This is a genomic window from Vibrio sp. MarTm2, assembly GCF_027587055.1.
Taxonomy (GTDB): Bacteria; Pseudomonadota; Gammaproteobacteria; order Enterobacterales; family Vibrionaceae; genus Vibrio; species Vibrio sinaloensis_D.
The window spans coordinates 115,343-171,277 of sequence record NZ_JAPPTK010000003.1 but is presented as its reverse complement, the minus strand read 5'-3'; the positions used below and the strand labels follow the sequence as shown (position 1 = coordinate 171,277).

The window sequence follows — 55,935 nt, the reverse complement described above, 5'->3', positions numbered from 1 at the left end:
TTAGTGATGACAACGCCCTTTATCACTGTCAGTGGTCACCCTTTGCTGGTCATCAGTTTCACGCTGCCATTAAGCAAACATGGGTCAATGGGCACTTAATGTTTGTGGATGGAAACATCAACCAAGCGCCGGGTGCTGCAATGCGACTGAGTTTTAACCGATAGAGCGCGCCATCAATTAAATAGCCCGAGTCGTTGCTCGGGCTGTCTACACATAGGCACTATTTGACGACGATGGTTTTTTTCTCTGCTAATGCCATCGCAACATGAGATGAAGCGTAAGCACTTTCATTGATGAAGTGAGGGTAGATATCATGGTCTTTTTCCCAACAGATGTCATAACCAGAGAGTGTCGTCAGTAGTGGTTCGCCCGGTTTGACAACGTTGAAGTCTCTGCCACAAATGGTTGGGTGGACCAGAGCACTTCTCAGCCCGTCTTGCCCAAGTGGTATTGTCACCTCTTCAGTATAGAAATAGGCGTCGTAATTGCTGAGGCTATCTAGCTGCCCTAGATTGTATTTTTCTAGGTAATCCAATACAAAACTCAGCATCTTTTTCATGTTTTCCAGTACATCAGATTTTAAAGCGCCATGAGCCTGGGCTCCTACCTCGATCATGATCCCATACTTACCTGCCGTGCAAAGGTAGGGTTGATCCTGCCAGGTTTTCCTATCCTCAAACAGTATGTTTGCCTCCGGCATTCGCTGCTTAATGTAAGCCCCCATGTGTGTGTAAAATGGGTCTTGTGAGAGCAAAATGAGCGTTGCTCCCATATTGCTGGTGGTATTGTGAAGATCAATGACCAGTTGGTTGGCGTTTGTATCTAGGTTTGCTATCCATTGCTGAGCGACACCGTGTTCGTGTAAATCAAGTGGCATGCTCTGAGCGCGATCGGAAAAGCATCGATTGAGGTCGGTATCGACATAGCGAACATTCCGTTTTACCGCTTCAGGGTTAGCGATGATGCTTGATGACGAAAAGGTGGTTCGATTTGCATCGAACAAACGTTCATTGATGAGCTTCTGTAGATATATCCCTGAGAGTTCGTTGCCGTGTGTTCCGGCTACGAGTAAAACTTGATTCAATTGTGCCATGCCTTGCTGTTCCTTTGGATTTGTTCACTTACCTAACGCGTAAGCTGATCTACTTCTAAAGTTATGTTATAACATAACAAATGTTACATGCTTGGCCACCAGAAATGAAACACTTTAAAATTCTCGCCTCTGCTGTCGCGATTGCTGCGCTCTCCGTTGCGTTTTTAATTCCTACAGACGACCCCGAGCCTCTATCGTCACCGACAGAAATACAAATAACGCAAGCCCCAGCAACGGTGCCCACAGCCAATAGTGGAGAAGTTCGTGCGCACTATTTTGTTAAAGTCGGAGATACGCTCAGTGATATTTTTTCTGCTTGGGATATTCCCTACACCACGTTGCTAGAAGTGCTATCAGCCGATTCCGCCCATTTGCAACTCGATACCATTCAACCGGGAGATCACTTGGAATTCGTGTTTAAGGGAGAGCAGCGACAGCTAGACTCTTTGACTTATCATGTGAGTATGGTTGAGCATGCTACTTACTCTAGGGATAAAGCGAACCCAGAAACGTTTCAATATAAACTAGACGAGGAACCTAGCGAGTGGCGTGAGGTGCTTTATAGTGGAACCATTGATGGCAGTTTCTCTTTATCGGCGCATAGGATGGGGTTATCGGCCAGTCAAATCGCCAACATCACACGCGTGTTACGAGATAAGGTAAATTTTGCTCGATCGTTGAGAGCTGGTGATCGCTTCGATGTGCTTGTGAATCGTCAATATCTTGGTGATCACCCAACAGGAAATAGTGAAATTCAAGCGATTTCGTTTAACCTGTCGGGCAAAGAGGTCTCTGCATTTCTTGCTAAAGATGGACGCTTTTACGATCGAGATGGAAACAGCTTGGAACGAGCGTTTAATCGCTTTCCGGTTGATTCGCAATATCGTCGAATTACTTCGCCATTTAACCCGAAACGAAAGCACCCGGTGACAGGTCGAGTGACGCCACATAACGGAACGGACTTCGCCACGCCAGTTGGTGCCCCTATCTACTCTACCGGTGACGGCAAGGTTGTCGGAGTGCGAAATCACCCTTACGCGGGGAAGTATTTAGTCATTAAGCACAACAGCGTGTACACCACGCGTTACCTACATTTAAGCAAGTTCTTGGTTAAGAAAGGTCAAAGGGTAAAGCGCGGGCAAAAAATCGCCTTGTCTGGCGCGACGGGGCGACTAACTGGGCCACACTTGCACTTCGAGGTATTGGTGCGAAACCGAGCCGTGGATCCGATGAAAGCGGATTTACCTTTGGCGACATCCATATCACCGAACGATAAACCCGAATTTATCGCCCGTATTCACTTTTTTGATCAAAAAGTAGGGAATCAACATTCTGAAGTTAGCCAGCCATTACAAGGGGGATGATCTGCTGGTTTTATCGCTCAATTTCGCCCTGAAGTTGAGCGAGAAATCCTTTCATATAATCAGTACGTTTTTTCGCCTCTTGTTTTGCTGCCGGTGTGTTCATCATGGCTTCAAGTTTAAACAGCTTGTTATAGAAGTGGTCCACCGTGTAGCGTTTGTCATCCAACTCGCGCTGGTGACAAAATGGATCATCAACGTGATAAAGGCTAGAGCCAAAGCTAGCACTCACTTGCAAACATCGGGCAATTCCGACTGCGCCCAACGCATCCAATCGGTCTGCATCTTGAACGATCTGGGCTTCTAGCGTGGTTGGCGCAATATTAGCGCTATAACTGTGGGCGCAAATGGCGTGGTGAATCTCCGCTAGACATTGTTCCGGATAGCCAATGCTGTTCAAAAATTCCGTTGCTTTGTCGGCTGCCATAAGAGAGCTTTTAGCGCGATCAGGGTGATTCTTAGGGAAGGTAAAACAGTCATGCAAATAGGCGGCAGGAAGGACAATGTCAATTTTTGCGCCTTCCTGCTCACACAGTGCGCGTGCGGTTTTGACGACTCTAGCGACATGGCTAAGGTCATGTGCAGGGTCTTGGACCATCTCTTGGCTAATAAATGTCAAAAGCTGAGGTTCGAAGTGTTCGATTGTCGCCATCTTATTGTTCCATAAACGATTATGCAGAGATGGTATCACGACAACTTGTGGCAAGCTGTGTACAAGGTCCTAAAGTGGTGGCGAAGAGGATGGGCAAGTGGTCAGTAATCGAAGTTCGCCTCTTTAGCTCACCAAGGCTTTACTCTATAATTGCCGCGCTTTTATTTGGGTTACCCCTATTACCTTGGACAAATTATGATTTCAAAAAACCAACTTAAATTACTTCGAGCTCTTGGCCAAAAGAAACAGCGCAAAGCGCATGGTCTGTTTTTGGTGCAAGGTGAAAAGAACGTACTTGAGTTGGCTAATAGCTCGCTAACCGTTAAGCAGATTTTTGCTACGCAAGAGTTTCTCGCACAGAACCACAGCGAACTGAGCGGCTTTGAGTGCATCGAAGCGTCGCTTGATGATTTAACTAAAGCGAGCACACTGGTTAGCAACAATGCCGCGATTGCGGTGGTTGAAATTCCAAGTGTCGAAACACCAAAAGCACAGGGCTTAATGATTGCCTTAGATGGCGTGTCTGATCCAGGTAATCTAGGTACCATCATTCGAGTTGCTGATTGGTATGGCATTAAACACATTGTAGCGAGCACCGATTGTGCTGACCCATACAGCCCAAAAACCATCAGTGCGACAATGGGCAGCTTTGGCCGTGTGACAGTAAGCCAGCTTGACTTGCCAAGTTACCTAGAGCAATCCAACCTCCCTGTTTACGGCGCATTCTTAGAAGGCGAAAGCGTTCACAAAACCGCATTTGCTGCCGAGGGGATCTTGCTAATGGGCAGCGAATCGCACGGTATTCGCGAGCAAGCGGCTAAGTTTGTGACCGATAAGATCACGATTCCAGCCTTCGGCGGTGCAGAGTCACTAAATGTCGCGATGGCTACAGGCATTATTTTGGATAACTTGCGTCGCCAGCACAGTTAAGCCAAATCAAGATGTTAAAAAAGCGCAGTGATGACCAGTCACTGCGCTTTTTTTGTGCCTGCGGAAGTTCAATACGTCTTAGCTTGCCTTAATAACGATTTCTTGCCGTGTGAGAACCTTATACAGAATGCCACTCAAGCTACTTTTTAGATGTGGAAATTCTTACACAAATTGTTGCATGGCACTGTGGTGCACCGCGCTCTAGTCAGAAAAGATTAGATCGGTTTAGTGAATCTGATGATAGTTACGCGGCCTACTCAAAAATACACTTCTACTGTTTATTTATACAGCTATCATGTGTATGCTTCGAATGCAATAAAGGGAGATGTACATAATGGCAATAAAATACGAAGAGAAAGTTCCTAGCCCATCAGAGTTCTGCGAAATGCGAGTGAAGGCAGGTCTGTCTCCAAAATCGTTAAAGGCTGCCACTATTGCTTTGCCAAATAGCTTGTACGCTATCTCGGTTCGAGATGGTGACACGCTAGTTGCGATGGGGCGAGTAGTTGGAGACGGTGGATGTAACTTTGAAGTTGTGGATGTTGCAGTCGCTCCGGAGTATCAAGGCCAAGGGTCAGGTCGGAATGTTATGGAGCATATAGATAACTATTTATCGTCGGCAGCGCTTGAAGGCTCTTATGTTTCAATGATCGCAGATGAGCCAGTGTTTTACGAAAAACTAGGGTACAAGCTTGTTTCTCCATCCAGCCAAGGAATGACGAAGAAGTTTAAGCCACACGCATAACACACTGTTTAAGAATGATTCGCAACGCGTGGCTCTTTCAGTCTATCGTTGGGTTTCATGTTTATAAGGCAAGCGATAGCTTTGCTCACACCTTAATGCTGCGTTACATGTTTTCATCAATTCAGGAGTAATTTTATGTCTTACGCTCAGACTAGCTGTCTATGTGGTTCTGTAAAAATCACAGCAGAAAACATCAACCCTAACTTTACAGTTTGTCATTGTCAGTCATGTCGGACTTGGGGTGGGGCTCCATTTTTCGCAGTTAAATGTGGGACACAAGTGAAAATAGAGGGCGAAAACAAAGTTAAAATGTACAAGTCATCCTCTTGGGCTTCTCGTGGTTTCTGTGCAGAGTGCGGTACTCATTTGTTTTACAAGTTCAAAGAAACTGGTGAATACAATATGCCTGTAGGCTTATTTCCAAACTTGGAAGGTTTGAAAATGGACATGCAGTACTTTAGCGACATGCGTCCAAGTTACTACTGCTTTTCCAACGAAACTAAGGAAATGACGACAGCAGAAATCATGGCTTACTTTGCGGACAAGGTTTAACCAAACATATAACAAAGCGTTGCGTATAAGGAGAAGTTAAGTGGTAGAAAGGATGACTTACGAGGGGTTACCTCAAATCGCAGGGCCGTATGTTCATGCAGCAAAGCACAACAAAACACTTTATGTATCTGGGCTCACAGCTTATGGAACAGGTGCTCAAGCGTCTGGTTTGATAGAGCAGACGGAAGAGATTCTCGGACAACTCTCTGAAATCCTTAAGGTAGAAAAACGCTCAAAAAGTGACTTAGTCAAACTCACCATTTTCGTTCGCGACATGTCGATGCTAGGCAGTATTCGAGAGCTTCTATTTGATTTCTATGACGGTCACTTGCCCGCATGTTCTCTGGTAGAAGTGTCCAAACTGATTCATTCTGATTTGCAGATAGAAATCGAGGCCACCGTCGGCCTTTGAGTGCGTATACGATGAAGCGTTCAAGGGGGACGTTGAACGCTTGGTGTTGTTAGTTCAAATCTTGGCTGCTGTGTTTGTTTCGGCACAGCCAGAATTGGTGTTGTTGCGTTAATGCCCCCAAATCCCGCTTTAGGTTTTAGAGGAACGCATCTCTTGAATTTGCTTGAAGATATCTTCGGCTTCTGCGGTTAACTGAGAATACGTTCGTATGTCACCTCGCCTTTGAGCATGCATGGCTTGTTCAAGAAGCATGGAGTGGCGTTTTTTGAGTTTTTTGGCTGGGTTACTTTTAAAAAAAGAAAACATAACGGGCTCCGCTAATGATCGACGCTTTTGTTACGTAGAGCGAGTTATAAAGTTCATTCGAAGGCCACTTTCTAAACTCAACGACCAATATAAGTTGACTTGCAACGCTCGGTAAATGTGTTTTCACTCTGGTACAGTATTTGTAGTGGTTTGCTAAAATATGATGGTTACGTTGCAAGTCACTCTATCGGGTGTCTACACGCAATGGGAAAAGATGAAAAGGAGTTCGATAAATGGTGACTTGTTACCTCAGATATATCATTGATCCGTTGAAGGTTAATGAGTTTGAAGAGTACGCAAAAATGTGGATCCCACTCGTAGGGAAATTCGGTGGGCAACATCATGGTTACTTCTTACCTTCGGAAGGTGCGAATAATGTAGCCTTAGCTTTGTTTTCGTTTCCAAGCCTCGCAGCTTATGAGTCATATCGTAACGATTCATTTAAAGATAAAGAGTGTATTGCGGCTTTTCAATTTGCCGAAGACACGAATTGTATCCTTAGTTACGAACGTAGTTTTTTCAGACCAGTTCTCGACTAACTAAGCACACAACAAACAATTCAATCCGATTCATGACGCTTGGTATTCTCAGTGCGAATCGGCCGTGGTGTTTACGAAAAATGCCAGCAACCTTTTGGAGCGGTCGCTTAAACTGTCATTTCACTTAGCTTTTTTTCAATGGAGTGAATGGCTAATTGCACAGACTTTGGCATTGGGCCAGTGTAAGGGTGAACCGCATAAACGCTATTTTTCGCTAGATCATAATCTGGTTGATAGCGTTCAATGTTGGGATTCTTCAGCGCAATAAACTCTGGGATCAACCCTATCCCCAAGCCTTGTTCCACCATTAAAGCCACTTGATTAATGCTGTTCGCTTGATGGTGGGAAGAAAACTCCCAAGTGAGTAGCTCTTGAGTGACACAATGAGTGACATTGTGTTTGATGATACTCCCTTGCCACTGATTGGCTATATAGCGGCTCTCGATAGGTGTTGTTTGATTTGAATTCGCTTGGCACAGCCAGTCTTTGAACTCGCCAATTTTTTTCTGTTTGTAGTTACTGTCTGGTGAGCTACCGACTCGAATTGCCAAATCAATATCATTTTTCATCAGCGAGAGTTTATGGTCATCGGCGATGAGTTTGAGTGATACTTTTGGGAACGGCTTAAAGGCTTCAGATAGGGCAGGGATGAGCAAATGTTCCATCAAAGCATTGGGTGCGGTGATGGTGAGAGTGCCAGATGGCTCAGACGAAAAACGTCGGACGTCGTCCCATGCTAGAGACACAATATCGTTCATAGATACGCAGTGCGCATAGAACTTTTCCCCCGCAGGAGTGAGCGATTGTTGCCGCGTGGTTCGTTTGAGCAATACAAGCTCTAGACTGCTTTCCAGTTGCTTTAGATGAGTGCTTAAAACCGACTTAGACAATTCCAGTTTTTCTGCGGCCTTGGTGATAGAGCCTGCCTCTACGATCGTTTTAAAGATCAGCATCTGTTTATGTTTGTTCATATTGTTCGTTTTTCTTGAACTATGTTTTCTAATTATATTGTTTTTCAGGTTAATTAATACGCCTATATTGAGTTCATTCGAAAGATGACCCGATGGTTTCCAACTTATGACATACAAGTGAAGCGGTGAATTGGGTTTGACCAAACAGCAGAGAAGGTAAGGAAAATGAACGATTCAGTATTAGAAGCATGCCAAGCGGGTATTGAAGCTTGGAAAGTCGCCTTTAACAGCCAAAGTGCAAAAGGTTGTGCCGAGCAATACGCCGAAGGCACAACGATGGTGGCAAAACCATTTGGTATGTTTGAAGGCCGCGAACAAATTCAAGCATTTTGGCAAAACATTATCGATCAGGGCTTTTCAGAGGTTTCTTACCAAGAAACCACTTGGGAGAAAGTCGACGAGAAAAGCTACATTTTGGCTTCGAAATGGACGATGAATAAAGCGTTCGGTGTTGTCCATAAAGAAGTTTGGACGATGCAAGACGATGGCAAAGCACGCCTAACTTACGATGAATTCGAAGTACTGGGTGAAAGGTAGTCGCTAAACAGTGCAAGAACGAAAAGAGGGCTGACAATCACTGTCAGCCCTCTTTGTGTTTCTCGTTGTGTGCAGAATGGTGCTCGTTACTTCTCAAGCATGCCTAACTTATCAGGCACGCCATTCCATTTTTCTGCTTCATCCATCGCTGGTTTGACTTCGGTTTGGACAGGCCAAAGCTCTGCTAACTCTGCATTGAGTTCTACGTAGATTTTTTGGTCATCTGGCACTTCATCTTCTTGGAAGATCGCGTGGGCGTCACACTCATCAACACAAAGACCGCAATCAATACACTCGATTGGATTAATGACCATAAAGTTTGGCCCTTCATGGAATGCATCTGCCGGACATACAGCGACACAGTCAGTGTATTTACATTGGATACAGTTATCGGTTACGACAAACGCCATGATGGGTCTCTTATCTTTAGTCAAAATTAAGGAATGGGATAATACTCATCCCCTGCCAAAATTCAATATGTTTGATTTAGTATGACAGACAAATCAATTTCTCGTAAAATGCGCGCCATTGTGAGCTGACCGCCTCTCAAGCGGTTTTGGCTAAGACACCTATCTATACGAGACATCTACATGATACGTTTAAACGAAATCAAACTTCCTCTTGATCATGAGGAAGAGGCGCTGACTGCTGCCATCACCAAGAAACTTGGTATCTCTGAAGACCAAGTCATCTCTTACAATGTTTTTCGTCGTGGTTACGATGCTCGTAAGAAAGCCAATATTCTCCTTATCTACACGCTAGACGTGATCGTTGAAAACGAAGCTGCATTGTTAGAGCAGTTCGTGAGCGACCCGCACGTGAAAGAAACGCCAGACATGGAGTACAAGTTCGTCGCGAAAGCGCCTGAAAATCTGACAGAGCGTCCAGTGGTTATTGGCTTTGGTCCATGTGGTTTGTTTGCTGCGCTGATTCTTGCCCAAGCTGGCTTTAAACCTATCGTGGTTGAGCGTGGTAAAGAGGTGCGCGAGCGTACGAAAGATACCTTCGGCTTCTGGCGTAAGCGCACACTGAACACGGAATCAAACGTTCAGTTTGGTGAAGGTGGTGCAGGTACGTTCTCTGACGGTAAACTTTACAGCCAAGTCAAAGATCCAAACTTCTACGGTCGCAAAGTGATCACTGAGTTTGTTGAAGCAGGCGCACCAGAAGAAATTCTCTACGTAAGTAAGCCGCACATCGGTACGTTCAAACTGGTCACGATGATCGAGAAAATGCGCGCGAAAATCATCGAACTGGGTGGTGAAATCCGCTTTAGCACTCGCGTCGATGATATCCATATGGATGGCGATCAAATCACAGGTCTAACGCTGTCTAACGGCGAAGAGATCAAATCTCGTTACGTGGTACTTGCAGTTGGCCACAGTGCGCGTGATACGTTTAAAATGCTCCACGATCGCGGCGTGTACATGGAAGCAAAACCTTTCTCTGTTGGCTTCCGTATTGAACACAAACAAGCGATGATCGACGAAGCGCGTTTCGGACCAAATGCGGGTAACCCAATCTTGGGCGCGGCAGACTACAAATTGGTTCACCACTGTAAGAACGGTCGCACGGTATACAGCTTCTGTATGTGCCCAGGTGGTACGGTAGTGGCGGCAACGTCTGAAGAAAACCGTGTGGTAACAAACGGCATGAGCCAATACTCTCGCTCAGAGCGTAACGCCAACGCGGCTATCGTGGTTGGCATCGACCCAGAGCGTGACTACCCAGAGCATCCACTCGCAGGTATCGAGTTGCAGCGTAAACTTGAGTCAGGTGCCTACGTACTGGGCGGCGAAACGTACGATGCGCCAGCGCAGAAAGTGGGTGACTTCCTGAAAGGTCGCGATCCAAGTGAGTTAGGTGATGTGCAACCGTCTTTCACGCCGGGTATCCACCTAACGGACATCTCGAAAGCGCTACCGGATTTCGCAATCGAAGCGATTCGTGAAGCGATTCCTGCGTTCGATAAAAAGATCAAAGGCTTCGCCAGCGCCGATGCTCTGTTAACCGGTGTTGAAACTCGTACGTCTTCTCCTGTGTGCATAAAGCGTGGCAAAGACTACCAGAGTGTTAACCTGAAAGGTTTCTACCCTGCAGGTGAAGGTGCAGGTTACGCTGGTGGTATTTTGTCTGCGGGTATCGATGGCATTAAGGTGGCGGAAGCGCTATCTAAAGCTATGGTCGAAGACGCGGCGAACGCATAATCGTATTGAGACTATTAAAAAGGCCCACTAGCGAAAGCTGGTGGGCCTTTTTTTATGCATACTGAGTTTTATACCTTCAACATGAAGTGTTCGCTACCTCTGATAGTGGTATCACTATTAATTACTCGGTGATTCATACTTAGTGTTGTAAGTAGGCGTTAAGCATCCACATCAGTTTTTCTTGCTCACGGATGTAGTCACCCATCAATGCAGCGGTACCTTCATCCTCAGCATCCCCCGCGTTTTGCAGGATCTCACGCTGTTTTAGAAGTAAAACGCGAAAGCCTTGCACCAGACCTTGTACGCACTCCTCACCAGACGTCGCGTTTTGATGCTCTTTAATTTCACTGACTTCCAAGTAACTGCTAAAGGCATGTGCAGGAGTGTGTCCTAACGTCAGAATACGCTCTGCAAGTTCATCAATTTTTGTTTGTAGATCCGTGTAGATCTCTTCAAATTTCACATGGAGTTCGAAGAATTGTTGACCTTTAATGTTCCAGTGGTAGCCACGTGAATTCATGTACAACACTTGGTAATGCGCGAGTAGCTGATTGAGCTGCTGAGCTAGCTGTGCGGATTGTTCATGATCTAGACCAATTAAGCTTACCTGTTTGTTCATCATTTTGCTCCTCGGAGATGGTATCAATCTGCAGTAACGAGCCAATAGTTCAAGGTGATTGATACAAAGTTTAAAAAGTGTTTTGCAGTATTTGCTGCTGATGGAGACATACTACGATTCATCTTTGGAGAAGAAAATTTGGTTTTATCTATGACTTAAATAGTTAAATCCAATGAGAGAACGGGCAAGTGTCGCATTATTATCAAACAAAAAGCTTCATCGCAGTACTTTCTATTCAAAGCTCCAAGAGAATCCAACCCCGTAGCTTCCATAAGCATCACTATGATAGTAAGTCTTCATATTGCTATCGCCCAAATCATACTCCGTCACGTAACAATCTGTGCTGCCATGGCCTGCTGACATGTCACTGCCACTGAATGGCCGGCTGGTGGAACCGTAGCAGTCGTGTCCAGCAAACCCTTGTTGACCGGGTAGGCTAGATGGACTGTCGAGCTTACTCATCGAGTCGATCAGGTAATTATTGGCCTCGATGCTTTTTAACAACGCATCATCTGCCATTGCAGAGCAAGAGAACAAAATCATTAAGGTGCTCAAGGCGGAGTGTTTTAGTGACATAGGGACCTCAAATAATCAATGGTTGAGCTAAATTTGATTTATAAGGTAAATGTTGGTGCCGATTAAATCAATAAAAAATTATCGTAAAACGATAAGTTTTTATTGTTTATTTATGGTTTGGCCACTAATATACAGGTGAATTATTTGTTATGAGGCTGACTATGTCGCACCAATCCATTAGTACTTTTAGCCGTAAGTTGCTTATTTTGTTTTGGTTTTCTTTCTTTTTCGTCGCTGCACTGGATACCACTTTATGGTTTAGCGCCACCATGTTTAACGCGCAATGGTTCACCGCAGGCTTCCCTGTCGAGGTGGAGTTACCCTTGTCGGTCACTCGCTCATTGGTCGGGTATATCCCGAGTATGTTCTCTGCATTTTTGACAATGGCGATGCTGTGGCAGTTGATTGTGTTGTTCAGACTCTACGAGCAAGGCCAGATTTTTGAGCAGAAAAATGCGTGCTGTTACAAGAAACTGAGTTACTTATTGATCGCAACTCCTTTTATTGGTGCGTTGAGTGACCTACTGCTTAGCCTCGCTTTATCGTACAATGGCGAGTCTTGGTACTTTTCGGTACAAGTCGATGACGTGGACATCACAATGATGGTAATCGGTTTTATTGTCCGTGTTATCGCGGTGGTAATGGAAAGAGCAGCAGAACTTCAAGAAGAAAGTGAGCTGACGATTTAACGGAACAAATATGGCGATTGTAATCAATCTTGACGTAATGTTAGCCAAACGGAAAATGCGCTCAAATGAGTTAGCAAAACGGGTGGGCATTACCGAGCAAAACTTGTCGATACTGAAAAACGGGCGTGCGAAAGCGGTAAAGCTGGCGACGCTGGAAGCTATCTGCAAGCATCTCGATTGCCAACCCGGGGATATTTTGGAATATGTGCCAAACAGTGAAGAGATAGAATCTCTCTAATTGGTGATGATTCCATTGATAACACAAGGCCAGAGTCAGACTCTGGCCTTGTGTTTTTTGGGCTATACCATTTGGTGTTAAAGCTGCTCCATAATCTGCGAGATCTCGTGTTGCCACTGTTTCTGCATCGCTGGTTTTTGATGCTTGGGTTTTCGCCCTAGATCCGTTTCCAGCAAGGTTTCCAGCTCTAACAGCCTTTCCAGCATTTGCTCTTCGGATTGCTCATCAGACGCGGTGTTTGTTTCCATCGACATTAGTTCATTGTAATGATGCGATATGGCAGATTTGGGAGCAGCATCAGTCACGCGTTGATACACCTCTTCTGCGCTTAAATACTCCGTCAGTAAGCCATTTTCAATAAACCAGAATCGATTACAGCTTTGCTCTATTAGGCTTCGGTCGTGACTCACCAATAAGGCGGCACCTTCGAAGTTTTGCAGAGTTTCAATCAGCTCTTCTTTGCCTTCCATATCCAAATGGTTGGTCGGTTCATCTAAAAACAACATGTGATAGCGAGCGAGGGTTAAGCCCACAAACAGCAGCCTTGCTCGCTCTCCACCACTTAGACTGACAACTTTCTGTTCGTGTCTTGTGTACTCGAATCCTGCACCAATTAGCGAACGTTTTGCCTGTTCACTGCTGATGCTGGCAAACGACTGCAACGCATCCGTGATGGAGTGAGCATCGTCGAGTTGCCTTAGAGATTGATCGTAGTAACCCAAGCGACAACGATCGTGGAAAGTCACACTCTCATGTCGGTTGCCTAGGTCGGTTTGGATGGCTTCATACTGACGATAAAGCAGGTTTAATAAAGTCGATTTACCGCAACCATTACTGCCGAGAACGGCAATTCGGTCGCCACTTTTCACGCGCATTTCTGCCATATCAAACAAGTGATAATCACTGTTTGGTGGCGTAACCGAGAAAGGCAAAACCTCTAACAGTCGATTTGCTGGCATCGACTCACCTTGAAGTTGTAGCGCCCACGGTGTGCCTTCTGTCAGTTCGGTTTGTTCTTCCTCTAAACGTTCTTTGCGCGCAAACATGGTCTTGGCTTTTCGAGCAAGATCTTCGTTGTCGTAGACTTTGCCCCAAGTGGCTAAACGCTTGGCGCTTTTTTCGATTCGGTCGATCTCTTTCTGCTCGCTGGCATGGCGAAGTTGATCTGTTTCATCTTTCTCTTTCAATGCTTGTCTTGCTTGAGAACAAGGCAGAGATAAATGATGCAAAGAGCGATCTCGCATGACCCAAGTGGTGTTGGTGACGCGATCGAGTAAGGTTTGATCGTGAGATACCAATACGAATGAGCCTTTCCAGTTTGATAGGAATTGCTCTAACCAAAGGAGCGATGGCAAGTCCAAGTGGTTACTCGGTTCATCCAGAAGCAGTAAGTCAGGTTGATGGATAATCGCACGTGCAAGCAGCAGTCGCATTTGCTGACCTCCGCTACAATTCTCAACCGGCATGTGTCGTTCTTTGTTTGAAAATCCGAGTTCATCCAATAAGAGCTCGGCGCGCCAAACCTCATCATCGGATAAGGATTCCGCTAACGCGTCCAATACGGAATGTGTACTTAAAGACTTAGGTAAATGCTGCTCAACATAACGCATCAAACATGAACTGGCTTTGGCAACCGTGCCTTGGCTTGGTTCAAATTGACCGCTAAGCAGTTTGAGTAGGGAGCTTTTACCACAGCCGTTATGACCGATAAGACCAATTTTGTCGCCACGATGAATCGTAAACGTTAGATCTTTGAAGATTGGTGTTGCTGTGTGAGAAAGGGTTAATGATTGTGCAGTTAAAAAAGTACTCATAGTGTTCTCAAGAATTTTGGGCGTAAGACGCCGTTGTCATAGCTGACAATAATTCTTCGAGCTTGAGGGAAAGTACTCGGGTGACGTGTTTTCGTCGAAAGGTAATTATTCGCTCAAGTCGAGATTATCGCAGCGCGAAATCTGAAACTCTTGAGCGGTCCTTCATGCCATAAAAACGTGGGTTGATTGAACACCACAAAGACATAAATTCCTCCTTAATTTCGTTGTAAGCGTTGCCACTTTTGGTTGATAGATGCACTAGATTCTAACCCTAAAAGTGGCAATGTACAGATAGCTTGATGAAAAAATGATGAGAGGATCACCAAGGTATCACGTGCTTTTAGCGATATAAGCTGAACTTCTTGGTCAATTCTCGAAGAGTTTCAGTCTCGCCGAACAAACAAATGCCCAAATATTCTAGCTCTGCTTCTGATGTGTTTTTGGTGGTTTGCTGTTGTACTTCAGAGCCGCCTTCTACCATGGTGTGAGTAAAATCAGAGAATGGGATACTTTTGTCGAGTGCTTCTTGGCGAAGTTTTCTGATTTTGTTGGAGTTATCCGCTCTCAAGACGATAAATGGATAGTGAGAGATATTGGGATGAACATTGCCGTCGAGATCGTGATAATCGGTATAGACTGCGTCGCCATCAGAAAGTTGATCCGCAAGGCTTACGCTCAAGTGTCCTAATACGTTTACGGCGCGTCCCACTTCAACTTTTTTACTGATTACAGCAACAAATCGTTTTTGGTTTTCGTCGGGAAGTTGATTCATGGAGGACCTCGTTTTTCTATTGATCTGACGATTGTTTAACTGTCTCCATTGTATTTCCTCGCACGCGCAATTTTGTTTCTAACATTGCTGTCGAAAAGCCAAGTTTGCAATAAACGAATGATTTAATCGTTTTTCATGCAATAAGATTTCCCGAGTTTTCTAATAGACAAGGCACCAACGGACTGTCGGTGCCTTAGGTCGATGATGAACCAAGTTCTATTGTTTGTTTAGCTCAGCCGCTGTATCAACAAAGATGCCTTGGATGTCTTTCGCTTCACGCTCTGTTTGACCACCGTGTTTTAGGAACGCGTCGATGATCGCTGCGGTTTTTTGCTCTTTTGCGCGCTCTAAGAAGTAACGCAACTCTAGCTCTGCACCTGCGTCTTCATCTTTGATAGAGGTTGCGATGATCTCTTTGTACATTACGATGTCACGCACTTCTAGTTGGCTAATCACGCCCAATGTTGCCGCCAAGAATCCATCCAACTCTGCTTTAGGAACAAACTGAGTAATGATGTTTAACTGCTCTGCTTGTTGTGCCGTAAAGTCGTTACCAAGTAGCAGTGCTTGAAGTGCTTTGTTTTTGCCCATGCGACGAGCGAACTGCACCGCACCTTGACCACCCGTTGGGATGTTGACGTGAATCTCTGGCTGAGCAAATGCTGCGTTTTCAGTGCCGTAAGCCAAGTCACACGCCATCACAAACTCATTACCGCCGCCACGAGCTACACCATCAACCACAGCAACCGATACTTGTTTCATCGCTTTGATGTTGGCAATCATGTGGTTGAATTCAATTGATGCTGCCTGACCGCCTTGTGTGCCGTTGATAACGTTCAAATCTAAATGCGCCAAGAAGAAAGACTCATGAAGAGATTTGAATACCACTACTTTCGTATCGCGGTCATCTTTAAGTGATAGGACAAATTCGTTGATTTCATTAATCAAATCGATAGTCAGTACGTTCACTGGTGGGTTGTTGATTTCAACAGTAGCGATGCCATTTTGTTGTGTGATTGATAAAGTTTTCATAGCTGTTTCCTCAGCGTTAGTAAGATCAGCAGACCTCGGTCACGCGAATTTATTGGTTTGGTATTGAGGAGGTTTGTCTCTCTCCCGTTGTGTGCAGCTACTATAGATTTGTTATAAGATGAGAAAAATAAGCTAAATGGCATATAATTGGTGCCATAAAAGCAACAATGGTTTTTTTTAGGTAAGACGTTATGGATTTCTCTAGTCGTTTATTGCTGCTACTTGAAGTGGTCGAGCTTGGTTCGTTCACTAAGGTATCAGAACAGAAGAATGTGGATCGTTCGGTGATCTCAAAGCAGATCAGCCGTTTGGAAGAGGAGTTGGGCGTTCGATTACTCAACCGAACCACGCGCTCCTTATCATTGACGGCTGCTGGGAATGAAATGGTTAATCAAGCCAAATCCCTTCGGTCACTTCTCAGTGATACTCACCGTTTGGCGCAGAATTATCATGAAGAGCCTCGTGGTGTCTTGCGTATTACCAGCTCGACCATGTTCGGGCGTCAATATGTTCAAGATGCGATTTCGGTGTTCCAACAACAATACCCAGATGTGGAGTTTGAACTGCGCTTAGAAGATCGCATGGTGGATATGGTGCAAGAGGGCTTTGATATTGGCTTCCGCATCGGACGACCTAAAAACTCAAGCTTGATTACCCGTAAGATTGCGCGAAGTCGCCTGTTGATTGTTGCTGCCCCTGCGTTTTTAGAAAAGCATGGTGCGGTAGACAGTCTTGAGAAATTGGAATCTTTACCTGCGACCATCTACGCAGCCCCAGGTTTGTTATTCGATAAATTCGGCTATCAAGATGAGCAAGGTAAGCAACAGCATTTTCAGCTTAATGTCGCTTATAAAGTGAATGATGTGGAAATGTTGGCGAGAAGCGCAGCAGGAGGAAATACGCTTGCCGTGGTGACTGCACAAATGGTTCAAGACGAAATCAAACAAGGCAAGTTGGTGCCGATCATGACGCACTTGAATATTGATGATTTCGGCACCTTCTATGCCGTGTATCCGCACCGAGATGCACCAATCAAAACCAAGTTATTTATCGACACACTCAAATCCATTGTGGGAGAAGAGACGCCCATTTGGGAAAAGAACATCCCAAACTTCGACAAGATGTACGGGCGAGGGAAGTAGAGAACACTAGTAGTACTTATTCTCGGTAAACTCAATCCACTCATCAAACACTTGTTCCAGCGGTTTATCGGTCACTTTAGAGATGTCACCATTGGTTTGAATAAGGGTGATTAACCCATCCGAACCATAACTTTGCTGGATAAACTCACCAATGCTATAACCGATACGGTACACGGCTCCTTGGCTATCCCAACCGTTACCTTCTTTAAGAATTTTTGCGTATTGCCTAAATTCCTCTTTTGTTGATGGTTTACGCCAGCCATATTCTTTTTCGGCTTCATAGCAAGCGATCGCTTCCCAGAGCCATCTTGGATTGTTGATAATATTAGGGTTTATTGCAGTCGTTACTAGATGCACATATTCATGGTATGCGGTGTCCATTGTACTTTGGGAACCTGTATCGCGGAGCAATATTTCATTCTCGCTTATATAGCCCGTAGACCAAGGGTAGCTCTGACCTAAAAGGTGTTTTTGATAGGCTAAATATTGGTTTCGGTCTTTCCAGATCCTTACCGTAATCACTGGCATTTCTTTTACTTTAAAATCAGTAATTAGCTGAGGAGTTTTACTCGTAAGTCGATGATTAATATGTTCGACAATGGAATCATCTACGCCAGAATAAAGCACATACTTAAACTGGCCTTTATCAATGAAAGACTCTTTTGTTGCAGCGTTAGAGAAAAATGAAAGCAGAGCCAAAAGAACGACAATACATCTCATAATCACCCTTCCTTAAGAATTTATAAAACCCTATTGGTAGATGACGTGAGGCACATTTACCAGCAAGAAATCTGAATATGCGACGCTCTTCTAGTTAACACACAAACAGTATGGCTTAGCATGCGGAATACTAGCCAAGTATCCGTTCGACCTGCTCAATAACATAAGCCTCTTCTAGCGCTTTACCCAACATCAACTGATGGTTCAGCAGCCCTAGTATTAGGGTATAAAGCGATTCTTTGTGTTGCGCTGAGACGTAGTTTTCTAGCATCGTTATGTACTTTTGATTCGCAAGTAACATGCATGGATCGGTAGCAATGTTTTCTTGCCCAATCACATCAATGTAATCAGAGACGAGCTTCATTTCTTGGAAGAAACGCGGAGCCATTTGCTGGAAGATCAATACGAAGTTTTCGATTTGTTGCCCTGTATTCGCTTCACTTGAGTTTGGCCTATCTGCTAGCACTTCTGCATCAAAGTTGACGATGGCCTCCGTTGCGGCTTTGAACAGCTCATCCTTACTTTTGTAATAGTGATAAACCGCACTTTTGCTCATGCCCAACTGTACGCAAAGTTGTCTCATACCAATATTTTTGTAACCGAACTCAAGGAACACTTCGGTTGCTTTTAAGGCAATTTCCCTACGTCTGCTTTCATGATCGACGATCTTCGGCATGGTTTTCTTCTCAGCTTTTGTTACCGCAATGCCTCGCAGTATAACACAAGATCCTTTATTTAGACCGAGTGGACAAAAAAGATCTTTACCTAGCTCTTAAACCGTACTAATTTAAAAAGACCAAATGGTCGAAATAAGGGTTGGCATGAAAACGCTTCCTAGGATTTTAATTGCAGGCTCTACTGGATATTTAGGTTCGCATATTGTTGAGCTATTGACGTCTGAGCAGGTCGAGTTTAAAGCGTTGGCGAGAAACAAAACCAAACTCCTTGCGATGGGCTTACAAGAGTCGCAGGTAGTAGAAGCTCAGGTGACTCACCCCGATGAGATAAAAGGGATTTGCGAGGGGGTGAAGGTTGTTATCTCTTGCTTGGGCATTACTCGCCAACAAGACGGATTAGGCTATTTGGATGTCGACTACCAAGCAAATTTGAACTTGCTTGAAGAAGCAGAGCGAGCAGGTGTCGGTAAATTCATCTACATCTCTGCGTTTAATGCTCAGAAATATCCTCAAGTTCGTTTGCTAGAGGCGAAAGAACGCTTTGCGAATCGGCTTTTACAGTCAACAAAATTAACCCCTTGTGTGATTCGCCCGAATGGCTTTTTCTCTGATATTACCGAGGTGTACAACATGGCGAAATCAGGTCGAGTATTTACTTTTGGCGATGGTGACAACTTGCTTAATCCCATTCACGGAAAAGACTTGGCGAGATTTTGTGTAGAAGCGATTGAACGAAATGACACAGAATTAGATGTCGGTGGCCCAGATATTTTGTCTGTTAATGATATTGCTCGTCTCGCGTTCAAATCTCAAAATAAAGCGGAGAAAAATACGCACCTACCGGACTTTCTGCGCAGAGTCGGGTTGTCGTTAGTGAGTCACTTGACGGAGAAATGGGGCGGTCCTGCCGAGTTTTTCTTGACGATGTTGGCGCGCGATAGCATCGCTCCAACCTATGGCGTTCACACGCTTGATGATTACTTCAATTCGCTTTCTAGCTGTAAGTAAGTTTGAGTGGGGAATCGTTAGGGTAAACTAAAAAGGCACTGCAGAAACGCAGTGCCTTTAGGCTCTCTAGCTAGTTAAATCGCTTTCACCCCCATATTAAACAGGGTAAAGCTGTACATATCGGCATAAAGGTCGATCACTTTGCTGGTCGGGGTGCCCGCACCATGGCCAGCGTCGGTTTCGATTCGAATCAACCTAGGTTGCTGACCAAACTGCTTGGATTGCAATTCTGCGGCAAACTTATAAGAGTGGGCTGGTACGACGCGGTCATCGTGATCACCGGTGGTAATCATTGTTGCAGGGTATTCAACCCCCGCTTTCACGTTGTGCACAGGCGAGTAGTTTTTCAAATACTCGAACATTTCTTTGTTTTGATCGGCGGTGCCGTAGTCATACGCCCAGCCAGCACCTGCGGTAAACGTATGGTAGCGAAGCATATCGAGTACCCCCACCGCTGGTAGAGCCACTTTGAACAGCTCTGGACGCTGCGTCATTGCGGCGCCAACGAGGAGTCCGCCATTGGAACCACCGTGAATGGCGAGTTTGTCTGACGAAGTGTATTTTTCATCAATCAGGTACTCTGCTGCGGCAATGAAATCATCAAATACGTTTTGCTTCTGTAGCTGTGTGCCCGCATTGTGCCACGCTTTACCATACTCGCCGCCACCGCGAAGGTTGGCTACCGCGTAGATACCGCCAAGCTCTAACCACGCTGCGCGGCTTGGGCTAAAGCCAGGGGTTAAGCTGACGTTAAAGCCGCCGTAGCCATACAGAATGGTTGGCGCTGTGCCATTGAGTTTGATGCCTTTCTTGTAGGTCAAAATCATCGGTACTTTGGTGCCATCTTTCGAGGTATAGAAGACTTGCTTAGACTCAAACAGATCGGAGTCGAATGGCGCCGCTGACTCATGATAAACGCTGCTATCGCCCGTTTTGATGTTCAGCTTGTAGGTTGTGCCCGGCATCTTGTAGTTGGTAAAGGTGTAGTAAAGCTCGCTTTCGTGCTCTTTAGCGCCAAAGCCATGAGCGCTACCGATGTCAGGTAGAGCAATATCGCGAATGAATTTGCCATCCATGTCGTATTGTTTGACTTGTGAAGTCGCATCTACCATGTATTGCGCAAACAAATTGCCGCCTGCGGTGGAGACGTTGAGCACGTGCTTGGTTTCTGCGATCACGTCTTGCCACTGCTCAGGTTGTGGATTGGCAAGGTTGAACTTCGCAACACGCATATTTGGTGCGGCGAGGTTGGTCTCGACGTATAGGGTGTCACCTTGCGAGTCGATGATCCAAGTGTCTGAATCGGTATGGTCCAACACGGTAACGAGCTTGCTGTTTGGCTTGGTTAAGTCTTTCACGTAGAGTTTGTTGCCCGACGTCGATTCCATCGCACCAATCACCAAGTAGCGACCATCTTCTGTGGTGTATCCTGCCACGTAGCGATGTTTCTCTTGCTCTGTACCACCGAATACAAGCGTATCTTCACTTTGCTTGGTGCCCAGTTTGTGGAAGTAGAGCTTGTGTTGATCGGTTTTTGCCGATAGCTCACTGCCTTCTGGTTTGTCGTAACTTGAGTAGTAAAAACCTTCGTTGTTGAGCCAGCTAATGCCGCTGAACTTGACATCAACCAAGGTCTCGCCAATCTGTTGTTTGGTTTCTGTGTCGAGCACAATCACTTTGCGCCAGTCACTGCCGCCCTCAGATATGCTGTACGCGAACAGAGAGCCGTCTTTAGAAAAACTTGTTCCACCCAGCGAGGTTGTGCCTTCTTCGCTAAACGTATTTGGGTCAAGGAAGACTTCAGGCTCGCCGTCGCCAAGCTGGCGATACAGAACATCTTGATTCTGAAGACCATCATTTTTGTAGAAGTAGGTGTATTTCCCTTCTTTGAAAGGGCTGCCCACTTTTTCGTAATCCATCAACTGGGTAAGGCGTTTCTCGATTTGGTCGCGAAACGGAATTTGGCCGAGATAGTCGTTGGTGACTTTGTTCTGAGCTTCAACCCAGCCCGCGGTCTCTGCGCTGCGGTCGTCTTCCAACCAACGGTAAGGATCTTTGACGGGAGTGCCAAAGTATTCGTCCACCACGTCCACTGTTTTGGTGTTCGGATATTGTATTGTCATCTGCTGTACCTGTTGTTGTTCGGTTTGATTGGCAAGTGCGGTTGGTATGCTTCCGCCGAGTAAGACGTAGGTCGCCAGAGCTAAGGCCTTTAAATGCATAGCCTTTCCTTTTGCTGATGGATTTTATAAATAGGAATGAGACTCTACTACATTTCACTGCTCAGAGGCGAATTGTATGGTGAAGTTCTCTGGACTCTGTGAAAAAAGCCGAAAAAACAACGAGAACATTGACCGATTAGGTATCTAAATGTATCGACCTCCTGTTTTACAAAGAATTGAGTAAGCAACGCAATGAGTAGGTGCTTACTCGCTTACATCATACGTCTTATTTGGCTTGCTGCATTTCCACCAAACCGCCCGCGTTGTGAAGGTTGGTAAAGCCTTGTGATTGAAGATAACGGAAGGCTTGACCAGAGCGATTACCACTGCGGCAATACAGTACAATCTGGGTATCTTTGTCGATGTTGGCAAAGTGTTTGTCCAGCTCTGACAGCGGGTAGTTCTTGGCGTTGTCTAAGTGACCAGCGGCAAATTCTTGAGGCGTGCGTACATCGACAACTACTGCGCCTTGTTCAATCCACTCCCAACCGATATCAGCCCGCTCTGATGCGAATACAGGCGAGGTGAGAAGTGCTGCCGAAATGAAGAATACGATTAGCCACTTTTTCATGATTCATTTCCTTGTTGATGCGCTGAATAAAGGATAACGATTTGGCGCGCCGTTGCTGGGATAAGATTCACATTGCTTTGTCGTAATGGAGATACTTGATGCATAAATCGTGAAAGGCTTGAGCTTGGGGCGATATAGTGCGGTCACTCAAAGTGAAAATACCAATCTGTCTTTCTAACGGTGGGTCGATCAAGGGTATCCAAACCAAGCGGGTTTCATTGGTTGGAAAGGCAAGTTTAGGCAAAGTGGTCACGCCAATCCCAAGCTCTAAGACCGAAAACAGTGAGGTAATGTTTTCGACTGAATATAGGGCTTGCTCACTGAGCGCTCTGGCAGGAGTAGGGTCTAGTAGCGTACAAGTGCCATTGCGAATAAATGGCTGCTCAAGCAATGTTTGCCATTCAACCCCCTCGGGCTGCTGGGCGATAGGATTATCTTTAAGGCAAACCACACCAATGGGATCTGAGAGAAGCGAGGTGAAGTTTATTCCACCTTCATCGAGGTGGGATGGATTACCAAGCGCCAAATCTACTTCACCGGAAAGCAGCCTTTCTTCAACTCCCGCGGCGTTATCATCAATAAGGCTCACTTCTACATTAGGGTATTGCTCACTGAATGCGCCCAGTACACTAGGGATAAGTTTGGCCGCCACCGAAGGCACGCTCGCAATTCTTACACGCCCTTGTTGCCCAGCGGCGGCAGCTCTTAGATCGTTGTCGAGTGCATTATAGATATTGAGAAACTGGATGATTTTCGGCAGGCATATTTCGCCAAATGGGGTCAGCTTTGCTTTGTTACCGGCTTCAAATAGTGGTTGCCCGAGGATCTTTTCCAGCTCTTTGATTGATGTTGATAAGGCTGCCTGAGAGCGATTCGCTCGGTGTGACGCGGCTCGAAAACCGCCTTCTTCTACCACCATCACAAAATGCATTAATTGTTGAAGCTTGATACTCATCTGACCACCGTTTCAATCCCTTTATTTCTCTGATGTCATTCAGAGTGATAAAAAAAACTTATCGAATGTAAAAAATTTACCGTTAGATTTATCAAGTGTCAATGTGCATGATTTAACCATCTTGAAACAAAGTTGTTACAAAGGTTGAAAGGCACGTGAATACTCCAACAAAAAAACACCCAGTGAAAACTGCTCTATTTGCCTCTAAAGCGCCGCTTGAATGGGCAGTTGTCAGTAATGGCACTTTGTACACGGCGCAAATCCCAATTGATGATACAGGCGCTGTTGTTGAAGGCGGAATTGAAGCGCAAACACGCCAAACCTTTAACAATCTAGTACACACCTTGGAGTGTGCGGGTGAGTCTCTGGACTCAGTGCTGCAAGTGCTGATTTATGTCACCGACCGCGAATATCTAAAAACGGTTAATGAAGTGTATGCCGAGTACTTTGAAGCGCCATACCCAAACCGCGCCGCTATGGTCGTCGCGGGTCTAGCGCGTGAGGAGATGTTGGTCGAGTTTGTAGTTTATGCCTCAGCAAGCCAGCCAGAGTAATAACAACTAACGATAAGAATCGAAGCTGATTGATGTTGTCAGTCAGAACAGAACAAGGAAAGAGCAATGACTTTTATAAATAACGTTCAAGCAGAAAAGGCCCTATACATTGGCGGTGAGTGGCAAGCGGGTGTCGATACCATCGCTAACATCAACCCATCGGATATCAGCGAAAATCTGGGCAATTTTGCTCAAGCAAGCCAATCTCAGGTAGAGCAAGCGATTCAAGCGGCTAAGCAAGCACAGCCAGAGTGGGAAAAGACCCCAATCGAGCGTAAGCAAGCGGTGCTGCAAGCGATTGGTGATGAGCTGATTGCCCGCTGTGATGAGCTTGGTACGCTACTATCGCGTGAAGAAGGTAAGCCTTTTGCTGAAGGTCGCGGTGAGATCTATCGCGCAGGTCAGTTCTTTCAATACTTTGCAGCAGAAGTGCTACGTCAAATTGGTGATAACGCAGCGTCTGTCCGTCCAGGAGTCTCCGTTGAAGTGACTCGCGAAGCTGTTGGCGTTATCGCCATTATCTCCCCTTGGAATTTCCCGACAGCCACCGCTGCTTGGAAGATTGCACCAGCGCTAGCGTTTGGTAACAGCGTCGTGTGGAAACCAGCCAACTTAACCCCAGCAAGTGCGGTTGCATTAACTGAAATCATTCACCGCCAAGGCCTGCCTGCAGGTACATTCAACCTTGTCCTGGGTAGCGGCTCTCAAGTGGGTAACACTCTAATCAATTCCAAGCAGGTTAATGGCGTGAGCTTTACGGGCTCTGTGGATACCGGTCGTAAAGTGGCGGCAGCAACAGCGCCAAACTTTGTTCGTTGCCAACTCGAAATGGGCAGTAAGAACGCGCTAGTGGTTGCCGATGATGCAGATATCCAAATTGCGGTTGAAGCGACCATTGCTGGTTCGTTTTCTGGTGCAGGTCAAAAATGTACTGCTTCTTCTCGTTTAGTGGTTATGGATGGCATTCACGATGCCTACGTTGAAGCACTGATCAAACGTATGAGCGAGCTAAAAGTGGGCCATGCCCTTGAAGAGGGTATCTTCATGGGGCCTGTGGTTGACGGTAATCAGCTAGATGCCAACTTTGCATGGATTGAGAAAGCTCGTCAAAGCGGCGCCGAACTGGCATTTGGTGGTGAGCGTTTGAACCTTGAACATGACGGTTACTACATGTCGCCAACCCTGTTCCTGAATACGCAAAATAGCTGGGAAGTGAACCAAGAAGAAGTGTTTGCGCCAATGGCGAGCGTGATTCGAGTCGCTGATCTCGATGAAGCGATTAGCGTGGTTAATGATACTCGCTTTGGCCTAACGGGCGGCATTATCACCCAAAGCCTACGCAACAGTGCCATCTTCAAACAGCAAGCTCAGACGGGCTGTGTGATGGTCAACCTACCAACCGCAGGGACGGATTACCACGTTCCATTTGGTGGACGTAAAGAATCTAGCTTTGGTCCACGTGAGCAAGGTCAGTACGCGAAAGAGTTCTATACCGTGGTGAAAACTGCTTACCAACGTCCTTACTAACAGGATGAGGGAGCAGAGCCGTTCTGCTCCCGACTCGATAAGAAGCGATGAAAAGGACAGGGAAAGATTAAGGAGTGGTTATGTATCAAGAACGGATTGTGATCGATGGACTGCAGTACTGCAATTGGGATCGTGAGTATTTTCAAACCTTGAAAGCGAGTGGGATCACTGCGGTTCACGCAACGATTGTCTATCACGAAAACGCGCGTGAAACACTGACTCGATTTGCGGAGTGGAACTTACGCTTTGAGCAAAACGCCGATCTAATCATGCCAATCTATTCGATGGCGGATGTCGAGACAGCCAAAGCGCAGGGCAAAGTGGGTGTCTTCTTTGGCGCGCAAAACTGCTCTCCGATTGATGATGAAATTGGCCTAATCGAAGTAATGCGCCGCCAAGGTTTACTGATCATGCAGCTGACTTACAACAACCAGAGCTTACTTGCGACGGGCTGTTACGAGCAAAACGACTCAGGTGTGACTCGGTTTGGTAAGCAAGCGATCGAAGAGATGAACCGTGTTGGCATGATCATCGATATGTCCCACAGCGCCGAGCGTTCAACACTTGAAGCGATTGATCTCTCTTCTCGCCCTATCTGTATCAGTCATGCCAACCCTACGTTTGCTCATGATGCGCTACGTAATAAATCCAATACGGTCATTCAGGCGCTTACCCAGCGCGGTGGTTTGATTGGCTTTAGCTTGTACCCATTCCATCTACCGAATGGTAGCCAGTGTAGCCTTGAGGATTTTTGCCAAATGGTGGCGAAAACCGCAGACCTATTTGGGGTTGAACATCTGGGTATTGGTAGTGACCTATGCCTTAACCAACCACAACAAGTGTTGGAATGGATGCGCAATGGCCGCTGGTCGAAAGCGATGGATTACGGTGAAGGTTCAGCAAGCAATTCTGGCTGGCCAGACGCTTTGCCATGGTTCAGTGGCAGCAAGGGGATGGAAAATATCTACAACGGATTAATTCGTCATGGGTTCAGTGAACCTGAGGCGGGACAAATACTGGGTGGAAATTGGTTTAACTTCCTACAAGAAGGTCTTGAGCCCATTTCATAACAGTGCATTAAGCCAAAACAATGCATTACGTAACGCCCTAAACATGGAAAAGCCTGCTTATAAAAAAACTACAAGGTAGGTGTTAATTCAATTTTGCTGCGAGTTGTCGGCTGCTGCAAAACAGTTCTGGAGTCAGAGTATGTCTGATCTAACCAATAGCATGAAAGAGACCACGATGAACGTGTCGTCGGGTCAATCGAAAGCAACACAACAATCATCCAACACTAGTGTTGAAAATTCACCGGATAAATTGGGGTTAAGTAATCCTGCACTTTGGTATAGCGGTGGCTTTATCGCGCTATTTGTTGCCTTAGCGCTCTACGATGGCGAGTTACTCTCTTCTGTCGTGAATGCCGGTTTTGGTTGGTCGGTGGAGGTCTTTGGGCCTTACTGGCAAATCCTACTTCTTCTCACTTTTCTTATTGGTCTGGGTTTAGCGGCAGGGCGAACAGGCAAAGTGATTTTAGGTGGCACAACTCAGCCTGAAATGGACAGCTTCCGTTGGATGGCAATTATCTTCTGTACGCTACTGGCCGGTGGCGGGGTGTTCTGGGCGGCGGCAGAGCCAATTGCTCACTACGTTAGCCCACCACCTCTGTATGGCGCGCAAGACAACCCGCAACAAGGGGCGGTCAACGCACTATCACAATCCTTTATGCACTGGGGCTTCCTTGCTTGGGCGATTGTCGGCAGCTTAACGTCGATTGTTGTGATGCATCTACATTATGACAAAGGCTTACCACTGAAACCGCGTATTCTGCTTTATCCAGTATTGGGTGAAAGAGCGCTCAAAGGCCATACCGGCGCACTGATTGATGCGTGTTGTATTATCGCGGTTGCGGCGGGCACCATTGGCCCAATTGGTTTCTTAGGCTTGCAGGTTAGCTACGCGTTAAACGTTTTGTTTGATATTCCTGATGGTTTTACCACTCAGCTGATCATCATTCTATTTGCGATTGCTCTTTACACTCTTTCTGCGCTGAGTGGCTTAAACCGTGGCATGCAGATGCTCAGTCGCTACAACGTGATCCTAGCGATTGCTCTGATGATTTATATCCTGCTATTTGGTCCAACTGACTTTATCTTCAATGGCTACATTCAAGGTGTCGGCAGCATGTTAGATAACTTCATCCCAATGGCGACTTACCGCGGTGATGAAGGTTGGTTGAGCTGGTGGACTGTATTTTTCTGGGGCTGGTTCTTAGGCTATGGACCAATGATGGCTATCTTTATTGCCCGTATCTCTCGTGGTCGCAGCATTCGCCAAATCATCTCTACCATTAGTATTGTTGCGCCGTTAACCACCTGTTTCTGGTTCACGATTGTTGGTGGCTCTGGTCTTGCGTTTGAAATTGCTGAACCGGGCAGTGTGAGTAAAGCCTTTGAAGGGTTTAATTTGCCAGGTGCATTACTGGCGGTTACTCAGCAGTTGCCTCTGCCGATGCTGGTTTCGATTTTATTCTTGATTCTCACCACGATTTTCATTGTGACCACAGGTGACTCGATGACCTACACCATCAGTGTGGTGGTCAGTGGTGAAACCGAGCCGAATGCAATTGTTCGTACCTTCTGGGGTGTGGCAATGGGTATTACAGCGTTAATCCTTATCTCTTTAGGTTCTGGTGGCATCTCAGCCCTGCAATCTTTCATTGTGATAACTGCCGTTCCGGTGTCGCTGATTTTGCTGCCGTCGCTTTGGAACGCTCCGCAAATCGCAATCAAGATGGCTAAAGAGCAAGGTTTATAAACAAATCCAATAACGATGAGCTTGTGTAGGACATTCCCCTATACCTGCACAAGCTCCAATTATTCTTACTATAAAAAATAGGTGGTGAGCAAAATGGATGCACATCGTTCTAATTACACTGAAACCCAGCTGCGCAATGCCGCTCTCGTCATGGCTCCTGACAGGCTAGGTGCAATGCACCAAAACCGAATCAGCTTTGTGCGCAGTTTGATTCGTAAAATGGCTCAGCAAGAGTGGCAAGTCACTAAGCATGACTGGCAACTGTGTCCACGCGGTTTTGGCCACGTGATCTACAAACTGGCGACACCAAATCACGTTTATCATTTAGTGGTATTTTGCGATGAGATCGCCGACGAAGAGCGCAATGATCGCGTTATTGCTGAAAAATGGGATGTGACGTTTGCCTTAGTTAAAGGTGATGTTGACGTTACGCTACTCGAACAGTTAAGAGCGAATGTGCCGCTACAAGAAGCCGGTCGTAACCCAAATAATGTGTTGGTTTTAGCTCGTGCCAATAAGAGTGTTCGCGTGTTTGAGCATATTGTCAGAGCGTTGGCGAAAGGTGAGCAACCTCAGCCTAAAGAGCTGGCTGAAGTGGGCTATATCCTGCGTACTACCGCGGTTTACGGAAACGGTAAATTTGGCATTGCTGATTTTAAGTTGCTAGAAGATAACCCGGACTTCAACCAGTCATTTAGTGCTCAAATGTGCGCAGTCTATATACTGCGTGAGTTCAGCCTAGACTGGGTGCATTACTTAGCTGAGCAGCAAGGTGGTGATAAAGCGATTGTGTTGCACAAAGGCTTGCAGCGTTACCTCGGTGTAGGCAATGCGACAGGTTTAGGTATGGCTCCTTATCTTATTAATCATCCATGCATTGTCGATCAGTGGATGACATCAAGAGAGCGCGCCGTGGCTGAAGTGCTAGCCATGCCTTGTGATATGCAGTTTGAGCAACCTCTGAGTGCGTTGTTGGTCAAAGCCATGCATCACTTAGAGCAGGTTACTACCATCAATGAACATCAAGATCATCTAAATCAACAAGCGCTTATCGATATTGAGCGTTTGATTGAGCGCTTGCCGCAAGTCATGACTTGTGAGCCAAACTGGAACGCATTTCTCAAGCAAGCAGATACCATGAGTTTGGAAGCCCAAGAAATCCTGACTTCATGCTTGCTTGAGCTTTATCCGACGCTGGTGGATAAGTATGAAAATCAAATGAACACCAGTGAAACGCTTGCGATCCCTAGTGGCAAGAAGGTTGAAGAGCTAGTTAGCTTGATGAAGCAAAAATATCAGTGGGCGATAGAGGCCGATTACTCGCTAAGTGAGAACAACTACTGGTTCTGGTATCGCTCACAAGATAAAGAAGAGCCAAGACTCGGTGTACGCGGTGAGGAAATCGGTGAAGAGCGAGAGCTACCATTAGATATTGGCCGACAAGCGAATCGTCTCTACTTGGCACTGACTCAATGCCCACAAGAGATGAGTGTGGCGGAGTTCTTACTCCAGCACCCTCAATATCGTGCGATTACGCGTCGTGTTTGGACGCTAGGTTGCAGAGAAATGGGTGACATCCAAATGAATGTGTTGCGCCAAGATGCGCTGCCTATGCATCTGCTTCGCTGTAAACTGGCGGTGTTTGGTGCAACCAAGTTTGATCCTAGATCTGACCGTTGGGTGCGAGTAACTTTCTTTCAAGGCGCGCCGTTACTCGAAGAGATTAACGACCCTAACTACTGCGATACGTGGATTTTCCCAATTATGCCTAGTGGACAAGAAGTGGCCCAAAGCGATAATCAGACAATCAATGGAGGGGTTGCATCATGATCGTGTCTCACAATGAACTGGTTGCAGCGGTCAACAAAGCCTTTTTGGGTATGCGTCGCCATTGTGGTGAAGCGGATGTGATAGCTAATATGGTTGCTGATCTCCAGATGGTTGGGCTCAATGGTGTTAGGCATTTTAACAATGCCAGCCAGTTTCTTAGCCTAGATTCAGACTGTGCGGTTTCGATTCAGAATCACAAGCCGGGTCGTTTTGAGGTCGACTTTCATGGCGGTAGTGTTGCTTGTCATCTTCCAGCTGTGTTGGATTTTGCCTTAGAGAATATGGTCGAATCCAAAGCGGTCACTATCACGCTTAAGCAGTGCCATAACCGCTGGTTAGCATACAGTGAGCTGGTGCGATTGGCGGCGAAAGGCATAGCTTGCCGGGCGCAGTGGGTGAATGGAACTAGTCCGAAGCGCGCCTTATACATACTTAACCGTGGCTGTGTGGCGCCAGAGGTTTTCTTCTCTGATCAATTAGCAAGCGATCACAGCGATTTCCATTCCATGACTATCGAGCTTGCGACACAAGATTTTGATGTTGCCGAGAGCTCGGAAGGCTATGCGATTCACATTGATAGTGCAGAGCTAAGCCGCGCACAACAGAGCTCTTGGCAAGAGGGGATTTTTGTTGAGGACAGTGAGTGGGAAATGCTTAAGCAAACAGCAACTGTGTTCCTAGTTGAAAACAGCGCTCGCTCAATCCAAGGAGCGGGTGAGCTGGTTTAGCTGCACTTAATGGTTTGAAGAGGCTGCCTTGTGCAGCCTCTTTTTTGTGGCTTGGAAACAAAAAGTGCATTCTAAAGCAATAACATACCAGCATTTGCAGACTATAGTCAGTAGAGAACTCTGACTATAGGTGGTGTTATGCAGCAACAGATAGCGATTCAAGATCAGATCCCTAATAACCATTGTTATGGCTGCGGAACTTTGAACGAGCAGGGCTTGCAAATCAAAAGTTATTGGCAATCTGACAGCGAAGCAAACTGCAGTTTTACTCCCTCTCATCATCATTGTGCTGGCCCCACCCACTTTCTAAACGGTGGGGTCATTTCCACCATTATTGACTGTCATTGTGTTTGTATGGCGATCGCGAAAGGTTACGAGTTCCAGGGGCAAAAGGTGGGCGTTGGTGACCCAGTTTGGTATGCGACAGGCAGCCTTGAGGTTTCTTTCTTAAAACCCGTTTCTATTCATCATCCCGTTCAACTTATGGCTCGAGTTTTAAAGGCCTCAGAGAAGAAGATCACTATAGAATGCGAACTCTACTCGCAATCGCAAGTCTGTTGCCGCGCTAATGTGGTGGCGGTAAGAGTTCCGAATTCGTGGTTTGAGTCTTCTTTATTTACTAAGTAATTAGATTTGAACCATTATTTGGTGCGGTTTGCCACACAATTTCATTCAACTCAAATGGATATAGCGACAATTTTGTTTTTAAGGTGACGCTCATTAGACCGTCAGTTATATTAGCTGTATCGAAAATGAGAGCGACGTGAACTGCAGTGCTTAACAACGGATTTGAAAAGTGGCTTGGGATAAGCCGCACGGATGAAAGCTACCGAGAGAGCTTATTTGTCTTCTCAGCTTTGACGGTATTGTCTGCCATATTGGGATTGCTTGCTCTATACAATATCTTCTATATCCCTAGCCTTCTGTTGGCGGCGATTGAGATAACGGGTTTGGGATTGTGCTTGATGGCTTATTTCTGGTTGTGGCGCAATCGAAGTGTCAAAATTGCCGCAACCATTATGGTCTCGGTCATGACATCGGTGAGTTTGTTATTTATTGTCAGCTCAGGGCACAACGAGTTTGCGCTGGCCTTTGCTTTTTTAACACCGGTTGTTGCCGTGTTTGTATTGGGTTACAAAATAGGGTCCGCATACAGCTTGGTCAACTTTGCGGTTGTCGCATACATTTGCTTAATTGATATGCATAACTGGCCACCAATTCCTTTTGACACGATCAGTTTTATTCATCTGAGCATCGTGTACTTGTTTCTATTCTCGATAGCCTATTTTTATGACTCTGGCCGACGAAAAACCATGGCTTTGCTTCGGGAATCGAATCGACAATTGCAAATTCTGTCGCACACCGACATGTTAACGCAGCTGTTTAATCGTCGCCATATGGAGGCTTTGCTCCTTGAGCCGAAAAAGGTGCGTTGGGTAGCCATCATCGACGTGGACGATTTTAAGCGCATCAATGATGATTATGGCCATGACGTTGGCGATCAAGTTTTAGTCCAAACTGCCCGTATTTTAGAGCAGCAGATCGACTCCGTAGGTCAAGTCGGTCGATGGGGTGGTGAAGAGTTTTTGATCGCATTTGAAGTGGAGGATTGCGCGCTGGTTGAGCGTTACGTGCGGGCAATTCATGCTGCGGTAGAGGGCAATGATTTTGGTTTAGGGCACCCAGTAACGATCAGTTGTGGATTAGCACTCCATCAGGATACGAGTCAAACAGCAACGTTTCGTCGTGCTGATGAAGCGCTCTATCAAGCCAAAACGTCAGGCAAAAACTGTTATCGTTTTGCGGAATAGGTTTACATTTCGCCGAACATATGGGGTGAAATCACAACACATGACTGACCCGATCAAGCCAATCGGGTATGTGGTTGCGATACCAAGTGATGTATTTTTCTTTATCGGAGTTGTCGCGGCTGACTAGAATGTTTACGCCAGTCAGATGTGGAGCGGCGGTTTGATAAAGGTTGATTTCCACTTCAGAAGCGCCACGTTTTCGGATGCACTCGACGCCGTCAATCATCTCAATAGAGACTCTGGCTGCACCCATTCGAGATAAATCTTGATTGCTCATAGGTATCCTTATTGTCGCGCTGGATATCGCTCTCTGTCATATTGAGTGATAAGCGAATATAACAGATTTTTTTAACGTAAGCGGGTGCTAATTTTTCAATAGGTACGATTGCGATTGAAGGGGGGGGCTTGCACATGAATATTGTTATGGTCGGCATTCGCGGTACAATTGCGAACTCAACACGACGGGCAATAAACCATGCTATTTAACAACAATATCGACGATATGCTGCGCTATTTGGAGCGTTTCTGCAAGGAAACGCAGATGATTGAAGTGGACAGTGTCTCGGATGAACAACTCAATTTAGCGCTTGATTTTCTAACGCTCTCCCATAAGCTCCGGTGTGATATTTACGCGACCAGTAACCGCAGTTGTTCACACTTTGTTGGTGTCGGCGTGTTTGCTCTCTCACAAGAACGCGCACCGCAAGGCAATTTGTTCCTCAAGGTTGAGAGTAATAACCTCTACCTTGCTTTTGAACTTGAAGACTGTAACGACGAGACGCTCTTAACGCCGTTGCGAGTGATTGATGCCTTGATGTACCTGGCCGAAAGTCAGGGAGAGGCTCTGCTTCCTGAAGACTACGTCAAGTAGCGACCTTTCCATGATTGCCGTTCTCTAGCTTGAGCGGTTTTCGCTCTTAAAATTAGGCTAGCTGTTGTGAGTCTCTCGATAAGTTTTTGGTAGATGCTCAGCTAAAAAGTCCATCAGTACACGAATTTTCTTATTGTGTTGAACGTCTCGGTGACACGCTAGGTATAAGGGGAGTTTGGGGATGTCGATGCCAACCTTGATCTCTTGCAAGCCGAACGCTTCACACAAGTGTTTATGCGAGACCACAATACCGCCGTGATTTCGGGCTAATTCAAGGTGCATTGGCATAAAATCGGTGCGAAAGAGAAATTGTTCATTGCGGATTTGCCAACCCAACTCTTGCCCACCTTTCTCAAATTGTCGATCTCGGTCGTAGCCGATAATTCGGTGTTGAAACAGCGCTGGAGCGGTATCTGGCGCGCCATTGACACGCAAATAGTCGCTGCTTGCGAAAAAGCCTAAAGGGATGTCAAACAGACGTCGACAGATTAAATCTTGCTGTGTGGGTGGAAACATTCTAATCGCCACGTCCGCATCACGCTTATCCAGACTGCTGACTTGATTACTGACTTCCACTTCGAGTGACACTTCTGGGTAGGAATCCATGAAAAGAGGCAAAATCTTAGGCAGATAATGCAGCGCAATCAGTTCGTTTGCCGCCAGTCGAATTCGACCATTGAGTGATGTTGCTTGCCCTGCCGCAAGACGCGCTAAACGCTCTGCGCTCGCCTGCATGTTACGGCATTCTTCCAATAAGCTTTCGCCAAATCCAGTCAGTGTTAGGCCTTGCGTGCTGCGATCGAATAGGGGTTGTCCAAGGCGCTTTTCCATAAGCTGCAATTGCCTGCTCAAGGTGGGCTGAGAGACGTCTAACCAGACTGCAGCTTGGCTAAGACTGCCGTGTTCGGCGATCGCCAGAAAGTAGTGCCACCATTGCCAATTGCTATTCATTTTTGCATATCCACTAGTAGTTAATACGGCTTCATTATTCTCAGGTGAATCTTAGAATAGTGTTATCGACTGGAGGGAACAAGATGAAAACTGCACTGATTTTAGGAATATCTGGTAATTTTGGCGCGCAGATGGCGATGGCCTTGCATGAGGAAAACTGGCAAATACGAGCGTTAGTCCGAGATAAATCGAAAGCGCCAAATTGGGTCTCGTCAGAGAATGTTTGGGTGGGTGATGCCAGTGATGAGAAGGCTGTTGAGCAAGCGGCGGCTGGCGTTGATTTGATTGTTTACGGCGTTAATCCCACTTATGACCGTTGGCCACAAGATGCGCTTAGGCTGCTAGAACCATCGGTTCGTGTTGCGGAAAAGCGCAGTCTGCGCTTGCTGTTTCCTGGCAACGTATACAATTTCGCCCCCAGTTCTGAGCCAATCACAGAGGATGCCTCGATGTCTCCTGTTACTGAGAAAGGCGTTATCCGCGTGAACATGGAGCAAAGGCTTCGTTTAGCGAGTCAGCAAGGAGCAAGTATTACCATTGTGCGGGCTGGGGATTACATCGGGCCAAAGACACAGCTCGGCTGGCTCGATGCCATCTTAAAGCAAAAACAGGATAGCGCTACGATGCAGTTTCCTCATGATGAGCAGCACGTGCATTTCTGGTGTTATCTTCCTGACTTTTGCGCAAATACTGCGAAGCTGATGTTGCTCCCACAATCGCGTTTTGAAGTCTGGCATGACGAAGGATTAACACTGAGTCAAGAGGATTGGCAGCAGGCTTTTCTCGCCAATGGTCAGTTGCTCAAAACAACGCGCTTTTCTTGGTGGTTGCTAAAAGCCATTGGCCTGTTTAAGCCGGTAATTGGCGAAGTGGTTAAGATGCGATATTTGTGGCAACAACCGGTTATTCTGAGTGGCAAAAAGATGAGAAAGGCGCTTGGTGAGAATTTCCAGTCTACACCGCTTTCCGAGATATTACTTACGCTACAAACGGGGTAATAGGCACAAACTGTATTCACTTACCACGTCATAAGTAGGCTTTCACAGCGTAATCAAAAAGCCCACGGAAAAGCGCCAGCGTTTCCGTGGGAGGAAAGGGGAGAAAGGCAGTGGGAGCCGAATTACAACTTATCTGCCGAGACCGTTTTAATGGTCGGCCAGTTGTTGTCGGCATCTTGAATGAAGCCTTGGGTATCTTCTAACCAGCGTTTCTGGACGCTTTTATCAAGATTTAAATAGAGTTTTCCATCTTCCACTTTCCACGCTTGTGGGTCTGTTTCAAACTTCTTACCCATTGCTACGCCAAATGCACAGTAGCCACCGTATTGCGGTGCATACGCTTGTGGATCGGCTTTAAACTGATCTCGGTTTTCACTACTCGCGAAATGGTAAATGGCATTTTTGTATGTCGCGGTAAATTGTGGTTTACCCTGAACAGCGCCTTCTTCGGTGAAGTAAGCGACAGGGTCATAGCCTTTAATGGCAAGATCGTTCGCGTCTACGCTCATGTCGATGTCTGCCGCCATCAGTGAAAAGCTAGTGCCAAGCAACGCTGTCATCAGCGTCAATTTTTTTCCGGTCGATTTGGTGTGAGACATAACAAGCTCCTTGTCTGTATGAGTTATCTCTGATGAATAAATTAGCCGACCTCTCCGGTCTGTAGAGGGACTAAAAACCGAAAAACTGCGCGAATCGTCCGGAGGTTACATGGATTTGCTTTCTCAGTTGATGGAACACTTTTCAATACGCACAGGCGTGTTTCATTCGGGGCGTCTGTGCGGCATCTCCTCATTTAAAGATCGCAGTATTAATCAGGGCCATTTGCATGTATTGAACGCGGGTCACTTAAAACTGGTTAACGGCGAGGGGAAAGCCCAGCTCTTTACCCAGCCTTGTGTCATTTATCTGCCGAATAGTGCCCCCCACACGATTGAAGCGGCTGGAGAAGGTGTAGAGTTGGTCTGCGCCAATGTGGAGTATCGAGCGGGGAAAATGAACCCCTTGTTGTCTGCGTTACCGGAGTTGATCGTTATTCCCTTTGAGTCTGCGCCGAGTTTAACGTCGGTTGTCAATATGCTGTTTACAGAGTCAGACAGCGCGAGCGTAGGTCAGCAGTTTTTAATGGATACATTGAGCGATACACTGATGGCGCTGATCTTCCGCTATCTTATTGAGGCACAAAAAATAGAACGAGGGCTGTTTTCCGCATTGGCGCATCCGCGTCTAGAGCCGGTCGTGAGTGCAGTGCATCAGCTTCCTGCTCGTCATTTTCAAATTGCAGAGATGGCTGCATTAGCCGCGATGTCTCGCAGTCAGTTTACGGAGACATTTAAACAAGCGGTTGGAGAGACGCCAGGGGAGTACGTTCAGAAATGGCGAATCTCGGTGGCTCAGTCCTTGCTGCTACAAAGTAAGCCTCTCAACTGGGTGGCCGATGAAGTGGGGTACAGTAGCTACTCGGGTTTTGCGCGAGCGTTTCAGCAGGTTTGTGGTGTGTCGCCCAGACAATGGTTACAAGACAGAGCGGGCTAGTGTGCTTGCTTTTTGGGATGGGGGCTTTCTGCTATATTTGGCGAGTTGCGCTGTGCTTTATTCCATTTCGGCTCGCAGGGTTATGTTACTGCTAAAGTTTGATCAATGGAAAACTACGCCATTTAAACGTTTACTTTGAGTGAGTGGCATGAAAAAGGTGGACTTTGCGAAAGCGTTGTTCCATCCTGCCGCTCCTAATTCATTCAACCTAATCAATGAGACGAAGTGCCTGCTGAACATTTAATCAGCCTCCCGTATCTCATTAAGTAGTAAGGAGTTCAACTTGAACCTATTTGTAAGAGATCTTACCGTTATCGATTCTTCATACATCTGTGAAACCAGAGGGGTCGTAGGAGATAGTTGGATTTTAGACGTCACCATGTCTGGTGAACTTAATGAGATGAGTATGGTGCTGGATTTTGGTCGCGTTAAAAAGCAGATCAAGCATCTGGTGGACGAATTTGTCGATCACCGTCTGCTTGTGCCGATGCAAAGCACAGCCATTGTGTACCAACCAAGCAAAGCGGGCTATGCAACGCTCGATGTACTGCGCGGAGAGAAAAGCCTTCACCTTCATTGCCCAAATGAAGCCTACTGCTTGATTGACTCTGACAAGATTACAATCGAGAGCATTACCAAGCATGTGTATGAGATCCTTCGTGACAACCTACCAAGCAACGTGACTGGTATCGAGATTACTCTACGCCATGAGAATATCGACGGGGCGTTTTATCACTATACCCATGGTCTGAAAAAGCACGATGGTAACTGCCAGCGTATTGCCCACGGTCACCGCTCGCCAGTAGAAATTTTGGTGGATGGTCAACGTGACAGTGAGCGAGAAGCGGCGTTTGCCCAGCGTTGGGAAGACATCTATTTAGGTTCAGAAGAGGACGTAGTGACGCTGGATGCGCTGAATCTAAGTGATAACGCCAGCGCCATTACTGATGAGAGTCATTATGGTTTTCGCTATACCGCGCCTCAAGGCGAGTTTGAGTTAGCCATTGCGAAGAGCGAAACCGAGATTCTGCCGACAGATACAACCGTTGAACTGCTTGCAGGCTATATCGCTGATCAGGTAAAACCGACTTTAGACGCCGGGCAATCTTTGCAAATCATCGCTTATGAAGGTGTTGGTAAAGGTGCAATGGCTTTTCGTTAAGTTCTATTGATTGATACAAAAAATACTGAAAAGGGTAAGTGATTCGTCACTTACCCTTTTTTAATCAAGATAGTCAGGCGTGTTGAGATAGGTACCGCACTTGGTACATTTGTAATCACCACTTGCTGCTCCTTCCATTAACGCACTGGCGATAGCGTAAAACAAGCCGGACAAAAAGCCTCGGGTCGCGGTTTCATTGGCAGGTTGCTCTTGACTAAACGCATGGTATTTATGCTGAGTGACTGTCTTACAGTTGCAGCAAAAAGCGCCCATATCATCTGGGCCATAAGAGTACTTCAAAGTCTTTTTTCCAAGAGCTAACTAGCGAAGGGAATATAAGGTGACATGTTTCTCTGCCACATCATTGTTAGGTAAGGTTGTCATTGATGGTCTTCTTACCACACTTTTCGCAGATGCTATGCCGTGAGAAGTCATCCATTGTCGCTTCAAATGCGCCCACTGCAGAGCTCTTAATAAAGCCGCTGAAAAAGTCTTTGATTTTATTTGCTTTGGGCTCATCTCGGACGAGTACCACAACGTGATTGGTGCTCATATCACAGTGCGAGCAATATTGCGTTTCATTATTTGTCAGCATTCGGCATCCAACTTTATTACCTTGATTTATACGTAAGCTAGCAAATAATTGCTGAGCTTATATTAAGTAAGGTCACAGCTACGAGGAAACTTGTTGTGGCTTTCTATCAATATTAGATGGCCATATGCTGCGCCAAAAAGTCATACACTAAACGGACTCTTTTACTGGTGTGCAGTTCGCGGTGACTCACCAGCCACGCATCGATTTCAAAAGGGTTGAAGTGTTCTTTAAACGCGATGCGTAAATCTGGATGGGCGCGAGCAATGTGCTCGGGTAAGAGGATGAGCGTTCGCGTATGTAGAGCCAACTGCCATTGAACCAATTGATTGTTGCACACTAGAGTAAATGGATTGTGTTTGAGTTGCCAGTTCGAGTGTTTGAGGTGTTGAGTTAGATGGTCAGTGTAATCAAAGCCGATGATCTGGACGTTAGCGACCTCGTTCGGTGACTTACCTTCAAAGCTGTTGACCACTTCTTTGCGCCCATAAAGGTACACGGTCTCCCGGCCGATTTTTTTGGCAATCAGATCAAGGTCGGTGGGCCTTTGATAGCGCAGGGCGATATCCGCTTCTCGACGTTTCAAATCACTGACTTGATTGGAGACGATCAATTCGATATCGATGTTTGGCGCTAACTCGTTGAGTTGACTCACTAACGGCGGAAAGCGAAAAAAAGCATCGAGCTCGGTAAGAGAAATGCTCACTTTGCCTGCGATGCTTTCATCTTGGCCAAGGGCCGTCAGTAACAGTTGGTTGGCGGACTCGGCCATGTGACTCACATGCTGATAGAGTTTTTGGCCACTGTCGGTAAGTACCAGTTTCTTGCCTACTCGCTCGAACAGCGTGAGTTTTAGCTCGTGCTCAAAGGCCGCAATTTGGCGCCCAAGCGTTGGCTGACTCATATTGAGCGCTCGTCCAGCTGCTGAGAATGACCCTTCCTCGGCAACCACAAGAAAGGCGCGAGCATGATTCCAATCAAACTGAATGTGTTTCCAATCCATGATTCGTTTCTAATCCATTCAATAATGAATGATTGTTATACACTATTGATGGATTTCCAAACAATTTTGAATTGTTACACTGGCTGCTCATCCAATAAGTGAAGGAAATGGCGATGAAAGTGGTGGTTTTAGGCGCAACGGGCGCAACGGGACGTTTGGTTGTCGCACAGTTATTGGACTCTGGGTGTCAAGTGACTGCGTTGGTGAGAAACTTAAGTGTGTTAGAGGCGCATGCACATCTTCAACAGGTTGAGGAAACTGCTTTATCAATGGAGAGTGAACAGCTTGAGTCCTTGCTTGCCGACAGTGATGCGCTTGTCTGTTGTTTAGGTCATAACCTGACGTTGCAAGGCGTGTATGGCGCACCCCGAATGCTTGTTCGAGACAGCTTGCAGAGAGTGGCGTCTTTACTCTCAGTCAAGAGAGAGCAACCGCTTAAGATCGCATTGATGAGCTCGACGGGCGTTCGCAATGCTTTGTTAAAAGAGTCTATTCCACCGCTAGAACGATCGATGAATGTCTTGCTGCGTTGGCTGCTCCCTCCTCATCGCGACAATGAGCGTGCAGCGAAGTTTCTACAACGTCAAGGAAGTGGCCATCACGCTCTCCAATGGGTGATGGTGCGCCCAGACACGTTAATTGATAGGGGCGAGGTTAGCGAATACTCATGGCACTCTAGCCCAACACGGAGTGCATTGTTTAACGCAGGGGATACGAGTCGAATTAATGTTGCTCACGCGCTATGCCAGTTGGTGTTGGACGACTCACTGTGGCAACAGTGGCAGTCTAAAACGCCAGTCATCTATAACATCGAGTGATACACCATTTTCGTTGCTCAATGTTCGGACGATTGTCATTAAGGGGTGCAAGTAAATATTTGAAAATTAGGCAATCGTTTTAGGTAGTGGGTTTTCCTTGTCTATACTTGTTAGAGCGTCTTTTCGGTCACTAACTCAAGGAAGAACATACACATGATTCATCGGCTGATTACATTATTAGCGTTGGTGGTGAGCCTCAACGCATACAGTATACCCACCCCACAAGGTGAGCCCATTTTGTGGGTCAACGGCAATCTGAGCCAACTCAATACAGTTGATGGCGTTGTGTTTGATGAGCAAATGCTGCAAGCGCTAGATATCCAAAGTATCACGACAAGCAATCATGTTGTCAGCCAAGTGGTGGAGTATCGTGGCCCAACGATCAAGAGTTTGCTCGATTATGTGGGTGCAAAAGGCACACATGTTCGTATTACTGCGTGGGATGATTATGTAGTGAGGATAGCCGTCAGCGATATTGAAAAATACGGCGTCCTACTGGCAACCCATGAAGCGGGAAACAAGATGACGCTGGATGATAAAGGCCCATTATTCGTCGTGTTTCCATTTAGTGAATACCCTGAATTGAGAAACGACTTCTATTACAGCTTATCGGCTTGGCAAGTGAAGGAAGTGTTTGTTGAATAGCACACGGGTAAGTCAACACCGACATGTTCGGCGAATTGTTATGGTTGCGATCGGGGCGCTGTGTTTTGCGCTCATTTTATTGATTGTGAATTTCTTTTCATCATTAATCGAAATCCGCAACATTTCTCCACAGCCTTACGTCACCATCGTGAATAACAATATGTCCGCCAAAAACAAGGTGCTGCTGTTAAAAGCAGAGTTGCAGCGTTTTGAACTGGCGCCATCGGTTCAATCGTTACGAAGTTTGCAGATAAAAGCGAGGATTTATAAATCCAGTATACTGCAAGATTTTAACTCTAGGCGCACATTTGATGTCCATGAGCGATATGGTGACGTTTCCATACTTAAAAAAATCACTTCCCAGCTAGAAGTGTCGACTGCGTTGATTCAACAGGTAACGCTAGACAACAGTCAGCCCCTTAACATTGCTTCTCAAAAAGTGGATGATATATATGTGATGCTCAACAGCTATCTCTCCGACTTCATCTCTCAAGTTCAAAAAGACCAGTTGCAGTTTAATCAGCACAAAGAAGATATCTACAAGGGACAGTTTTTCAATTTGGGTATTATTTTGCTGTGTACCATTGCGATGATATTGATTGTTTCATGGTTGTACTTTAGTCAGACCAAGCTTAGTCGAGACTTAACTGAGCGGACGTTAAAACTGGAAGAGGCAAGACAGCTTGCTGAACAAAGTGCGGTAGCGAAAGCGCGATTTTTAGCCAATATGTCCCATGAGATGCGTACCCCTCTGAATGCGATCATCGGGTTGAGCCAGAAAGAGCATTATCTCGCGAGTGAAGAACAAGTAAAAAACTATGCGTCGTTAATTAACCGTTCTGGTCAGCACTTATTGAAATTGATCAACAGTGTGTTGGATCTCAGTAAAATAGAGCAAGGAAATGTCACCTTGCACGAGGAGCGCTTCTACTGTAGCGAACTCATCGATTCCGCCAAGACTGTCTTTGTGGAGGCGGGTAAAGAGGATGTGGATGTGTTTTTTTCCCATCAATTAGCGGCTGACTATTTGCTTGTGGCCGATAAAACTAAGTTGCTGCAAGTGATCACAAACCTTGGCTACAACTCGTTGAAGTTTACCCATCATGGCCATGTTGAAGTCAATCTCACGCTGGATTCTCAATTACAAAGCTTGATTCTGACCGTCTCCGATACCGGTATAGGTATGAGCGAAGCGCAACTTGGACAGGTCTTTAATGAGTTTACCCAAGCGGACGATTCTATTTCTCGTCTTTACGGGGGAACCGGATTGGGTTTATCGATTAGCCAATCGTTAATTGAACTAATGGGAGGCAAAATCGACGTTGAGAGTGAGCTTGAGAAAGGGACAACCTTTACCGTCCGAGTTCCTGTGATGTTAATGGAGCAAAAGCCGAAAGTCCCCAACGCTGCTACAGGGCAAAAAGTGCGAGTTCAGGCTTCCAACGAATTTGCTGAGCGCCTTATCAAGCGTGAGTTAATCAATGCGGACTTATATGATGAGGACGCGGAGGTGACGCTCACTTATCTTTCAGGCAGAGAAGCGCTACCGAATGAGGCGCTGAATCAACATCATATTGTGTTGTGCAACGCGACAATGGCCCTTGACCAAGATGATGTGTTCAGAGTGAGCAAACCCTACGACTTTTTCTCTGTCGCGAATGCCATAGGTTCAATGGCTATGGGAGCAGAGCGAGTTCCCGACACCGATTCGCAGTCATTTCCCAACTCCTTGCGTGTGCTGGTGGTTGAGGATATGGAAATTAACCAGATCGTCGCGCAGAAGATGTTATCACTACTGAATGTGGACGCGACCATTGTCAATAATGGCCAAGAGTGTCTCGACTGTCTGCAAAACCAAGAATTTGATGTGATTTTCATGGACATTCAAATGCCCGTTATGGATGGGTTGGAAACGCTTAAGCAGATCACGCGCCATCAACTCGCGCCAAACTCAGCCATTATTGCACTCACCGCTAATACCTTTGATAGTGATGTGAACGCGTACTTGAGTGCAGGATTTGATGATGTGTTGGCGAAACCCTTTCAACTGGAGTGGATGCGTGAAATGCTCGAAAAATATGCATAAAAGCTGTTGAACCGCCGTTTATTGTGTGCTCTACTCTCGCCCCCAATTTTATTGTCTATACAAGGAGTTGCAGTGCGTAGAGTAAATGTGGTTGGCACCAGTGGAAGTGGTAAATCGACGTTTAGTGCCGAGCTTGCGAAAGTGCTGGGTTGTCAGCATATCGAAATGGATACTCTTTTCTGGCTACCGAATTGGCAAGAGTCTAGCGATGAGGTGTTTTTCTCAAATATTGAACGTGCGTTAGACTGCCCTAGTTGGGTATTGGATGGCAATTACAATCGTACTCGTGAGACCAAATGGAGAGATGTTGATACGGTGATCTGGATTGACTACTCCTTCGCTCGAACTTTGCTTCAAGCGGTAAAGCGGGCGATTCACCGAGTGTGGACAGGTCAAGAGCTTTGGCCAAATACGGGCAATAGAGAGACATTTCAAAAATCGTTTTGTAGCAAAGACTCCATTATTGCCTGGACAATAAGAACGTATCATTCAAACCGAGAGCGTTACTTAGACGACATGCGCAACCCTGACTATCAACACATCCACTTTATTCGGCTTGGTAGTCCGAAAGAGTGCCAAGCTTTTCTGTCGCAAATCGCACAGCCTTCTTGCCCCCAATAGCTGATCAAAAAAGCCCGCGACTGTGTCGCGGGCTTTGTCTTATAAAGCTCAAATTACACTGTAAATCGGTCAACCAATTCGTATAGCTCGTTAGCTCTTTGGTTGAGCTCTTGGCTGCCTGCACGGTTCTCGTTCGCCAGTTCGGCAGACTGTGCACTTTGGTCTGAAATTACCACAATACGCTGTGAAATCTCCTGACCCACTAAGCTTTGCTCTTCGGTTGCCGTTGCGATCAGGGAGTTCATGTCCATGATGGTGCCAATCGACTCTTGAATCTGAATCAATGCTCTAGCGGCAGCATTGGCTTCTTCAACAGTACTCGCGCCACGTTTCTGGCTTGATTCCATGGCTTTTACTGCATCGTCAGAAGCGGCTTTTAACTGCTCGATCATTTTATGGATCTCACCCGTACTGTCTTGAGTGCGGCTCGCGAGTTTACGGACTTCATCGGCAACGACAGCAAAGCCTCGGCCTTGCTCCCCTGCACGCGCTGCCTCGATTGCGGCGTTCAGTGCTAACAGGTTGGTTTGTTCGGCAATATCTTGAATAACCTCAAGAGAAGATGAAATGTTTTGTACATCGCCTTCTAAGCGAGAAATAACCCCACTAGCCTGCGAGACTTCCTCTGCTAGCGCTTCCACCGATTGAGCCGCAGAGTTAACAATATTTTGCGCGTCTTTGGCATTATCGTCGGCTTCTTTTGCTGAATCAGCTGCTTGGCTCGCGTTGTTTGAAATCTCGGTTGCTGTAGTGGTCATCTCTGTCATTGCTGTGGCAACTTGCTCTGTCTCTTCACGTTGACCTGTAGCAAGCTCATCCACTTTTGCTGCACGCTGAGACATGTTGGTTGTTTCTGACACGACTTGTTGGCCAACATCACTCACGCTACGAATGATGTTTTGAAGGCTAGCAACAAAGGCGTTGAAGTTTTTGCTGAGTTGGGCGAATTCAGGCGCCTTAAAATCTTCCATTCGTGCTGTCAGGTCTGCTTCACCACTTGCAAACGAACGGATCGAATCGTCAAACATTTCCAACGGTTTAAGGACCGTGCGGTTAACGGTCACAGCGAACATTGCAACACCAACTGCGATGACCAAACAAAAAATAGCAATAGCACTTAAGGTTGATGAAAGAGCACTGTGAGCCGTATCCTCCATTTCTTTTAAGATGACTTCTATATCGTCAGTGTAAAAACCTGTTCCGAGCATCAAGTCCCATTCGGGAATATAAATCGAATAACTGAGCTTAGGAAGGGAAACAGTTTCACCCTGCTTAGGAAAGTAGTAAGTGGTAAACTCACCGGTTTTCGCGTTGCGGATCAGGTCCTGAATGAGATAGTTCCCTTGTGTATCTTGGAGTGTCCAGTAGTTATTACCAATCCCCGGTGCTTTTTGTCCTTGCACCATTCGTGTTCCTTTCGAATCGTAGCCGAAAACATAGCCAGTTTTACCATACTCTAGCGTTTTCAATGTCTCATAGGCTTCCTCGAATGAAGCTCCTCTGTCGAGGTAAGGTTGAATCGCTGACTTTGCCATTTGCAGATAGTTTTTCAGCTCAGCCTTTTTCATGTTCATCATGTTTTGGCGAGTAATTTCGACCTGTTGGTCATTTAGCTCATTGGTTTTGATATAGGTAAAACTGAGCATGCCCGAAGCAATAACGAGCAGTGGCACAAGCGCTAAAATGTAGAGGCGGCTTTTGATTGTAAGACTCATACAAACATCCTGATTCCGTGATGCCTTAACACAGTAATTGTCGTTAAGTGTTGTTAAAGTAGTTGTTGTTCTAGGTTTAATTGTAGTCAATCTTAAGTTTATCATTCATAAGATTAGCTAATTTATCGGCAGTCATCTGTGATTCTTGATGATTAATTAGGCATCAGTTATTAGACATTAGTACTAGGTCAGCGGGAACATTGACCGCTGTCACATTTACTCTTTCCTGTCAGCCATTTAGAGACGGTATAGCGGTTATTTGCGAACTTGATGTATGCCCAGTCAGCCATGGGGCTGATAAGTGGCCAGCGTAAAGGTGCATAAAGCCATCCTTTGCCAACCAGTGACCAAGCTCGATAGGTCACATCAAGACCAAGTAATAAGTTGTGATTGTGGTCGTAGGCATGAAGAATTCTTGAAGCCTCAACAGGATCTACATGTGGGTAAGCAGCGAAGTCTGGGGAGTGGAGATCGACAATCGAGAGCAGGTCTTGTGTGTCGTGCTGTTTCAGTGCCTTCATTTCTTTGAGGCATAGTGGGCAAGTTCCGTCGTAGAAAATGGTCAGCTGTGTCATGGGGTTCCTCTTTTTTGCTTTTCTACGACGGCCACGGGTTTATTGATCAGTGCTGGTGGATTGAAGGTAGCGATGCCAGTTTTGACTGACCGACTGATATTGATAGATGCAAAAGTCTTTGCGCTCCGTTAGGTAATCTTTTTCGACTTCATCTAAAAGTTGTTTGTGCTTTTCTGGATCGCTGCCATACACCAGACACAAAGTAGAGAAGTAGCGCTGCAAGTCAAAACTGTGCTCGTCAATGTATTCGCCAAATTCGTAATAGTCGGGTTTATCTCCCGATTCAAAAGCAAACATGTCGGCAGCACTGATCGCGGCATCGTCCCCGTTGTCGACATAATCAATCATCAGCAGAGCGGCTAAGTTGTCTACTGCATCTTCTTCTTTTCCGAGAATGGGAATGTTTTGATCCGCGATGTAGGCGTGCCCAGCTTCGTGAATGAGGGTATGGAGTATGGTGTCGATTGCACCAAGCTCGGCAGACTTACCATACTTTTCATCGTATTTGTTCTTTTTGAAGTAGCTCCATGCTTCTTGATAGAAGGTGTAAGGCATTTGAACGACATGCTTTTGCGGATCATAGAGTGGACCATCATCACTGCCATACTCAATAACAAGCGGCTTGTTGAACGGCATCAAGCGTTCGGATAAGGCGACCATTGTGTCGTTGACACCGCTTTGCTGAATCTCTTTGAGTGCCTGTGCTTCTTTTGCATCAAGTGGCTCAAGGTAACGAATGGTGATATTGTCGCTGGCCACGACCGCCTGTGCGCTAAGCAATGCGCCAACAAGCAGCAGAGAACGAGAAAACATAAAAAATCCTTATTATTCTAATCAATCGATAGCCTTACTTTATACTGACATAAAAATGGGCTTTTCGCTTACTCTGTTACTCAACATAAATACGGCTGGTGAATTGAATGGTCCTCGGGCGATTAAGGCAAGTCGCTTAGATAATTGTTAGGGTGGTGGGGCAGCTTGTGCTACACTCGCCGCCCTTTTCTGTCACAGTGAGATATATACCATGAGCCTAAAGAAAGAACTGCAAAACCTTCATAACCGTCTAGACGCGTGTCAACGTAAGCTGGATGCAGCGAAAGGTCGTGGTGATCAGGAAATGATTTCTAAGTTTACTGATGAGATTGAAAAGCTGACCAAGAAAGCGAGCTCGGTTAAACACAAGCAGCAATATGATATGAACAAGGAGCGTAAGAGCTTGTTGGACATGCCATTTTCGCGCGAAATCACTAAAGCAGAGCAGGCAGATATGGGTAAACTTAAAAAGTCAGTAAAAGGGTTGGTTGTGGTTCACCCAATGACAAAATTAGGCAAAGAGCTTCACCTGAAAGTGATGACAGGTTACGCGCCTAAACCATTTTAATCAGATTCATTAAAAAAGCGCCTTCACGGCGCTTTTTGCTTATTGGATGTCCAGTTTATTCAGTAAGGATGGATAGCCCCAGCCGTTCTCGTTTATGACCACCTCTTCTCCCGTTAGGTACTGATACAGTGTTGGCGCCAGCGAACCATTCGCCTCACTCTCCAATGGCGTAACGTTTTTGCCAATGGGCTCGCCCCAAAAGCCGATAAATGCGTCTTTCTCTAAATAGCTTTCACCTGCATGTCGCCCGGGCACCTTAGTGTTGTAACCGACGCCTTCTGCTGGGAACAAGTTAATGGTGCCTGCTCTATCTTCTGCATATAACTGAGCCAGCTCGACGACAGAGTCTGGGCGCGGCGTGAAGCGAGTCAGTGACTTCCATTCTTCGGCGTTACACCAAGAGCTCGGATTACTCACCTCGGCTTGGTAGAGGCATTTGTCGACCAACTGACCAAATCGTGACAAGGCGGCATCTGTCGGCGCTGGTAGGTATGGGTTCAATATTTGGGTTTGCAATAAGCGGGGTTTGTCGTTGAGCCCACGATAGAAGAACCGGTCTCCTTTGCGGATGATTTCCTCATCAACGCGTTGACCCTCTCGAGTCGATACCAAACGAATGTGGCAAGACTGTTCGCTGCACTGAGACTCTCGCACCACGAGGTAGTCTAAACTTGCGGCCAAGTAATCCAGTGAGCGTTGAATAATATCAACGGTTTCACCTTGTGGTGCATTGACAGGCGACCACTGTGTCAACTCATGGTAGACGGGTTGTACATGCCAACCTTGCTGCGAGTTAAACATATCCATCATGAAATTACCGCCAGCCGTCGAGGCGACAACCACATCGATGTTCTTGTTACTTGGGTAGCTAAGCGCATTGGTGATCTTAGGACCTTCCCCTTCGTCCGATGAAATTTTACGGATGATTAGCGGGTAGCCGAGCTGTTTCTCTAGCGGTGGGAAAATGGCTTTTTCAGGGTTAAGCGCATGATAGACCGGAGCTAAACCATGATCGCCTGCCATGCCGAATAAGGTGTTTTGATACACCCCAGCTCGCTTATAGGCTTGCTCAACTGAGGTAATCCAGTAATCGAGTCTATTTAGCTCACCACTTGGCATGATGATTTCATCACTAAACGGGCCAACAAAATGGGCAAAATGATCCGGCCAAGGGTTATAGATTAAGGTGAAATCGGGCATCCCTTTGCCATCAAGTTTGGTGTAGTCTTCCAAATCCTGTTCAATTTTCCATTTGCGCGTTAAGCGGGTATAGAAGTCCCACACAGGGATGTCTTGATAGCCTTGGATGTTATCGATCAGGGATTGACGTTTTTTGGTTAACTCAACCTCAACCACAGAGCGTTCGTCCAGCTCTCTTAGGCAGCGTTTTTCGCCAAAGTCCCTTAACGCTTCGCCTGCTCCCAAGTTGACTAATCCATCATAGCTAGTGTGCGCGTTCCAATCGTACTGCGCGTTGCAGTTAAGAGTTTTAAGGTGCACAAGACGATCAAACATGGTTTGAACCTTGTTGACTTGCATTAGCCTGTCGAGTTGCAGTGCATCGTTGCCAAAAAAGTAGTAGGCGCGGTCTTGCTCTCGATCGACAAAATGGAAATTGGGAATACCAGTCCCTTCTTTTCCAGAGACTTTTGCGCCAGTTTTAATGATGGGCAGGTTGCGCACACTGATGGTCGGTGTTGAAGAGATGCCCACCTGAGCGATGGAATCCGAATGGTCTCGGTAAAGGCGTTTGAAGAACGGCAGGTAGTGCGGATCTTTGTAGGTTTGCTCAGATAAAATCTCTAAGAATCGAACACTTTGGACATGATCTGGCGTGGCTTGAGCAAAAGCAGGTTGCTTGGCGGTGAGTGTAAGATGCTGTTGATACGCGTGCTTAATGAAGGGCTTTTCAGGGTCGACTAAGCCTTCCATCAAACCTTGCTGTAACCCGTCGACGGTAATCTGAACGGCAAAGCGTCGATTCTGCTGCGATTCTAAGAAAGCAATCACCGACTCTGGGTTGTCATCAAAGTTGGTTTGCAGCCAGTCGTTCAGCTTATGCTGCCTTTCATCTTGAAACACAAACTGTCGATACGCTTTAAGCACATTGAGTCGCACAAAGTCGATCAAACTAATGGTAATCGCTTGAGCTTTGTTGTTGGTTTTGTCGACATACTGTGGCAGACCATCTTGAGCAATGGCCAAAATGGCATTCTTCATGTCGCCCTCATCCATGCCCTGACCAACTTGATTCAAGATACCGACGACAATGGGTTGAATTTTGGCAACCAGCGCTAAGTCTTCTGGTCGGTTGGATAAATAGGTATAGGTGTCTGGTAGGCGGTCGAGGTCTTGCCATTCGCCAACCTGAACCAACGCATCATAGACCGTCACCATTGACGCCATAAAGTGGCGATCGACTTTTAAGCCTTCTCGGTGTGCTTGGTCTTTGTGGTGCTCTTTTTCCGGCTGGGCGCTTTGCTCACTAAGCGTAAACAGTGAGTGCTCAAATCCGGTCAGTACCTCATCGTCGTAGACGGTTTTCAAATATTGCTTAAACGTATCTTCGTTGCCGATGCCGGTATAACGGTCATAAAACTGATAGAGAAAATAACCCAAAGGAATGGCGTAGTTTGGATTGGCAAGCTGAGCCATCACTTTGGCTTTGGTTTTGGCGTCAAGTGGCAGAGTGAGCAGGTAGGCTTCGAGGGTCAATCCGCCCACCGTAAACAGAGTCATGTCTCGGGCAAAGCGCGTCGAATAAGAGAGTGAGTCAGCGATCTGGTTTTTCAGTACCTCAGATGAGTTAAACAACCCACCGATTAGAGGGGTTTGACCCACTTCTGCATGACCTGTTGCCGGGAGAGCCAGTGCTGCACAAACAGCGAGATTGAGCTTATTAGAGCGAAACCAACCCATTGAATTTAATCCTATTACACCGTGACTAATGTGCATTTTGGCAGCTTTGATAGAGAGTGCAACATGAGGGGTGAATTTGGTGATATGCAGTGAAATGCCAATTAGCGGGAGTTGGTCGTTATTTTCAGTGAACGTTGTGAAAATTATTGTCAACGGATATCAAAGTTAAGATGTGCGCCGCAATTCATATTTGTTCTTGATGGGTTCTTGCTTCCCTTATCATGAAATTCGATATCGGTATTATTTCGACCTAGGTTGAGTTGCTATGTTTGCGACATATTCGCGCTTGTAATGTAACTGAATGATTATATTAAGTATTGGTTATATATCGCTGCGCTATAAGAATTAGTTCACTCAACGGAGAAATGATATGAACACACAACGTACCGTATTAGCGATGGCTGTGGCAATCGGCTTAACTGCTTGTGGCGGCGGAGGTGGAAGCTCGGATCCGGACCCGACCGCACCGGCAACGTCTTCTTTTACCGCAAGGGCGGCAGATGGTTATCTAGAGGGCGCGATAGCGTGTCTGGATCTGAATGCGAACAAAGCGTGTGACGATGATGAGCCCTCTACCGTGACCGATGAAAATGGTGAGTTCACTCTAACAAATCTGACGGCTCAGCAGCGCCAAAACGGCGTGGTTGTGATTGAAGTGGTGCCAGGTCAAACCATCGACCAAGACAACCCAGACACTCCTCTCACTAAAGCCTACACACTTACCGCGCCTCCGGGCTCAGAATTTGTTAGTCCGTTGACGACACTGGTTCAAAATGAAGTGGAAAAGGGCAAGAGTTTAGAAGATGCAAAAGCGGTCGTGAAAGGGCAACTTGGTAGCTTAGGTGGCAAAGTCGATCTAGAACAAGACTATGTTGCAGCAAAGGCTTCGAGCACTATGACTCAAGAGGAACGCGAAGCGTATATGTCTCTTCACAAGGTTGCACAAGTTGCGGCATCGGTGATGGCTAACGCGACCGACTCTCTGGATGCTTCAAAGGCCGGCATTGAAGACGACGAACTTAAGGAGCTGATCATCGAGCAAGTGATGCAGGTGGTTGATGACGTGTTGTCTCACATTGGGAATGCAGAAGATGACATCGACATTGACAAGATTCTCGGGGAACTCCCGTTAGAACTGGCTCAAGAAAACTTGAAAGACAAACTTGATGAGCTTGATGCGGTTAAAAATAGTGAAGATGTTGACCTGCTTAAGGTTCTAAAATCGGACGGTTTAGTTTGGTTTGACAGCTACGCAGAGGACTACGCTCCACCTGAGTTGGAGTTTGGCGCCATCCGCGTGAATAAAGAATCTGAAGTGGAAGAGCTTCAATTCTTCTACGACTACCAAACCGGTGGTTTCGAGCAACATCACCAAGAGCCGGGTTCTGATGATGGTCAAATGCTCCTAAGTGCAGAAGGTTGGGTTGCAGCGGATGATACGGTTGTTGAAGTGGTGAGTCGTGAAGATGGCAGCTTACTTGTCAAAACAGCGCTGCCTGAACTGGATCAGGAAATCTCCGCGGATCGTGTCAATATCAGCAATTTGAATGTGCGTGAAATCCTAGAAGATGCGGATGACTCTGAATATTGGCTTAACCACATCGATAGCGATCTCGTTTTCCCAGTCAATAGTGTGGCCTATAAAGTTGAATCAAGCATGATTGAAGAGGGGTACTATGGTTTCAACAAAGGAGATTGGTGTGAGAAGTCCGATCCGGATCGCTACCAAGCTCTAGGAAACATGTGTAACGGTATTAGTCTCGGCGGGGTGTGGTTGAAGACGCTTGCATCAACTATTGCGGTGAATGACTCTGACCGCAGTGGTACGCATGATACCGCCGACTTGATCCCATTGGCTGGAACGAGCCACGGTATTTTATACGCTCAGCTAACAAGTGTGGGTGATGTTATTTACTACGCTTACCAAGGGGATGGAGCCTTGGCCAAGCTTGCGGCGCAAGGAAGTTGGCAAGATATCGAACATAAAGGCCAGACCTTGCGTGAAGTTACGTTCCCTGAAGCATTTGAAGATGACCTAACTTGGAGCGATTTCAACAGAGAGGATAACAAGCTTTACCTCGCTGTTTATAACGATTTCGTACGCGTCACTTGGTATGTTGATGGTGATGAGGCAGAAGGGGATGAGTATCTATTTGGTTCAACTGCTGCTGAATTTATTGTCTCGAGTTACCAACCTTTCACTCTTCAAGCTTGTCTAGACTCATTGTCTGATGCCGACTATGAAAAACAAGTAGGCGATACTTGGGTTCAAAATGTAACGCGTAATATGTCTTGGGTGGGTCATACTCAGCATTGGACGTATCACTTAGAGCATATGGGAGATAACTTCTCTTGGCTTGCAGATTCCAATGTCACTGATTTACCTGCTCAGTATGCGTCTGGAGCGCTAACACAAACAAGAGTGAAAGGCTATGATGAAGCCGATAGCGTGGTGTTTGTGGAAGCGCAGTATGAAGACCAAGATCATTACTACGGTCAAATTGGTCGTGATGAAAGTGGCAGCAGCTGGGGTAATGTCAAAGTGGTTCTACCAACCCCTGTAGCGAAGTCTGAACTGCTGTTGGGCAAAACGGTTGAGCATGAAGATGCGGCTGTCGCGAGCTTGACTCAAGTGACTGATGCTGCGGAAGGTACCTTGATTGAGCAGCTTAAATCGGAATACTTTACCTATACTCAGCAGTTCTTAGGCAAACGCTCGATTGAAGTGGCGGCGGGTGAGTTTGATGTTTGTCATATGGTCAGTTACACCCATTGGGGAGCTGGCGCTGCTAGCCCTGTAACAGACAAGAACGTTGTTTGGCTAAACAATCGTGGTGTTGTGAAGCAAGAGCGTGATGACCCATCATGGGGGGCACAGTTAGACATTGAAGTGGCGAGTTTGCCAGAGATCGATGATTAACTTCTTCTTTTACGGGTGAGAAAAGCGCAGCGGTATCGCTGCGCTTTTTGTTTCTATTTGAGCTAATAGCCCATCAATTGAAGCAAGTTTTCAGCGGTTTTGATGGCTTCTTTGCGGTTAGCGATATTGAGCTTTTGGTACAAGTTACGAATGTGAGTCTTAATGGTTGTCCCTGCGACATCCAACTCTTGGGCGATTTGTTCATTGCTAAACCCTGAGTAAATCAGACCCAGCACTTGCCATTCTCGTTGGGTTAGCGGACTGGTACGAACAAGTTCAGGGATGTTTGGGTGATTGACTAACTTCTCGACGAACTCTTCATCGAAGTGTACCGAGCGGCTACGCTGAGTGGTGGAAATGTCCTTCAGCAGTTGCTGAGCTCTGTGACGTTCTAGATCCCCTAGTTCATTCTTGTTATTGAGTTTCTCCAGAATATGGCCAATCTTCGCGCCATCAACCAAGAAGTTGCCCAACATACCCGTCTGATTGGTCAGCGCCAACGCCTGCTTAAGTCGATCTCGGGCTTTCTCTTCGTCCTTGAGAGAAATAGCCAGAACCGCTTCCACAATCAAGTTGCGGTTGGTGTCGGTAAGTAATTCGTTATTGTTTGCTTGTTCTTGCAAGAAAGCTAAGGTTTGCTCCGCTTGCTCGAACTCTTCCAGTGCAATCTGCGCGCGGGCAATGTTACGCCATTGAAGTTGAGTAAAGTGGTTACACGCTTGCTCTGGCTTGACGGTGGTGTCTAACCATTGACGAATGGCCTCCAGATCGCCGCGCGCTTGCCAGAATAAAATCAATGACAGTGAGGCGTTCGCTGTCCAATCGACGTGGTAGGTTGACTGTTTCTGCAGATGCACAATTTGGTCGATGAACTTACCCGCTTTGTCGAGTTCCCCTCGGCCAATGGCAATACGCGCCAACATTGAGTAGCTATGTAAGTGCTTACTTGGGCTGTGATTCCCTAGGATATCAAGCCCTTTGTATGCGCACTCTTCCGCTTCATCCAAGCGGTTCCAGCACCAGAGGATTTGCGCTCGAACACGAAGTAAAAACTCATGCAGGGGAACTTGCTGCAACTGCTGCTCTTCGATCAGTTTGAAGGCATTGTCTTGCACTTCGTACGCGGCTTGAACGTAACCTTGAGCGATCAAGATTTCGCTTTGCTGCAGCATGGCCCACAAGGCCTGGTGGTAGACTTGGTATTGCCTTGCCAGCTTTTCGGTTTGTTGCATCATTGGCAGTGCACGGCTCAAGTGGCCTAATACGTGGTTAACTTCGCCCACAACAGAGGTAGCAACGATACGACTACGATAGACGGTACTATCGAGTTGGCTCAGTGACAATTCCGCTAGCTCGAGGGCTTTTTCAGGCTCATTCTGGTTGATTGCAACTTGGGCGCGTAGTGCGTTGAACTCGCCTTGCTCTTTGGTGCTTAAGACCACGTTAAAGGCTTTCATTTGCGCATCGGCTTTAGAGAGCAAATCGCCAACATCGTTGTATCTGTGTTGGCTTTGCGCTAACCAAGCCTGAAGCATGCACAGTTTCGGTTCGCTGTAGAGTTGCTCAGGGCTGAGCGTCTCAATCGCTTTCTCGACACTTTGCAGTTCGCCACCATTAAACATTTTCCACCCATATTGCAGCAAGATGTCGGCAATTAACTGGCTATTTTGTGCTTTTTGCGCATGGTAAAGCGCTTGATGAGGAGAAGAGAGCTTCAGCCACGCTTTCGCTGCGGTTTGGTGTAGTTCTGTTTCTTGCTGAGGAATACGCGCAGAGCGTTCGTGCGTTAAGAACTCCGCAAACAGATTGTGGAAGCGATACCAGTTTTGTTCGCCTTCCAGCGGATGAATGAACAGACCAAAGCGGTTTAACGATTCAATCATGCTCAGCGCATCATCACGCTGGGTGAGGGCAGACACCAACTCATCATTAAAGTGATCAAGGATGGAACACTGGAGTAGGAATAAGCGAGTTTCTGCATCCAGTAAATCAAACACCTCTTCGACAAGGTAATCCCATAGGTGAGCATGGTTAAATTGAGAAAATGATTCGGCGGACTGGGCTAAGGTTTTATGCTGATGCTGCGCTTGCAACGCGATAAGTTGCAATGCGGAAGGCCACCCCTCAACGTACGCTCGTAGGTTGTTTGCGGTTATGTCATCAATGCCATCAGCCACCCGCTGATTAAAGAATCTTGTGGTCTCTTCGGTATCAAACGCCAACAGTTCGTTGCCAATTTCAATCATCAAGTCACGAACGCGCAAGTTTGCGGTGCCCAATGGAGGTGCGGCGCGACTCGTGACGACAAGCGTTAGGTTGTCTGGCATGTGCTTAAGGAAGAAACGCATGGCTTCGTGGATTTCTTCATCACTGATCAGGTGATAATCATCGAGCACGAGGTAGCACTCTTGATGGAACACAGACATTTCAGAGAAGACTTCGCCAAACAGAGAATGAAGAGAGGAGAACTGACGCTTCTCGGCGAGTTTTTGCGCGTTAGGGCAAGCGTTGTTGGTTGCTTTGTTCAATGCTTGCAAT

57 protein-coding genes (2 of these 57 only partly in view) are annotated in these 55,935 nt (G+C 46.4%); 31 read left to right on the top strand and 26 right to left on the bottom strand.

What is annotated here, in order from left to right; all coding sequences use genetic code 11:
- A protein-coding gene (locus OH458_RS08320; protein WP_269977960.1) for a dihydroorotase crosses the window boundary here: on the top strand, positions 1-164 show its final stretch. Its footprint begins 1,171 nt before the window's first position; 164 of the gene's 1,335 nt are visible here — the last part of the coding sequence; the start codon falls outside the window, past its left edge; it ends in the stop codon at positions 162-164.
- Positions 165-220: 56 nt separating this feature from the next.
- Here the strand turns inward: OH458_RS08320 and OH458_RS08315 are convergent, their stop codons facing one another.
- A complete protein-coding gene (locus OH458_RS08315; protein WP_269977959.1) occupies positions 221-1,093 on the bottom strand; it encodes an aspartoacylase in 873 nt (290 codons plus the stop codon).
- A 104-nt stretch (positions 1,094-1,197) separates the two neighbouring features.
- Here OH458_RS08315 and OH458_RS08310 point away from each other — a divergent pair, with 104 nt between their 5' ends.
- Entirely contained in the window at positions 1,198-2,457 is a 1,260-nt protein-coding gene (locus OH458_RS08310; RefSeq protein WP_269977958.1) for a peptidoglycan DD-metalloendopeptidase family protein, read from the top strand.
- Positions 2,458-2,467: 10 nt separating this feature from the next.
- Here the strand turns inward: OH458_RS08310 and OH458_RS08305 are convergent, their stop codons facing one another.
- Entirely contained in the window at positions 2,468-3,106 is a 639-nt protein-coding gene (locus tag OH458_RS08305; RefSeq protein ID WP_269977957.1) for an HD domain-containing protein, read from the bottom strand.
- A gap of 195 nt (positions 3,107-3,301) precedes the next feature.
- Here OH458_RS08305 and OH458_RS08300 point away from each other — a divergent pair, with 195 nt between their 5' ends.
- The 4 genes from OH458_RS08300 (at position 3,302) to OH458_RS08285 (ending at position 5,745) form a co-directional block, all read left to right on the top strand.
- Positions 3,302-4,036, top strand: coding sequence for an RNA methyltransferase (locus OH458_RS08300; RefSeq protein WP_269977956.1), 735 nt, complete (start codon positions 3,302-3,304; stop codon positions 4,034-4,036).
- A 334-nt stretch (positions 4,037-4,370) separates the two neighbouring features.
- Positions 4,371-4,781 (top strand): GNAT family N-acetyltransferase, encoded by a 411-nt coding sequence (locus tag OH458_RS08295; RefSeq protein ID WP_269977955.1) that lies wholly within the window; start codon positions 4,371-4,373, stop codon positions 4,779-4,781.
- A gap of 135 nt (positions 4,782-4,916) precedes the next feature.
- Positions 4,917-5,333 carry a GFA family protein gene (locus OH458_RS08290; RefSeq protein ID WP_038212173.1) on the top strand — a complete coding sequence of 139 codons (417 nt, stop codon included), beginning with the start codon at positions 4,917-4,919 and terminating at the stop codon, positions 5,331-5,333.
- A 40-nt stretch (positions 5,334-5,373) separates the two neighbouring features.
- Complete coding sequence (locus OH458_RS08285) at positions 5,374-5,745, top strand: RidA family protein (RefSeq protein WP_269977954.1); 372 nt, start codon at positions 5,374-5,376, stop codon at positions 5,743-5,745.
- Between the two features lie 129 nt (positions 5,746-5,874).
- Here OH458_RS08285 and OH458_RS08280 read toward each other — a convergent pair whose 3' ends face one another.
- A complete protein-coding gene (locus tag OH458_RS08280) occupies positions 5,875-6,051 on the bottom strand; it encodes a DUF6435 family protein (protein WP_269977953.1) in 177 nt (58 codons plus the stop codon).
- 233 nt (positions 6,052-6,284) lie between these two features.
- Between OH458_RS08280 and OH458_RS08275 the strand changes: the two genes are divergently transcribed.
- Positions 6,285-6,590 (top strand): NIPSNAP family protein, encoded by a 306-nt coding sequence (locus OH458_RS08275; protein WP_269977952.1) that lies wholly within the window; start codon positions 6,285-6,287, stop codon positions 6,588-6,590.
- A 107-nt stretch (positions 6,591-6,697) separates the two neighbouring features.
- Here OH458_RS08275 and OH458_RS08270 read toward each other — a convergent pair whose 3' ends face one another.
- A complete protein-coding gene (locus OH458_RS08270; protein ID WP_269977951.1) occupies positions 6,698-7,561 on the bottom strand; it encodes a LysR family transcriptional regulator in 864 nt (287 codons plus the stop codon).
- Positions 7,562-7,726: 165 nt separating this feature from the next.
- Here OH458_RS08270 and OH458_RS08265 point away from each other — a divergent pair, with 165 nt between their 5' ends.
- Entirely contained in the window at positions 7,727-8,098 is a 372-nt protein-coding gene (locus OH458_RS08265; RefSeq protein WP_269977950.1) for an isochorismatase, read from the top strand.
- Between the two features lie 86 nt (positions 8,099-8,184).
- On the opposite strand, the gene fdxA is transcribed toward OH458_RS08265, so the two are convergent.
- On the bottom strand, positions 8,185-8,508 hold the full coding sequence (gene fdxA, locus OH458_RS08260; RefSeq protein WP_269977949.1) for a ferredoxin FdxA: 324 nt from the start codon (positions 8,506-8,508) through the stop codon (positions 8,185-8,187).
- Positions 8,509-8,688: 180 nt separating this feature from the next.
- Here fdxA and OH458_RS08255 point away from each other — a divergent pair, with 180 nt between their 5' ends.
- Positions 8,689-10,305, top strand: coding sequence for an NAD(P)/FAD-dependent oxidoreductase (locus OH458_RS08255; protein WP_269977948.1), 1,617 nt, complete (start codon positions 8,689-8,691; stop codon positions 10,303-10,305).
- Between the two features lie 139 nt (positions 10,306-10,444).
- On the opposite strand, the gene OH458_RS08250 is transcribed toward OH458_RS08255, so the two are convergent.
- Together OH458_RS08250 and OH458_RS08245 are read right to left on the bottom strand one after the other, a co-directional pair.
- A complete protein-coding gene (locus tag OH458_RS08250) occupies positions 10,445-10,924 on the bottom strand; it encodes a Dps family protein (RefSeq protein ID WP_269977947.1) in 480 nt (159 codons plus the stop codon).
- A 231-nt stretch (positions 10,925-11,155) separates the two neighbouring features.
- On the bottom strand, positions 11,156-11,500 hold the full coding sequence (locus tag OH458_RS08245) for a hypothetical protein (protein WP_269977946.1): 345 nt from the start codon (positions 11,498-11,500) through the stop codon (positions 11,156-11,158).
- Between the two features lie 161 nt (positions 11,501-11,661).
- Here OH458_RS08245 and OH458_RS08240 point away from each other — a divergent pair, with 161 nt between their 5' ends.
- Positions 11,662-12,189 (top strand): DUF2975 domain-containing protein, encoded by a 528-nt coding sequence (locus tag OH458_RS08240; protein WP_039624870.1) that lies wholly within the window; start codon positions 11,662-11,664, stop codon positions 12,187-12,189.
- A gap of 10 nt (positions 12,190-12,199) precedes the next feature.
- Positions 12,200-12,427, top strand: a complete 228-nt coding sequence (locus OH458_RS08235; protein ID WP_269977945.1) for a helix-turn-helix domain-containing protein — start codon at positions 12,200-12,202, stop codon at positions 12,425-12,427.
- Positions 12,428-12,504: 77 nt separating this feature from the next.
- On the opposite strand, the gene OH458_RS08230 is transcribed toward OH458_RS08235, so the two are convergent.
- The 3 genes from OH458_RS08230 to OH458_RS08220 form a co-directional block, all read right to left on the bottom strand.
- The gene (locus OH458_RS08230) at positions 12,505-14,241 is read right to left on the bottom strand and encodes an ABC-F family ATP-binding cassette domain-containing protein (protein ID WP_269977944.1); all 1,737 of its coding nucleotides are present in this window, start codon (positions 14,239-14,241) and stop codon (positions 12,505-12,507) included.
- Between the two features lie 340 nt (positions 14,242-14,581).
- Positions 14,582-15,013, bottom strand: coding sequence for a DUF2000 domain-containing protein (locus OH458_RS08225; RefSeq protein ID WP_269977943.1), 432 nt, complete (start codon positions 15,011-15,013; stop codon positions 14,582-14,584).
- A 216-nt stretch (positions 15,014-15,229) separates the two neighbouring features.
- Positions 15,230-16,045, bottom strand: coding sequence for an enoyl-CoA hydratase/isomerase family protein (locus OH458_RS08220; RefSeq protein WP_009700909.1), 816 nt, complete (start codon positions 16,043-16,045; stop codon positions 15,230-15,232).
- Positions 16,046-16,236: 191 nt separating this feature from the next.
- Between OH458_RS08220 and OH458_RS08215 the strand changes: the two genes are divergently transcribed.
- The gene (locus OH458_RS08215) at positions 16,237-17,187 is read left to right on the top strand and encodes a LysR family transcriptional regulator (RefSeq protein ID WP_269977942.1); all 951 of its coding nucleotides are present in this window, start codon (positions 16,237-16,239) and stop codon (positions 17,185-17,187) included.
- A gap of 6 nt (positions 17,188-17,193) precedes the next feature.
- Here the strand turns inward: OH458_RS08215 and OH458_RS08210 are convergent, their stop codons facing one another.
- Both OH458_RS08210 and OH458_RS08205 read right to left on the bottom strand, forming a co-directional pair.
- Complete coding sequence (locus OH458_RS08210; protein ID WP_269977941.1) at positions 17,194-17,907, bottom strand: hypothetical protein; 714 nt, start codon at positions 17,905-17,907, stop codon at positions 17,194-17,196.
- A 130-nt stretch (positions 17,908-18,037) separates the two neighbouring features.
- Positions 18,038-18,583: a TetR/AcrR family transcriptional regulator gene (locus OH458_RS08205; RefSeq protein ID WP_269977940.1), complete on the bottom strand. Its 546-nt coding sequence runs from the start codon at positions 18,581-18,583 to the stop codon at positions 18,038-18,040.
- A 145-nt stretch (positions 18,584-18,728) separates the two neighbouring features.
- On the opposite strand from OH458_RS08205, the gene OH458_RS08200 reads away from it, so the two are divergent.
- On the top strand, positions 18,729-19,592 hold the full coding sequence (locus OH458_RS08200) for an SDR family oxidoreductase (RefSeq protein WP_269977939.1): 864 nt from the start codon (positions 18,729-18,731) through the stop codon (positions 19,590-19,592).
- A 74-nt stretch (positions 19,593-19,666) separates the two neighbouring features.
- On the opposite strand, the gene OH458_RS08195 is transcribed toward OH458_RS08200, so the two are convergent.
- The 3 genes from OH458_RS08195 to OH458_RS08185 form a co-directional block, all read right to left on the bottom strand.
- Positions 19,667-21,814: a prolyl oligopeptidase family serine peptidase gene (locus OH458_RS08195; protein WP_269977938.1), complete on the bottom strand. Its 2,148-nt coding sequence runs from the start codon at positions 21,812-21,814 to the stop codon at positions 19,667-19,669.
- Positions 21,815-22,040: 226 nt separating this feature from the next.
- Positions 22,041-22,385 carry a rhodanese-like domain-containing protein gene (locus OH458_RS08190; RefSeq protein WP_269977937.1) on the bottom strand — a complete coding sequence of 115 codons (345 nt, stop codon included), beginning with the start codon at positions 22,383-22,385 and terminating at the stop codon, positions 22,041-22,043.
- A gap of 67 nt (positions 22,386-22,452) precedes the next feature.
- Positions 22,453-23,340 (bottom strand): LysR family transcriptional regulator, encoded by an 888-nt coding sequence (locus OH458_RS08185; protein ID WP_269977936.1) that lies wholly within the window; start codon positions 23,338-23,340, stop codon positions 22,453-22,455.
- A gap of 155 nt (positions 23,341-23,495) precedes the next feature.
- On the opposite strand from OH458_RS08185, the gene OH458_RS08180 reads away from it, so the two are divergent.
- From OH458_RS08180 to OH458_RS08145, 8 genes are all read left to right on the top strand, one after another.
- Positions 23,496-23,894: a RidA family protein gene (locus tag OH458_RS08180; protein ID WP_126572533.1), complete on the top strand. Its 399-nt coding sequence runs from the start codon at positions 23,496-23,498 to the stop codon at positions 23,892-23,894.
- 66 nt (positions 23,895-23,960) lie between these two features.
- Complete coding sequence (locus OH458_RS08175) at positions 23,961-25,421, top strand: aldehyde dehydrogenase family protein (protein ID WP_126572532.1); 1,461 nt, start codon at positions 23,961-23,963, stop codon at positions 25,419-25,421.
- Positions 25,422-25,501: 80 nt separating this feature from the next.
- Complete coding sequence (locus OH458_RS08170; RefSeq protein WP_269977935.1) at positions 25,502-26,491, top strand: membrane dipeptidase; 990 nt, start codon at positions 25,502-25,504, stop codon at positions 26,489-26,491.
- Positions 26,492-26,630: 139 nt separating this feature from the next.
- Positions 26,631-28,238 carry a BCCT family transporter gene (locus tag OH458_RS08165; protein ID WP_269977934.1) on the top strand — a complete coding sequence of 536 codons (1,608 nt, stop codon included), beginning with the start codon at positions 26,631-26,633 and terminating at the stop codon, positions 28,236-28,238.
- 93 nt (positions 28,239-28,331) lie between these two features.
- On the top strand, positions 28,332-30,068 hold the full coding sequence (locus tag OH458_RS08160) for a hypothetical protein (RefSeq protein WP_269977933.1): 1,737 nt from the start codon (positions 28,332-28,334) through the stop codon (positions 30,066-30,068).
- Entirely contained in the window at positions 30,065-30,796 is a 732-nt protein-coding gene (locus OH458_RS08155; RefSeq protein WP_269977932.1) for a DUF3726 domain-containing protein, read from the top strand. The genes OH458_RS08160 and OH458_RS08155 overlap by 4 nt, the downstream gene beginning before the upstream one ends.
- 138 nt (positions 30,797-30,934) lie before the next feature.
- Complete coding sequence (locus OH458_RS08150) at positions 30,935-31,423, top strand: PaaI family thioesterase (protein ID WP_269977931.1); 489 nt, start codon at positions 30,935-30,937, stop codon at positions 31,421-31,423.
- Positions 31,424-31,569: 146 nt separating this feature from the next.
- Entirely contained in the window at positions 31,570-32,607 is a 1,038-nt protein-coding gene (locus OH458_RS08145; protein WP_269977930.1) for a GGDEF domain-containing protein, read from the top strand.
- Positions 32,608-32,638: 31 nt separating this feature from the next.
- Here OH458_RS08145 and OH458_RS22140 read toward each other — a convergent pair whose 3' ends face one another.
- A complete protein-coding gene (locus OH458_RS22140; RefSeq protein WP_443088502.1) occupies positions 32,639-32,884 on the bottom strand; it encodes a hypothetical protein in 246 nt (81 codons plus the stop codon).
- A 198-nt stretch (positions 32,885-33,082) separates the two neighbouring features.
- Here OH458_RS22140 and OH458_RS08135 point away from each other — a divergent pair, with 198 nt between their 5' ends.
- Positions 33,083-33,478 carry a hypothetical protein gene (locus tag OH458_RS08135; RefSeq protein WP_269977929.1) on the top strand — a complete coding sequence of 132 codons (396 nt, stop codon included), beginning with the start codon at positions 33,083-33,085 and terminating at the stop codon, positions 33,476-33,478.
- A gap of 57 nt (positions 33,479-33,535) precedes the next feature.
- Here the strand turns inward: OH458_RS08135 and OH458_RS08130 are convergent, their stop codons facing one another.
- Entirely contained in the window at positions 33,536-34,429 is an 894-nt protein-coding gene (locus tag OH458_RS08130) for a LysR family transcriptional regulator (protein ID WP_269977928.1), read from the bottom strand.
- Positions 34,430-34,512: 83 nt separating this feature from the next.
- Between OH458_RS08130 and OH458_RS08125 the strand changes: the two genes are divergently transcribed.
- On the top strand, positions 34,513-35,427 hold the full coding sequence (locus OH458_RS08125; protein WP_269977927.1) for an NAD(P)H-binding protein: 915 nt from the start codon (positions 34,513-34,515) through the stop codon (positions 35,425-35,427).
- 122 nt (positions 35,428-35,549) lie between these two features.
- Here OH458_RS08125 and OH458_RS08120 read toward each other — a convergent pair whose 3' ends face one another.
- The gene (locus OH458_RS08120) at positions 35,550-36,026 is read right to left on the bottom strand and encodes a YHS domain-containing (seleno)protein (protein WP_269977926.1); all 477 of its coding nucleotides are present in this window, start codon (positions 36,024-36,026) and stop codon (positions 35,550-35,552) included.
- A 109-nt stretch (positions 36,027-36,135) separates the two neighbouring features.
- Between OH458_RS08120 and OH458_RS08115 the strand changes: the two genes are divergently transcribed.
- Positions 36,136-36,960 (top strand): AraC family transcriptional regulator, encoded by an 825-nt coding sequence (locus tag OH458_RS08115; protein ID WP_269977925.1) that lies wholly within the window; start codon positions 36,136-36,138, stop codon positions 36,958-36,960.
- A gap of 283 nt (positions 36,961-37,243) precedes the next feature.
- Positions 37,244-38,122, top strand: coding sequence for a 6-pyruvoyl trahydropterin synthase family protein (locus OH458_RS08110; protein ID WP_269977924.1), 879 nt, complete (start codon positions 37,244-37,246; stop codon positions 38,120-38,122).
- Positions 38,123-38,182: 60 nt separating this feature from the next.
- Here the strand turns inward: OH458_RS08110 and OH458_RS08105 are convergent, their stop codons facing one another.
- The 3 genes from OH458_RS08105 to OH458_RS08095 form a co-directional block, all read right to left on the bottom strand.
- Complete coding sequence (locus OH458_RS08105) at positions 38,183-38,395, bottom strand: hypothetical protein (RefSeq protein ID WP_038212745.1); 213 nt, start codon at positions 38,393-38,395, stop codon at positions 38,183-38,185.
- Positions 38,396-38,489: 94 nt separating this feature from the next.
- A complete protein-coding gene (locus OH458_RS08100) occupies positions 38,490-38,717 on the bottom strand; it encodes a hypothetical protein (RefSeq protein WP_269977923.1) in 228 nt (75 codons plus the stop codon).
- Between the two features lie 112 nt (positions 38,718-38,829).
- Complete coding sequence (locus tag OH458_RS08095) at positions 38,830-39,717, bottom strand: LysR family transcriptional regulator (RefSeq protein WP_269977922.1); 888 nt, start codon at positions 39,715-39,717, stop codon at positions 38,830-38,832.
- 113 nt (positions 39,718-39,830) lie between these two features.
- Here OH458_RS08095 and OH458_RS08090 point away from each other — a divergent pair, with 113 nt between their 5' ends.
- The 4 genes from OH458_RS08090 (at position 39,831) to OH458_RS08075 (ending at position 43,887) form a co-directional block, all read left to right on the top strand.
- Positions 39,831-40,535 (top strand): NAD(P)-dependent oxidoreductase, encoded by a 705-nt coding sequence (locus tag OH458_RS08090; RefSeq protein ID WP_269977921.1) that lies wholly within the window; start codon positions 39,831-39,833, stop codon positions 40,533-40,535.
- A 153-nt stretch (positions 40,536-40,688) separates the two neighbouring features.
- Positions 40,689-41,180 (top strand): hypothetical protein, encoded by a 492-nt coding sequence (locus OH458_RS08085; protein ID WP_269977920.1) that lies wholly within the window; start codon positions 40,689-40,691, stop codon positions 41,178-41,180.
- 40 nt (positions 41,181-41,220) lie between these two features.
- Complete coding sequence (locus OH458_RS08080; RefSeq protein WP_269977919.1) at positions 41,221-43,266, top strand: ATP-binding protein; 2,046 nt, start codon at positions 41,221-41,223, stop codon at positions 43,264-43,266.
- Positions 43,267-43,338: 72 nt separating this feature from the next.
- Positions 43,339-43,887, top strand: coding sequence for an AAA family ATPase (locus OH458_RS08075; protein ID WP_269977918.1), 549 nt, complete (start codon positions 43,339-43,341; stop codon positions 43,885-43,887).
- Between the two features lie 53 nt (positions 43,888-43,940).
- On the opposite strand, the gene OH458_RS08070 is transcribed toward OH458_RS08075, so the two are convergent.
- The 3 genes from OH458_RS08070 to OH458_RS08060 form a co-directional block, all read right to left on the bottom strand.
- Positions 43,941-45,602 carry a methyl-accepting chemotaxis protein gene (locus OH458_RS08070; protein WP_269977917.1) on the bottom strand — a complete coding sequence of 554 codons (1,662 nt, stop codon included), beginning with the start codon at positions 45,600-45,602 and terminating at the stop codon, positions 43,941-43,943.
- Between the two features lie 188 nt (positions 45,603-45,790).
- Positions 45,791-46,177 carry a thiol-disulfide oxidoreductase DCC family protein gene (locus tag OH458_RS08065; protein ID WP_269977916.1) on the bottom strand — a complete coding sequence of 129 codons (387 nt, stop codon included), beginning with the start codon at positions 46,175-46,177 and terminating at the stop codon, positions 45,791-45,793.
- Positions 46,178-46,216: 39 nt separating this feature from the next.
- The gene (locus OH458_RS08060; protein ID WP_269977915.1) at positions 46,217-46,990 is read right to left on the bottom strand and encodes a DUF4344 domain-containing metallopeptidase; all 774 of its coding nucleotides are present in this window, start codon (positions 46,988-46,990) and stop codon (positions 46,217-46,219) included.
- Between the two features lie 211 nt (positions 46,991-47,201).
- Between OH458_RS08060 and OH458_RS08055 the strand changes: the two genes are divergently transcribed.
- The gene (locus OH458_RS08055; RefSeq protein ID WP_038135393.1) at positions 47,202-47,558 is read left to right on the top strand and encodes a YibL family ribosome-associated protein; all 357 of its coding nucleotides are present in this window, start codon (positions 47,202-47,204) and stop codon (positions 47,556-47,558) included.
- Between the two features lie 39 nt (positions 47,559-47,597).
- On the opposite strand, the gene OH458_RS08050 is transcribed toward OH458_RS08055, so the two are convergent.
- Complete coding sequence (locus tag OH458_RS08050; protein WP_269977914.1) at positions 47,598-50,477, bottom strand: alkaline phosphatase family protein; 2,880 nt, start codon at positions 50,475-50,477, stop codon at positions 47,598-47,600.
- A gap of 370 nt (positions 50,478-50,847) precedes the next feature.
- On the opposite strand from OH458_RS08050, the gene OH458_RS08045 reads away from it, so the two are divergent.
- Positions 50,848-53,397 carry a hypothetical protein gene (locus tag OH458_RS08045; protein ID WP_269977913.1) on the top strand — a complete coding sequence of 850 codons (2,550 nt, stop codon included), beginning with the start codon at positions 50,848-50,850 and terminating at the stop codon, positions 53,395-53,397.
- A gap of 62 nt (positions 53,398-53,459) precedes the next feature.
- Here OH458_RS08045 and malT read toward each other — a convergent pair whose 3' ends face one another.
- A protein-coding gene (malT, locus tag OH458_RS08040; RefSeq protein ID WP_269977912.1) for an HTH-type transcriptional regulator MalT crosses the window boundary here: on the bottom strand, positions 53,460-55,935 show its 3' portion. The gene runs 233 nt beyond the window's last position; 2,476 of the gene's 2,709 nt are visible here — the last part of the coding sequence; the start codon falls outside the window, past its right edge — the gene reads right to left on this strand; the stop codon is at positions 53,460-53,462.

What these genes read in the sequence shown, in the direction of transcription:
- OH458_RS08315 (WP_269977959.1), bottom strand. Translation starts at nt 1,093, where the DNA reads ATGGCACAATTGAATCAAGTTTTACTCGTAGCCGGAACACACGGCAAC.
- OH458_RS08310 (WP_269977958.1), top strand. Translation starts at nt 1,198, where the DNA reads ATGAAACACTTTAAAATTCTCGCCTCTGCTGTCGCGATTGCTGCGCTC.
- OH458_RS08305 (WP_269977957.1), bottom strand. Translation starts at nt 3,106, where the DNA reads ATGGCGACAATCGAACACTTCGAACCTCAGCTTTTGACATTTATTAGC.
- OH458_RS08300 (WP_269977956.1), top strand. Translation starts at nt 3,302, where the DNA reads ATGATTTCAAAAAACCAACTTAAATTACTTCGAGCTCTTGGCCAAAAG.
- OH458_RS08295 (WP_269977955.1), top strand. Translation starts at nt 4,371, where the DNA reads ATGGCAATAAAATACGAAGAGAAAGTTCCTAGCCCATCAGAGTTCTGC.
- OH458_RS08290 (WP_038212173.1), top strand. Translation starts at nt 4,917, where the DNA reads ATGTCTTACGCTCAGACTAGCTGTCTATGTGGTTCTGTAAAAATCACA.
- OH458_RS08280 (WP_269977953.1), bottom strand. Translation starts at nt 6,051, where the DNA reads ATGTTTTCTTTTTTTAAAAGTAACCCAGCCAAAAAACTCAAAAAACGC.
- OH458_RS08275 (WP_269977952.1), top strand. Translation starts at nt 6,285, where the DNA reads ATGGTGACTTGTTACCTCAGATATATCATTGATCCGTTGAAGGTTAAT.
- OH458_RS08270 (WP_269977951.1), bottom strand. Translation starts at nt 7,561, where the DNA reads ATGAACAAACATAAACAGATGCTGATCTTTAAAACGATCGTAGAGGCA.
- OH458_RS08265 (WP_269977950.1), top strand. Translation starts at nt 7,727, where the DNA reads ATGAACGATTCAGTATTAGAAGCATGCCAAGCGGGTATTGAAGCTTGG.
- fdxA (WP_269977949.1), bottom strand. Translation starts at nt 8,508, where the DNA reads ATGGCGTTTGTCGTAACCGATAACTGTATCCAATGTAAATACACTGAC.
- OH458_RS08255 (WP_269977948.1), top strand. Translation starts at nt 8,689, where the DNA reads ATGATACGTTTAAACGAAATCAAACTTCCTCTTGATCATGAGGAAGAG.
- OH458_RS08250 (WP_269977947.1), bottom strand. Translation starts at nt 10,924, where the DNA reads ATGAACAAACAGGTAAGCTTAATTGGTCTAGATCATGAACAATCCGCA.
- OH458_RS08245 (WP_269977946.1), bottom strand. Translation starts at nt 11,500, where the DNA reads ATGTCACTAAAACACTCCGCCTTGAGCACCTTAATGATTTTGTTCTCT.
- OH458_RS08240 (WP_039624870.1), top strand. Translation starts at nt 11,662, where the DNA reads ATGTCGCACCAATCCATTAGTACTTTTAGCCGTAAGTTGCTTATTTTG.
- OH458_RS08235 (WP_269977945.1), top strand. Translation starts at nt 12,200, where the DNA reads ATGGCGATTGTAATCAATCTTGACGTAATGTTAGCCAAACGGAAAATG.
- OH458_RS08230 (WP_269977944.1), bottom strand. Translation starts at nt 14,241, where the DNA reads ATGAGTACTTTTTTAACTGCACAATCATTAACCCTTTCTCACACAGCA.
- OH458_RS08225 (WP_269977943.1), bottom strand. Translation starts at nt 15,013, where the DNA reads ATGAATCAACTTCCCGACGAAAACCAAAAACGATTTGTTGCTGTAATC.
- OH458_RS08220 (WP_009700909.1), bottom strand. Translation starts at nt 16,045, where the DNA reads ATGAAAACTTTATCAATCACACAACAAAATGGCATCGCTACTGTTGAA.
- OH458_RS08215 (WP_269977942.1), top strand. Translation starts at nt 16,237, where the DNA reads ATGGATTTCTCTAGTCGTTTATTGCTGCTACTTGAAGTGGTCGAGCTT.
- OH458_RS08210 (WP_269977941.1), bottom strand. Translation starts at nt 17,907, where the DNA reads ATGAGATGTATTGTCGTTCTTTTGGCTCTGCTTTCATTTTTCTCTAAC.
- OH458_RS08205 (WP_269977940.1), bottom strand. Translation starts at nt 18,583, where the DNA reads ATGCCGAAGATCGTCGATCATGAAAGCAGACGTAGGGAAATTGCCTTA.
- OH458_RS08200 (WP_269977939.1), top strand. Translation starts at nt 18,729, where the DNA reads ATGAAAACGCTTCCTAGGATTTTAATTGCAGGCTCTACTGGATATTTA.
- OH458_RS08195 (WP_269977938.1), bottom strand. Translation starts at nt 21,814, where the DNA reads ATGCATTTAAAGGCCTTAGCTCTGGCGACCTACGTCTTACTCGGCGGA.
- OH458_RS08190 (WP_269977937.1), bottom strand. Translation starts at nt 22,385, where the DNA reads ATGAAAAAGTGGCTAATCGTATTCTTCATTTCGGCAGCACTTCTCACC.
- OH458_RS08185 (WP_269977936.1), bottom strand. Translation starts at nt 23,340, where the DNA reads ATGAGTATCAAGCTTCAACAATTAATGCATTTTGTGATGGTGGTAGAA.
- OH458_RS08175 (WP_126572532.1), top strand. Translation starts at nt 23,961, where the DNA reads ATGACTTTTATAAATAACGTTCAAGCAGAAAAGGCCCTATACATTGGC.
- OH458_RS08170 (WP_269977935.1), top strand. Translation starts at nt 25,502, where the DNA reads ATGTATCAAGAACGGATTGTGATCGATGGACTGCAGTACTGCAATTGG.
- OH458_RS08165 (WP_269977934.1), top strand. Translation starts at nt 26,631, where the DNA reads ATGTCTGATCTAACCAATAGCATGAAAGAGACCACGATGAACGTGTCG.
- OH458_RS08160 (WP_269977933.1), top strand. Translation starts at nt 28,332, where the DNA reads ATGGATGCACATCGTTCTAATTACACTGAAACCCAGCTGCGCAATGCC.
- OH458_RS08155 (WP_269977932.1), top strand. Translation starts at nt 30,065, where the DNA reads ATGATCGTGTCTCACAATGAACTGGTTGCAGCGGTCAACAAAGCCTTT.
- OH458_RS08150 (WP_269977931.1), top strand. Translation starts at nt 30,935, where the DNA reads ATGCAGCAACAGATAGCGATTCAAGATCAGATCCCTAATAACCATTGT.
- OH458_RS22140 (WP_443088502.1), bottom strand. Translation starts at nt 32,884, where the DNA reads ATGAGCAATCAAGATTTATCTCGAATGGGTGCAGCCAGAGTCTCTATT.
- OH458_RS08135 (WP_269977929.1), top strand. Translation starts at nt 33,083, where the DNA reads ATGCTATTTAACAACAATATCGACGATATGCTGCGCTATTTGGAGCGT.
- OH458_RS08130 (WP_269977928.1), bottom strand. Translation starts at nt 34,429, where the DNA reads ATGAATAGCAATTGGCAATGGTGGCACTACTTTCTGGCGATCGCCGAA.
- OH458_RS08125 (WP_269977927.1), top strand. Translation starts at nt 34,513, where the DNA reads ATGAAAACTGCACTGATTTTAGGAATATCTGGTAATTTTGGCGCGCAG.
- OH458_RS08120 (WP_269977926.1), bottom strand. Translation starts at nt 36,026, where the DNA reads ATGTCTCACACCAAATCGACCGGAAAAAAATTGACGCTGATGACAGCG.
- OH458_RS08115 (WP_269977925.1), top strand. Translation starts at nt 36,136, where the DNA reads ATGGATTTGCTTTCTCAGTTGATGGAACACTTTTCAATACGCACAGGC.
- OH458_RS08105 (WP_038212745.1), bottom strand. Translation starts at nt 38,395, where the DNA reads ATGGGCGCTTTTTGCTGCAACTGTAAGACAGTCACTCAGCATAAATAC.
- OH458_RS08100 (WP_269977923.1), bottom strand. Translation starts at nt 38,717, where the DNA reads ATGCTGACAAATAATGAAACGCAATATTGCTCGCACTGTGATATGAGC.
- OH458_RS08095 (WP_269977922.1), bottom strand. Translation starts at nt 39,717, where the DNA reads ATGGATTGGAAACACATTCAGTTTGATTGGAATCATGCTCGCGCCTTT.
- OH458_RS08090 (WP_269977921.1), top strand. Translation starts at nt 39,831, where the DNA reads ATGAAAGTGGTGGTTTTAGGCGCAACGGGCGCAACGGGACGTTTGGTT.
- OH458_RS08085 (WP_269977920.1), top strand. Translation starts at nt 40,689, where the DNA reads ATGATTCATCGGCTGATTACATTATTAGCGTTGGTGGTGAGCCTCAAC.
- OH458_RS08080 (WP_269977919.1), top strand. Translation starts at nt 41,221, where the DNA reads ATGGTTGCGATCGGGGCGCTGTGTTTTGCGCTCATTTTATTGATTGTG.
- OH458_RS08070 (WP_269977917.1), bottom strand. Translation starts at nt 45,602, where the DNA reads ATGAGTCTTACAATCAAAAGCCGCCTCTACATTTTAGCGCTTGTGCCA.
- OH458_RS08065 (WP_269977916.1), bottom strand. Translation starts at nt 46,177, where the DNA reads ATGACACAGCTGACCATTTTCTACGACGGAACTTGCCCACTATGCCTC.
- OH458_RS08060 (WP_269977915.1), bottom strand. Translation starts at nt 46,990, where the DNA reads ATGTTTTCTCGTTCTCTGCTGCTTGTTGGCGCATTGCTTAGCGCACAG.
- OH458_RS08055 (WP_038135393.1), top strand. Translation starts at nt 47,202, where the DNA reads ATGAGCCTAAAGAAAGAACTGCAAAACCTTCATAACCGTCTAGACGCG.
- OH458_RS08050 (WP_269977914.1), bottom strand. Translation starts at nt 50,477, where the DNA reads ATGGGTTGGTTTCGCTCTAATAAGCTCAATCTCGCTGTTTGTGCAGCA.
- OH458_RS08045 (WP_269977913.1), top strand. Translation starts at nt 50,848, where the DNA reads ATGAACACACAACGTACCGTATTAGCGATGGCTGTGGCAATCGGCTTA.